Origin of the sequence: Mitsuaria sp. CC2 (assembly GCF_048957715.1) — a bacterium.
Lineage (GTDB): Bacteria > Pseudomonadota > Gammaproteobacteria > Burkholderiales > Burkholderiaceae_C > Roseateles.
In genome coordinates this window covers 225,943-282,761 of sequence record NZ_JARVXN010000018.1, presented here as the reverse complement: position 1 = coordinate 282,761, position 56,819 = coordinate 225,943, and the positions used below count along the sequence as shown (strand labels likewise).

Genomic DNA, 56,819 nt, shown 5'->3' with positions numbered 1-56,819 from the left:
GGTCGTCATCGAGCTCGGCGGCCGTGGCGGGGGCCTGGACGCGCAGCGTGCCGTCAGCCAGCAGGACCACGTCCAGCGTCGCCGAACGCTCGTCGCCGAGCGCCACGATGGCCCGCAGCTGACGGGTCACGCCGCCCGACGCGGCGTCGGCGGCCGGGACCGGCTGCTGCACGGGCTTCAGCGCGAGGCTGTCGCCCAGGTCGTCCACGCGGAACATGCCCAGCGGCGTCGGCGCCGATCCGGCTTGGTCGGCATAGACCGGCAGCTGACTCTGGAGCGCCTGCCCGTAAGCCGGCGCATCAATCGCCAGGCTGATCTGGCCGTTGTCACGCAGCATCTGCTCCAGGCCGACATTGGCGACGGCGACATTGCCACCGGTGCCGTTGGCGTTCTGGCCCGAGGCATTGCCGCTGCCGTCACCGCCGCCGTTGGCATTGCCCGCACCGGTGGTCGAGGCGTTGGCGGAGCCGGTGACGATGCCGCTGCCGGAGCCGTTGCCGTTGCCGTTGCCGCTGCCGTTGCCGTTGCCGTTGCCGTTGCCCGATCCGTTCGAGCCGGTACCGCCAGTGCCGCCGTCAGCGCCGGACAGACCGTTACCGGCGCCGCCACTGCCGCCCGCACCGTTGCCGTTGCCGGCACCATTCGCCGCGCCGCCACCGATGCCGCCGTTGCCGACATCGATCGTGCCGGCCGGATTACCCGCAGGGCCTGCCGCGACCGTGGCCACGCTGCTGCCGAGGCCGCCGCCGTTGCCGCCGTTGCCGGTCGGCACGTTCGACGTCTTGTTGCCGCCGCCGTCCTGCGTGCCGTTGCCGCCGACGGGCTGGATCACCAGCGCACCGATCGCCGGAGGCACGGCCTGCGCGTTGATCGTGCCGGTCACCGTCAGGGACGCCGGTTCCAGACGGTAGTTCGCCGCGTCCGCGCCGTTCAGCGTCAGCTGCACGTCCACCGGCTTGCCGGAGCCGACGAAGGGCGTGTCGAAGCGTCCCGAGCCCCCGACGCTGACCTGGTCGCCCGCGACCACGCCCTGCGGCGCGCCGATGACGATCGTGGCCGTCGTGTCGCTGTTGAACACGCCGCCGATCACGGTGACCGTGGGCGCCTGGATCGTGCGGACGGTGATGTCCGCGCTCGACTTCGCGGCGCCCGACGCCAGCACGTAGTTGCCCGCATCCGCGCCCGTCAGCGCCAACTGCACATCCACGGCCTTGCCCTTGCCGACGTTCTTGTTGTCGAACTGGCCGCTGGCGCTCACACCGAGCTGGTCGCCCGCGATGACGCCGGTGGCGCCGCCGGTCGTGACCTGCGCGGTCTTCGTGCCGTCGTAGACCTTGTCGGCGACGGCGATCGCGCCGACGTCCACCGTCTTCGCCGTGATCGAGGCGGAACCCCGCACCGAATCCGTGGCCAGCACGTAGTTGCCCGCGTCGGCGCCGGTCAGCGCCAGCTGCACGTCGACGGCCTTGCCGTTGCCCACGTTCTTCGTGTCGAAGCTGCCGCTGACCGAGACGTCGAGCTGGTCGCCCGACACCCTGCCGGTCAGACCGCCGGTGGTGACCTGCGCGTCGCGGGTGCCGTCATAGACCTTGCCGCCGACCTGGATCGCGCCGACGTCCACCGTCTTGGGCGTGATCGTGGCCGTGACGGCCGCGCTCGTGTCCAGCACGTAGTTGCCCGCATCCGCGCCCGCCAGGCCGAGACCCGACAGATCGACCGCCTTGCCGCGACCGGCGTTCTTGTCCAGGAAGCTCGCCGCGCCGCCCAGCGCCGCGTCGTCGCCCTGCACCAGACCGGAGACGCCGCCGCCTGACAGCTGCGCCGTCGTGTTGCCGTCGTAGACCTTGTCCTGCACCGCGCCGTTGGCGACGGTCACGGTCTTCGGCGTGACCTGGCCGATCGCGGCGCTCGCGCTGTCCGACACCAGCTGGTAGCCGTAGACGGCGGTGCCGCCGTTCAGGCCGCCGGCGACGACCACGCCGTCGACGGTCACGGTCTTGCCGTTGCCGACGTTCTTCGTGTCGTAATGGGCCGCGCCGTTGGAGCCGATGGCCAGGGTCACGACGTCGCCGTCGATCGCGCCGGTCGCGCCCAGCTGGAGACCTGCGGTCGCCGCGCTGTCGTTGCCGTCATAGACTTTGGAGGCGCTGCCCGAGAGGCCGACGGTCAAGGTCGGCGCGACCGTGTACAGGAAGCCGTTGCCGCTGCCCAGGACGGTGTCGCCGTAGCTGGCGTCGTACTGCTTGAAGGCCGCGACCAGGCCGCCGCGCGTGTCGTTCAGCGGCGAGGTCGAGTACACCTGCCACGTCCCGCCGTTGCCGGCCTGCAGCGCGCTGGCACCCGCCTGGTTGATGAAGTTGCGGCCCGCGCGCAGGAGGACCGGCGTCGTCGCGCCGCCGTCGTTGCCCGCGACGATCTGCTGCTGCAGCGTCAGGTCCGCGGCCGCGCCCTGGGCGCGCAGCGCGACGGTGCCGTCGGCCTGGATGCCCTGCAGCCCGTCGGCGGTGCCGACGATCAACGAGCCGGTGTTGGTCAGCGACAGCGAATGGACTTCCGCCGCGATCGTGCCGACCTGCTGGGCGCTGCTGAAGCCGGCGTCGCCGCCGCTGCGCAATGCCAGCTTGCCCGCGGCGATGACGACGCCTGCCTGGCTGCCGATGCCGGCCGTGCTGCGGTCGTCCAGCGAGACGGTGCCGCTCGAACTGATGTTGTCGGCGACGTTGATGCCGCCGGTCTCGGCGCGCACCAGCACGCCGCCGTTGGTCATCGTGATGGCGCCGCCCTGGGCGAAGGTGTTGCCCAGCAGCTCCAGGCGGTTGCCCAGCGACAGCTGGACCGGGCCCACGACGCTCAGGTCGAGGTCGGACGCGTCCACGCGCAGCGTGTTCACGCCGTTGAAGCGCGCCAGCATCGTGTTGGTCAGGTCCGCCGTGGTCGTGCCGCCGACGGTGATGCCGGTGGCCGGGCCGGTGCGATCGAAGACGGCCGTGGCCAGCGCGCCGTTGCTCGTCACCTGGTTGGACGTGCTGCTCCAGCTCGGCGCCTGCAGCGTGAGTTGCGCCGCGCCACCGGTGAAGTTGATCGGCGCGTCGAGCGCCAGCGTGCCGGTGCCGCTGTTGAGCGTCACGTCGGCGGCGCCGCGCGTGGTCAGGCCGACGACGCCGTCGACGGTGCCCAGCGTGAAGCCGCTGGCGCTCGCCGGATTCACGACGGTCGTGCCGCCGACGTCCAGCGCCAGACGCGTGAAGTTGAAGGTGTCGTCCGTCAGCGTCGCGCCCTGGCCCGCGGTCACGGCCACGTTCGCCGCGGCCACGCCGCCGTTCACGCCCATCACCTGGCCGCCGCTCTTCAGGCTCACCGTGGTGGCATTGGTGGTGATGTCGCTGTCAAAGACCAGGTTGCCGCCGTCGCTGCGGCCGACTTCCAGCGTCGCCGCGTTGACCTGGCCGATCGACGCGTTGCTCAGCCCGCCGCCCAGATGCAGCTCGTTGGCGACCGTCATCTGGCGGATCGTGACCTTGCCCGCGCCGCCGTTGGCAGTGATGGTCTGCGACAGGTTGACGTTGTCGCCGGTCAGCACGATGTTGCCCGTCGTGTTGTTCAGCGTGCCGGCGGTGATGTCGATGGTGCGGTCCACCATCTCGAAGCTGCCCGAGGCGTCGAAGCTGAAGTTGCCCGGCACGCTGATCGTGCCCGTGCCGTCCGCGCGGCCGATCGTCAGGTTCTTGATGCCTGGGAGCTTGGCCAGCGTCGTCGCGGAGGCAAAGCCGTTCGCGTCGCCCAGCACCATGTTGGTCGCCGGGTCGTACGGCTCCAGGCGCATCGACGCGGTGCTCAGGTTCTGCAGCGTCGAGGTGCCCCAGTCGATGCGGTTGGCGCGCAGCGTCAGGACCCCGCTGCCGGTGTCCATGTTGACGTTGACGTTGCCGAAGTTGATCGCGCTGTCGGTGTAGATGCTGGCGCCGCCCTTGAAGATGAACGGGGTGTCGATGTTGACGTCGCCGCTGACGCTGAGCAGGCCGGCCAGGATCTTGTTGCCGTTGGTGTAGCCGCCGTCGGCGCGGAAGAAGATCCGGCCGGTGCCCAGCACCATGCTGGAGTTCAGCGTCACGTCGCCGCTGCCGGTCGACACGTAGAGGTTGCCGCCGTTGGTCGCGACCGGCGCGGACAGCGTGAAGTAACCGGCGCCGCCGTTGTCGGAGTCGGCCCAGATGCGCACGTAGCCGCCGTTGGTGGTCAGCGAGCCGCCCACCGTCGCGCCGTCGGCGCCGTAGATGGTGATCGAGCCCGCGCCCGGCGTGCCGCTGCCCGGGCTGGAGACGTTGTGCGTGGGCAGCGCGCCGGACGGGTTGGTGCCGGCGCCATGCGCGATCAGCTTGGGCACGTTGAGCACGCGACCCGAGTTGGTCGCGCCGGCCACCAGCATCAGGCTGCCGCTGCCCGACACCTCCAGCACGTTGCTGGCGTTGGCGAACATCAGGTCGGTGTAGGAGGCGAAGCTGCCGTCCGTCAGGTTGGGCGGCGGCGTCAGGTGCGCGCCATTGGCGGTGCCGGCCTCGATGCGCAGGCTGACGTTCGGCTGCATCGTGATCTTGCCGTCGCCGCCGTTGAGGTTCAGATCGTTGACGAGGATGTCGCCGGTGGCCTGCAGCAGCACGTTGGCCTGCTGCGCCTCGATGTCCTTCTCGTAGACGACGGAGCCGGTCAGCACATCGGTGCCGCTGCCGCCGCCGTTGATGGTCAGCGAACTCGGGTCGAGCAGCAGGTCGCCGGTCGCGCCCTTGGCGGCGCGCGCGTCGGCGCGGCCGCTGTAGGCCAGCTCCTGCTTCCCGGAGACCTCGATGCGGCCGCCGTTGCCGCCCTGCTCGCCGCCGCGCGATTCGACGCGACCGGCGAATTCGGTGCGGCCGTCCGACCAGGTCACGACCTCGCCGCCGTTGCCGTTCACCGTTGCGTTGGCGCGCAGCGTGGTCGCCGCGTCGACGCTGACGTTCTTCGCGTTGGTCAGGCTCGCATCCTTGCCTTGCCAGCCGCCGCCGACGTGGATCTGGCCGCCGCCGGTGGCGCCGCTCGCATCCAGCGTCGCGCCGCGCAGCGCGATCGTGCCGCCGGTGACGCGGACGTCGCCGCCCTGGCCTTGCGCCGAGCTCGCGTCCAGTCGACCGGTGACGTTCACCTGACCGTTGTCGCCGCCGTCGAGGATGATGCGGCCGCCCTGTTCAGACAGGCCCTTGGCCTCGACCACGCCGTCCATGTTGATGACGCTGGCGCGCAGGGCGCTGGCGCTGGGGGCGCTCAACACGACCTGGCGGCCCTGCACGAGGCCTTCCTGCGACAACTCGGCGTCGAGCGCCGCCTGGTCGACGCGGACCTGCAGCAGGCCGTCGCCGTTGAAGTCGAGCGCGACCTGCTGTCCGGCGACCAGGGCGACCTGGCCGGCGCTGATCGTGCCGGTGTTGACCACCGACGCGCCCAGCAGCGCGACCACGCCGTCGGCGCGGATCGTGCCGTCGTTGCGGACCTGGGCGGTGCTGGTGCCGGAGAAGCGCGCGCGACCGCCGAGGAAGTCGGCGTCGCTGACGTTCAGCGTGCTGGCGACCAGGCCGCCGACGTTGACGGTCGCGCCCTTGCCGAAGACGACGCCGCTGTTGTTGACCAGCCAGACCTGTCCGTTGGCGGAGAGGTCGCCGAAGATCTGGCTCGGCGCGCCGCCGGTGACGCGGTTCAGCGCCACGGCGTCGGCGCCGGTCTGGTTGAAGCGCACCGAGGCGCCGCTGCCGATGTCGAAGCTGTTCCAGTTGAGGATCAGCTTGTTGGAGGTCTGATCGATGCGCAGTTGCGCGCCTTGCTGCGTCAGCGAGGCGTTGCCGGCGGTGATCTGGCCGCCGGTGGGCAGCGCCCCTGCATCGAGCGCGGCGGCCGGTCCCGCGAAGGCGCCGGCGGCGGCCGCCGCGATGGCGGCGGCGATGGCGCGGCGGACGGTGCCGCCGGCGCGCTTGCCGCGTCCACGGGCGAATTCAGGCACGGCGACGAAGGCGCCGCAAAGCTCGTTCCAGACGAGGCGATAGCTGTGGTTCAACGATCCCATGATGGTTCTCTTTGGTCTGTGCGGTCGGAGCGGCCGGCCCGGTCGACGGAGCGGCGGCCGCGGCGGCGATCAATAGTGGAAGGAGGCCTGCAGCCAGAAGCGCTGGCGGTCGTCGCGGCCGTCGGCATCGCGGCCGGCGGCGCTGCGCCCGGCGTTGTGGCCGACCGCGTGCGCCCAGCTGGCGCGCAGCGTCCAGCGTTCGCCGGCGAGGTTGGCGCCCAGCCCCGCGCCGCCCAGTCCGTAGGCATTCGGCTGTCCGGCCAGCGCGCCCGTCCAGGGGCGCTCGTGCTGCTCGACGCGGCCGTAGTCCGCGAACGCGATCAGCTGCGCGGCCAGGCCGTTGCCCAGGCGCAGCTCGCGGCGCAGTTCGGCGGTGCCGACCCAGCCGTTGTCGCCGCTGGCCTCGCCGACCGGGTAGGCGCGCACGCCCGACGGTCCGCCCAGCAGGAACTTTTCCGACGAATCCAGGTTGCGCGCGCTCAGCTGGCCGTAGCCGCCGACGAACAGGCCCCAACCCGGCAGCGCCTGCGCGGTCTGCAGGCGCGAGACGCGCCAGGTCGCCTTGTCGTAGCTGCCCGAGGTGCGGGCGGTCAGCGCGTCGGCGATCTGGTCGCCGGCTTCGCGCAGCGCGACCGTGCCGCTGGTGACGCTCAGGCCGAAGTCGTTCTGCGCGCCGCCCAGGACGTTGTCCCACGCGTTGCCGTAGACGTTGACCGTCAGGCGGTTGAGGCGGCGGTCGCGCAGCGTCTGCCCCAGCGCGTCGTCGACCAGCGTGCGCTGTTCGCCTTCGGCGGAGACCCAGAGGTTGCGCTCGCGTCCGCGCAGCACCGGATAGCTCAGGGCGGCCGACACGGTCCGCGCGGTGCCGCGCAGGTCCAGCGGTTTGAGCTCCTCGCCGACGTGATAGTCCAGCCAGGTCGTCGCCAGCTGGGCGCGCAGGCCCGAGGCGCCGACGGCGAAGCCGTAGGCGAGGGCGGCCTGGCGGCTGCCGTCGGTGCGCGACACGCTGGCCTGCAGCAGGTCTTCGCGGTTGAGCGGACGGATCAGCGAGGCCGCGGCGCCGACGCGCCATTGGCCGGTGTAGCGGTTGTTGTAGTCGTCGACGGAAGCGTCCACCGCCCACGCGCGACCGGTCTCGGTACGGACGTCGAGGCGGCTGGTGCCTGGCTCGTCGCCGCGTTCCAGCGTCGCCCGGGCCTGCACGCCGGGCACATCGTTGATCAGCAGCAGCGCGCGTTCGAGCTGCTCGTAGCGAACCGGGCCGGAGGCCAGCGCGGTGTCGGCGATCGCGCCCAGGCGCGGGGCGAGCGCCTCGTCGGCGCCGGTCACGCGCACGCGGTTCGCGCCCGACTGCAGCCGGCCGGACAGCACGGCGATCTCCAGCTCGCCCTGGGTCAGGTCTTGCTGCGGCAGGTAGGCCCGGGCCAGCACGAAGCCGCGCTTCTGCAGCGCCGCGGTCACGCGGGCGGCCAAGGCCTGCAACTGGCTGTGCGACAGCTGGCGGCCCTTGGCGTCGGCGACCAGCGCCTGCAGCTCGGGTTCGGGGATCAGGCCGTCCGCGCCGGTGAAGCGGATGCGGTCGACGCGGGCGCGCAGGCCGGCCTGCTGGTCGTTGCCCAGCGGCGCGTTGACGGTCGGGGCCTTGTCCAGATCGCCGCGCTGCGCGGGCGGGGTCAGGCGGCGCTGCTCGTTGAGCAGTTGACCGGCATCCGGTGCAGCCGCCCAGGCCAGGCTGACGGACAGGCTCATCAGACTCAGACCCAGGCCGGCCGCGCGTCGGCGCGTGCTGTACTTCATTCCCAATCTCCGGTTGTGTTTGGCAAGGGCGCGGTTATCCCGTGCGGCGCGGGTCCGGAGTTCTGACAATTCGCCGCCGATGTTTGGCGATTGGTTCAGGGCCGGCGCGATGGGTCGGGCCGTGCCGGTTTCCGGTAGTTTTTCCGCTCCGATGCCTCCCCCCCCAGATGGGCGTTTTGATCGCTGGGCGCCCACCGGACCGGCCCTCGCGAGCGCGTTTTGCCGAGGGTCCCCGGACAATCCGCCGATGTCCCGTGCCGCACCCGCTTCCGCGATCCATCGCCCTCTGCTGCTGCTGGTGGACGACCAGCCCGAGGACCTGCGCTGGTTGACCGCGCTGCTGCATCCGCTCTACCGGCTGGCCTTCGCCGAGAGCGGCCGTGCCGCGCTGCAGAAGGCGCAAGGCCTGGCGCCGGACCTCGCGTTGCTGGACGTCGGCCTGCCCGACATGGACGGCTTCGCGCTGTGCCGGCTGCTCAAGTCCGACCCCGCGACGCGCGACGTGCCGCTGCTTTTCCTGAGCGCCCACAACGACGTCGACAGCCGCATCGAAGGGCTGTCGCAGGGCGCGGTGGACTTCATCAGCAAGCCTTTCCATCCGCAGGAGGTGCTCGCGCGCGTGCGGGTGCACCTGCATCTGGCCGAGTCGCGCCGGCCGCAGCCGTCGAACGACGTCGACGAGGCGCTGGCCGCCGGGGCGGGCACGCCCGACCAGCGCCTGCTGGCCGCGGCGCGGCAGTACATCGGCGAGCACTTGGTCGAGCCGCTGACGGTGAACCAGATCGGCCGGCAGGTGGGGCTCACCGGACGACGGCTGCTGGCACTGTTTCGCGAGGAGCTGGGACAGACGGTGTCCGGCTACATCAGCGACGAGCGCGTGCGCACCGGACAGCGTCTGCTGGCCGAGACCGACATGAGCGTCTCGGACGTCGCGTTCCACGTGGGCTACGCGAACGCGGGCAACTTCGCGACCGCGTTCCGGGAGCGCAATGGGCTCACCCCGCAGGCCTACCGGACGGCGTTACGCGCCCGTGACTCGGCCGCTCCAGAGGATTCGCAGCCCTGATGGCCGATTGGCGCCGATGGGCCGCTGCAGTCTGCATCGCGGCCGTGTTCTCCGCCGCGCAAGCGGCGCCTGTGCCGTCAGCGCCGGAACTGCCGGAACTGCCTGGACCGCCGGCGACCGTGCCAGACGTGTGGAGCGGGACGGGACCGCAGCCGGCGATTGCCCTGCACGGCACGACGCCGGCCCGCATCGGGCTGGTCGACCAGGGGCAGCTCTGGATCGAGCGCGCGGCCCAGCCGCCGCGCGACAGCCCGGCGCGCTGGCGCCCCGCGGACAGGGCGACGCTGTCACCCGGCTACACGCGCGACACCTACTGGCTGCGCTGGACGCTGCGTCAGGACGGGACCGAGGCGACCCGCTACATCCTCATGGTGGACCCGGCGCGCATCGAGTCCGTGGCGCTCTATCGCCGTCGTTTGATGCCCGACGGCAGCGCGACGCCGTGGACGATGGCGCGCGCGGGCACCGACCTGGCCTTCGAGCAGCGGCCGTTGGCGTTGCGCGAGAGCGCCTTCCCCATGCGCATCGAGCCCGGCGAGGTCTGGGAGTTGCGGCTGCGTGCGGCGAGCCGCGGGGCGCTGTCGATCGAGCCAACGCTCTGGGTGGCGGAGGCGCTGATCGAGGAACAGCAGTGGCGGGTCTGGCGCGACGGCATGCTGTCTGCGGTGGGGTTGACGCTGGCAGCGCTGGCGGCAGGGTTGGCGATCTCGCTACGTGACCGCGGTTATGCGTGGATCGCAGCCTTCCTGTCGAGCGCGATGGTCTACGAGATGGCGATGCGCGGCACCGCCTTCCAGCGCTTCTGGCCGGAAGCGACGGACTGGGCGCAACGGGCGCTGGGCACGGCGGGTGCGCTGACGACGGTCTTCCAGCTGATGGCGCTGGCGACGGTGCTGCGGCTGCGCGAGACGCAGCCGGCCGTGCATCGCGCGCTGGTCGCGGTGGTGGGGATGAGCCTGATCGCGGTGGCGGCGTGCATCGTGGCGGACTACCAGACCGCCACGCAAATGGCGGCGCCGACCAACCTGGCGCTGACGGCGATCGGCCTGATCGCGAGCTTTCGCGCGATGCGGCGCGGCGATCCGGTGGGGGGCGTGTGGCTGTGCGCGATCGGCGGCGTCGTGCTGGGCATTGCGCCGCGGTACTTCAGCCTGCTCGGTTATTTGCCGTATGCCGACTGGATCGAACTGGCACCTTCCATGGTGGGCACGGCGGGCGCGGCGGCGGTGCTGGTGACGATGCTGCGGCTGCTGCAGCGCGAACGCCGCCGGCATGCGCAGGCGCTGGAAGCGGCGGTGCTGGAACGCACCGCGGAGCTGGCCCGCGCCGGCGCGCATGCGCAGGCGAGCGACGAGGCGAAGGGCCGTCTGCTCGGACATATCGGACACGACCTGCGCGCACCGCTGGCCTCGATGGTGCAACTCACGCGGCGGCTGACGCCGGGGTCCGACTTCGAATCGACCCGCCAGGCGCTGGAGCACGGCGGGGTGATGCTGCTCGACACGATCGACGAACTGCAGCGTTTCGCGCGGCAGCCGACGGCGGAGGCGGACCTCGAGGTGCTGAATGCGCCGGTCTACCTGCACGGCCTGCTGCACGAGCTGGCGCTGCAGTCGCAGGCGCTGATGCTGGCAGGCAAGACCCGGCTCTCGCTGGTCATGGACGACGCGCTGCCGGCGGTCGTGGCGCTGGATGCGCGGCGGCTCCGGCAGGTGCTGCTCAACCTCCTGTCGAATGCGGCGAAGTACGCCCAGGCGGGCGAGGTCGTGCTGGAGGCTCGGGCGGTCGGCGCTCAACTGGTGTTGTCGGTGACTGACGAAGGTCCGGGGCTGGCGCCGGAGGAACTGGAACGGATCTTCGATCCGTTCATGCGCGGTCGACGTCAGGGAGACGTGCCGGGTCTGGGACTGGGCTTGGCGATCGCGAGGCAGACGGTGCGCGCGATGGGCGGCGAGTTGAGCGCGCGGAGCTCGCAGGGCCGGGGCAGCAGTTTCGTCGCGGAACTCCCGCTGATCGAGGCGACCGAGGCGGAAGTCCAATGGCCGGCCTTGCAGTCGCAGGCCGGCATGGAGCGGATCGGCGACGGCTGGGTGGCGGTTGTGTGGGATCGCTGCGCGGCGGTGCGCGAGGTGATGCTGGAGCGTCTGCTCCAGTGCGGCTTCGATGCGCGCGAGGTCGAACGGGCGGAGGATCTGCCCGCGGCGCTCGAAGAAGCGTCGTCGACGGGGCAGGGGCTGCTGCTGGCCTCGTCGCCGGAGTCGCTGCCGTCCGTCAATATATGGCACGACTGGCGCGATCGCTGGCCTTCGTTGAAGACGCTGCTGTGCGCCGCGTCGCCGCGTCGCGATTGGCCCGGGGAGGCCGGGCTCGTCAAGCTGCCGAAACCGGCGCCGCAGACGCTGTGGGTGCCGGCGTTGTGGGAGTTGTGCCGGGAGGCTGGGGAGCGCGGCTAACCTCGCCGTTTGATACCGTCAAGGCCGGCAGCGCTAAGGCGACTCGAAGATCCGCTCAAAGGAGATTTGACACGTCAGCCGGAACTCCTCCGGATCAAGGCAGCCCGGATATCGCCTTCCAGCGGTGCCTGATTGGCAAATGCCAGGTCGCTGTCCTTGGTGAAAACCGCCTGGTAGTCCAGCAGATTTGCCCGCGGGTCGAGGCGGTGCACGCGATGGGCCCAGCCACCGATGAAGATCAGGTGGGCGCGCCACGGGTCCAGTGCCTGCACCAGCGTCGCAAATGCGACCAAGTCATTCATTCAGCGCGTTCCGTCAAGGAGATGAGGTCGAAGGATCTGGTTGTAGATCACCGCCGCTTGCTCTTCGCCGCGCGCCGGGTGGCTGGCGACGTCCAACCACGTCTGCAGGACATCGGCACAAGCCACCCCGTCGCGCATGACGGCACCGCGGAACGTCGATTGTGGTGCGGCCGTCTCCCTCACGATGAGATCAGGCGCGCCGGAAGCCACGGGGACGAGGCCGCGCCATGTCTTGTCGTCGAGGCGCGATAGGCTGGGGACGATCACATGCGGGGGAACGCCGCTGACATGGCCCACGCGCAATGCATCGGCTGCCGAGAACAAGCCAAGACAGACCTGCGCAGGGTGCGCGACCAGAAGCTGGTGCAACTGCTTCTCTACTGACGTCTTGAGGACGAAGCGCATAGGCCTCTGAATCGGACTTTTCATCGAAGCTGCCTGCCATCGACGCAGCAGTTCTTCGCGGCGGACCAGCCTGAGCGTGGTCGAGGAATCGTCCAGGTGGCCTTCCTGTCGCAATTGCTGCAGCAGCCTGGAAGCGCTCATCGTGGACACGCCAGCGGCCTGCGCAAAGTCGGCGCCGGTGCGGAACTGATCCCGTGGCGCCTTCATCAGTTCGGGCGGCAGGTCAGGCGCCAGAAGAACCTTGAGCATCCATTGGTTCAGGTCCGAGAACAGATTGACCGGCGTCCTAGCGGAAGTCGTGCGGCGTCGTGAGGAGGCGGATCGGCCCGCGTTGAGCGCTTCGAGTTCGAGGTTGGGGTCGCGGAAGTAGCGCACACCGCTCTTTGTCACGAGGCCGACGGCGGTACCGGGCGCATAGGTGTCGACAAAGCGGCCGACCTGGCCGATCAGCGCGTCCGATGCGTCTTCCAAGTAGAGGACTGCCAGCGGTTGTGCGCCGGCGTCGGCTTTCGCATAGGTCTGGGCCTGCAGGATGGCTTGCGCGAGCAACGGGATGGCGCGATCAGTCCGTCCTTCCGCAGGCGCCTTGATGTCCACGGTCAGATGTCGCGCGCGACGTTTGATACGCAGATCCGGCCCCCGATCTTGCCCGGGCGCTTCGATCTGGACTTGCCATCCGCCGGCCTCAAAAAGGGCCGATAAATCGGCAGTGGCTGCTTGGCCGCGGTTCTTCCGTAGCAGGGTAGACATGGCTGGCCGTTTGAATGGATAACGCGGCTACTGTATGTAAAGTGGCCGCGATATCTAACATGTCCATGATATTGGCGCGGAGACGATGAAGCGTTGCTCCCGGCTGCGCATCAATCCATTCCCAAAACGCATAACCCCGACAGGCGTTGGAGTTACGGCGTGATTACATTGGAACCAGTGTTCGGCGAAGCACCACGCTGAGGCGCGGCATTGGGTCAGCTCCGCGGTCTCCTCCTCTGAAAGAAGGGGTCGGGAGCCACCGGAACGGAGCTGACCCAATTCCGCTTTTCATATCCTCAAATTGGAAACCGCCATGAATCAACCTGTGATGGAAGGCTTGCGCCTGAACGTACCGGCCTACGTCAAACACCAGCGACTCGTCGCCTGGGTCGCGGAGATCGCTGCCCTCACCGAGGCCAAGGACGTCTACTGGTGCGACGGCAGCCAGGCCGAGTACGACCGCCTGTGCCAGCAGCTCGTCGACGCCGGCACCTTCCAGAAGCTGAACCCGGCCAAGCGTCCCGGCAGCTTCCTCGCCTGGAGCGATCCGACCGACGTCGCCCGCGTCGAGGACCGGACCTTCATCTGCACGAAGAACAAGCTCGACGCCGGTCCGACCAACAACTGGATGGAACCGGCGGAGATGCGCGCCCTGCTGCAGACCGGCGACAAGGCCCTGTTCCGCGGCGCCATGCGCGGCCGCACGCTGTATGTCGTGCCGTTCTCGATGGGCCCGATCGGCTCCCCGATCGCCCACATCGGCGTCGAACTGTCCGACAGCCCCTACGTCGCCGTGAACATGCGCATCATGACCCGCATGGGTCGCGCGGTCCTGGACACGCTCGGCGACAACGGCGAGTTCGTGCCCTGCGTCCACACCGTGGGCGCGCCGCTCGAAGCCGGCCAAGCCGACGTCAAGTGGCCCTGCAACAAGACGAAGTACATCGTCCATTACCCCGAGACCCGCGAGATCTGGTCCTACGGCTCCGGCTACGGCGGCAACGCGCTGCTGGGCAAGAAATGCTTCGCGCTGCGCATCGCCTCCACCATGGGCCGCGACCAGGGCTGGCTGGCCGAACACATGCTCGTCCTGGGCGTGACCTCGCCCGAAGGCAAGAAGCACCACGTCGCCGCCGCCTTCCCCAGCGCCTGCGGCAAGACCAACTTCGCGATGCTGATCCCGCCCGCCGGCTTCGAAGGCTGGAAAGTCACCACCATCGGCGACGACATCGCCTGGATCAAGCCCGGCAAGGACGGCCGCCTCTACGCGATCAACCCGGAAGCCGGCTACTTCGGCGTCGCCCCGGGCACGAACGTGAAGACCAACCCGAACTGCATGGCCAGCCTGGACAAGGACGTCATCTTCACCAACGTCGCGCTGACCGACGACGGCGACGTCTGGTGGGAAGGCATGACCGACACGCCGCCGGCCCATCTGGTCGACTGGCAAGGCAAGGACTGGACCCCGGAGATCGCCAAGGAGACCGGCGCCAAAGCCGCTCATCCGAACGCCCGCTTCACCGTCGCCGCGACCAACAACCCGGCGCTGGATGCGGAGTGGGACAACCCCGCCGGCGTGGCCATCGATGCGTTCATCTTCGGCGGCCGCCGCTCGACGACCGTGCCGCTGGTGACCGAGGCCCGCGACTGGACCGAAGGCGTCTACATGGCCGCGACCATGGGCTCCGAGACCACCGCCGCGGCCGCCGGCCAGCAGGGCGTCGTCCGTCGCGACCCGTTCGCGATGCTGCCCTTCATGGGCTACAACATGGCGGACTACTTCCAGCACTGGCTGACCCTGGGCGCCAAGCTGGCCCAGTCCGGCGCCAAGCTGCCGGCGATCTTCTGCGTCAACTGGTTCCGCAAGGGCGCCGACGGCAAGTTCGTGTGGCCCGGCTACGGCGAGAACATGCGCGTCCTGAAGTGGATGCTGGAGCGCGTTGACGGCAAGGGCCAAGGTGTGGAGCACGCCTTCGGCACCAGCCCGCGTTATGAAGACCTGAACTGGCAAGGCCTGGCCTTCACGCCGGAACAGTACAAGACCGTCACCCATATCTCGAACGACGACTGGGCGACGGAACTGAAGCTCCACGACGAGCTGTTCATCCAGCTGGCCCAGGGCCTGCCGGCGGAACTGCCCGCTACCAAGGCCAAGATCGAACAGCGCCTGGCACAGGCCTGATCGTCTCCCGGATTCCACCCGGCGACCGCCTCGAAAGAGGCGGGTCCGGGGGAGCCAGAAAAGGCAAAGCCCGCTCGAAGCGATTCGAAGCGGGCTTTTCTTTCGGTCAGTCTGGAGCGGCATTCAATGAGAGCCTGCGCTCACATCACCTGTCTCCGAACGGTGCGACCGGGCCCACACGGCGCCCGGCAGGTCGGCTGCTCAGCCGTTCGACTGTTCAGCCGTTGCGGCGGGCGTTCGCGGCGCGCAGCTCAGCGGCGAAGGAGGGCATGCTCTCTTCGTACTGGGCGGCGAGGGCCAGGATCTCGCGCTCGGCGCGAGCCATCTTGGCAGTCTCGATGCGGGCCTTGACGTTCGTGATCGTGCGGGCCCAGACGCGGGCGCCGATCGTGGCGAACGTGCCGCCGCGACGCACCGTGCGGCTCAGGGGAAGACCGAAGGTTTGGGTAGCGACGCTCATGGCGATTTCCTTTGATTGGCTTGTTTGGGTCGGCTCTGTAGAACCGATGGACTGAACTATAGGGTTTGCCCTAGGCATGCCGCCAATGAAAGATGGGCATTGAATGTATGAACGCTGTGCATATCATTGGGCGGATCGCGTTCAGCCCGTGATGCGCATCACAGCGGCTCTCGTGAAGTGCCAAGTAATGCGCAAGCCAAGTCCCGGACGACCGGTCCGAGGGCCCTCGCGGGACTGTGGCGTGGACGCCGATTCGGCTGGTTTTCCGTGGAAAAGTGCCTGAGATGAGCTTCCGGAACCTCGATCTGAACCTGCTCAAGGTGTTCGACGCCGTCATGGCCGAGCGCTTGTCGATGACGCAACCGGCCGTCAGCCATGCGCTGAAACGGCTGCGCGAGGCGCTCGGCGAGGACTTGTTCGTGCGCCAGGCCTTCGGGATGAAGCCGACGTCGCGGGCGGAAGGGCTCTGGCCGGAAGTCCGGTCGGCGCTCACCCGGCTACGAGTGGCACTGGATCCCGGCGACTACCAGCCGACGTCCGAGGAGTACACCTTCCGTCTGGCGATGGCTGACGCGACGGCAGCGCTGATCCTGCCGCCGCTGATGCAACAGCTGGAGCAGATGCGTGCCCTGGCCAACGTCCATGTGCTGCCGCTGACGACGCGCGACCCGCGCCAGTTGCTGGAGCAGGGCGAGGCGGACTTCGCGCTCGGTTATTTCCCGAACGCGGTCGCCGCGCTGAAAGGGCAGGGCGACATGGCGGCGATCCGGCAGCAGCGGCTGTACGACTCGTACTACGTCTGCGTGATGCGGCGCGGTCATCCGCTGGCCGACCAGGAGCTGACGCTGGACGTCTTCTGCCAGGCGCATCACCTGCTGGTGAGTTTCTCGGGCCGGCCTTACGGCTTCGTCGACGAGGCGTTGGCGGCGCTCAAGCGCAGCCGACGGATCGCGCTGACGGTCAACCAGTTCTTCACCGCCGGCCGGGTGGTGGCGCATTCCGACCTGCTGACGGTGCTGCCGCAGTCCTTCATCACGGCCACCGGCTACCAGGAAGCGCTGATCTACCGTCCGCTGCCGATGCCGCTGTCGCCCGTGCACGTCGACGTGCTCTGGCACCTGCGCAACGAGGACCGCAGCGCCCAGCGCTGGATGCGCGAACGGCTGATCGACGCGGTGCGTCCGCCGTCCGCCGATGCAGTCGCTCCCACGCCGGCCGACGTCAGCGGCGACAATCGCGCCCCATGAGCATTGCCCATGACCTTTCCGACGCCGAGTTCGACGAACTCGACGAACTCCTCGCCATCACGCCCGAGCCCCTCGAGCCGCTGGACGCCTCGATGCTGGACGGCTACCTGGCCGGCGTGCTGGTGCAGCCCCGCCTGATCCCGATCGAGGAATGGCTGCCGCCGATCTTCGACTACGAGGGCCGCGAGCTGCCCGACGACGTCGACCCCGCCTGGCTGGCCCGCATCCGCGCGCTGGTGGAGCGCCGCTTCGCCTCGCTGAACCACAGCATGCTGGAGCAGGGCTGGTTCTACCCGGTGGTGCTGGACCTGGAAGCGGATGAAGCGGACGCCGACGGCACCGCTGAAGACGCTGCGGAAGGCGCCGCTCCGGAAGCCGCCGCGCAAGCCGACGCCAAGGCCGACGCCAACGCCGACGAGCCCGTCGATCCGGACGCGCCGCAGCTCCCCGACGATCCGATCACCCAGGCCTTGCTGCCGTGGGTGGGCGGTTTCGAGTACGCCGCGGTGACCTTCCCCGACCTGCACGAGCAGGCCGACGACAACATCAACGCGCTGCTGGCGCGCCTGTACCGCCACCTGCCGGCCGAGACGCCGGAGGAAGTGGAGATCGTCGAGCTGCTGGACAAGGAGCATCCGCTCAAGAACATCGACGAGGCCATCGAGGACCTGATCCTGACCGTCGTCGACCTGCAGGAAGCGACGGAGCAGCAGCGGTATCACGTCGAGCAGGTGCGTCGCGACTCGCCGAAGCTGGGCCGGAACGATCCCTGCCACTGCGGTTCGGGCAAGAAGTTCAAGAACTGCCACGGCGCGGCCTGATCTCCGCCGGCCGTCACGTCGCGCCTGAGGCGCGGCGAGGGCGGTGACGCCACACGACGCCGGCCCTTGCGCCGGCGTTTTCCATGGTCAGCCGCCGGTCGTGAAGTCGGCGATCGACACGGTCCGCAGCGCCGTGTCCAAGAGCGCGACATCGCCGCCAAGCAGGCGGCTGGCCTCGCGTGCGGCGCCGAGCACGGCGCGGCAGGCGTTCAGCATGGTCTCGGGCGGCGACAGCCGCACCCGCGGCCCGGACACGGCGATCGCTCCCTGCACACGTCCGTCGACGGCGAACACCGGCGCTGCGACCGAAGCCGTGTCCGGCTCGCGTTCCCCGTAGGAGGCGCCCCATCCGCGCTCGCGGATGTCCGCGTGGGCGGCACGGTGGTCGTTCGAGAACGCGCACAGCACCTTGCCCGATGCGCCCTGGTGCAGCGCGTACTGCTGCCCCACGGCCACCGCCGCGCGCACCGAGCGCGCCGGCTCCCAGCGATGGATCGCGATCCGCGCCTCGCCGTGCCGGACGTAGAAGGACGCCGTCTCGCCGGTGTCCGAACTGAGCTGCTTGAGCAGCGGTTCCACGACCGGCCCCACATGGAAGGAGCGCTGGTAGATCGTCGCCAGCCGCAGCGGCGCCGGCCCGATGGCGTACTGCCCGTCCGGCAGCCGCCGCACGAATCCCCCGTGTTCCAGCGCGGCCAGCAACCGCAGCACGGTGCTCTTGTAGAGGCCGGTGCGCCGCGACAGCTCCGCCAACGACAGGGCGTCGTCGTCCTGGCCGAACGCGCCCAGCAGCGCGAACGCACGGTCGAGCACGGCCACGCCGCTGGATTCGGCCGTCGCCTCGGGGTTGTCGGAAGGTGCGCTGTCTGATTCGGCCACGGGTAATCCCTCGTCTAGGGCATCACGGAGACGTCCTACAGTTCTATCAAACAAACCGACGTTCTGCTAGATAGAACAAACACGGAGACGCGACATGACGAAGTCCCTGGCCCCGCAGTGCCTGATCCGAGGCGCCGCCTTCACCCTGATCGCCGCCACGAGCGCGGGCATGACCGCGACCGCGGCGCTGGCCGCCGACGCCGCCTTTCCGACCCAGCCCATCCGCCTGATCGTCCCGTTCCCGCCCGGCGGCGGCACGGACATCGTGTCGCGGCTGATCCTGGAGAAGGTGCGCGAGGACACCGGCTGGACCTTCGTCCCGGACAACAAGGCCGGCGCGGGCGGCAACATCGGGCTGGACGCCGTCGCCAAGAGCAAGGCCGACGGCTACACGCTGGGCATGGGCCAGACCGCCAACCTGGCGATCAACCCCACGCTTTATCCCAAGATGCCCTACGACGCGGCCAAGGCCTTCACGCCGGTCGCGTTGGTCGCGGGGCAGCCGGTGGTGCTGGTGGTCTCGTCGTCCTCCAGCTTCAAGGCGGTCGCCGACCTGGTCGCCGCCGCGAAGGCAAAGCCCGGCACCCTGACCATGGCCTCCGCCGGCAACGGCACGGTGGGTCATCTCACGGGGGAGCTGTTCTCGAAGCAGGCCGCCATCCAGGTGACGCACATCCCCTACAAGGGCGCCGGTCCGGCGGCGACCGACCTGCTCGGCGGTCAGGTGGACTACTACTTCGCGACGCCGCAGACGGTGGTGCCCTTCATCAAGGCCGGCAAGCTGCGGGCGCTGGCGATCAGCTCCGCCGCACGGCTGCCGGTGCTGCCCGACGTTCCCACGGTGGCCGAGAGCGGCTTCAAGGGCTTCGACACCTCGGACTGGAAGATGATCGTGGCGCCGGCCGGCACGCCGGCAGCGGTCGTGACGCGGATGAACGCGCAGGTGCAGAAGGCCTTGGCCAAGGCGGCGACGATCGGACAGCTGCAGTCCGAAGGCAGCGTCCCGATGGCCGGCACGCCGCAGCAGGCGGCGCAGTTCCTGGCGCGTGAGCAGAAGCGCTGGGGCGACGTGGTCCGCAGCGGCAACGTCAAGGTCGACTGAGTGCCACGGAGCTTCGCATGAGCCAATCCCCGCTGCGCGGCGTCCGCGTCCTCGACCTGACCAACGTGCTCGCCGGCCCCTTCGCGTGCCACCAGCTGGCGCACCTGGGCGCCGACGTCATCAAGGTCGAGGCGCGCGAGACCGGCGACCTCGCCCGCCAGCTCGGCGCCGACACGGCGCTGAACCAGGCGCACATGGGCGTGTCCTTCCTGGCGCAGAACCCGGGCAAGCGCTCGATCACCATCGATCTGAAGCGGCCGTCCGGCAAGGCGGTATTCCGCAAGCTGGTGGCGACGGCCGACGTCGTCGTCGAGAACTTCCGGCCTGGCGTGATGCAGCGGCTGGGTGTCGGTTTCGACGAGCTGCGTCAGGTCAACCCGCGGCTGGTCTATTGCGCGATCTCGGGCTTCGGCCAGGACGGGCCGCTGCGCGACCTGCCCGCCTATGACCAGATCATCCAGGGCATGTCCGGCATGATGAGCATCACCGGCGGTCCGGACTCGGCGCCGTTCCGCGTCGGTCATCCGGTGGCGGACACCATCGGTGGCCTCACGGCGGCGATGGCCATCGCCGCGGCACTGGCGGACAAGGAACGCGCCGAGGCGACCTTCATCGACGTGTCGATGCTCGAAGCCGCGATGGCGACGATGGGATGGGCGGTGTCGAACCTGCTCGTCGCAGGCCGCGAGCCGCAACCGATGGGCAACGACAACGTGACGGCCAGTCCGTCCGGCACCTTCCGCACGGGGCAGGGGTTGCTCAATATCGCGGCCAACAAGCAGGAGCAGTTCGAGGCCGTCTGCGACACGGTCGGTCATCCGGAGTGGAAGACCGATCCGCGCTTCGTCGATCGCCACGCGCGGCTGAAGCACCGGGCCGAACTCACGCATCTGCTCGAAGCCGCGATGACCGATGGCTCCGCTGCGGAGTGGTGGCAGCGTTTGAACGATGCGGGCGTGCCTGCGGGTCCGGTGTACTCCGTGAGGGAAGCGCTCGCGCATCCGCAGATCGCGGACCGAGGGATGGTTGCGAATTTCGAGGACGTGCCCGGCGTCGGACGCGATGTCCGCGTGCTGCGCACCGGCTTCAAGCTGAACGGGCAGGCGCCGTCCGTGTCGACGCCGCCGCCGCGGCTCGGCCAGGACACCGAGGCCATCCTCGAAGAACTGGGTTACGGCGCCGCCGAGCGGGCCGCGCTGAAAGAGGAGAAGGCCGTATGAGCGCCAACGAAGGCAAGCAGCCGCCGGTCGACGGACCGGTGCACGATCAACGCGTGCCGGACTGGTGGCGTACCTCGATCATCGAGATGTCGCCCGGCGTCATCCGCTACGGCGGCCATGCGATCCAGGACCTGATCGGGCAGGTCAGCTTCGCGCAGATGATCTGGCTCATGACGCGCGGCGAACTGCCCGGTTCGGAGCAGGCCAAACTGCTGGACGTCGCGCTGATGGCTGCGGTCGACCATGGCCCGCAGGCGCCGAGCATCGCCATCGCGCGCATGGCCGCGACCTGCGGCGTCGGCCTCAACAATGCGATGGCGTCGGCGATCAACGTGCTCGGCGACGTGCACGGCGGCGCGGGCGAGCAGTGCGTGGAAATGCTGCAGGCCATCGCGATGCGCATGGACGCAGGCGGCTCGCTCGAAGACGCCACCGCCGCGGGCCTGGACGAGGCGATCGAACTGCGCGGCAAGTTCGTCTCGGGCTTCGGACACCGCTTCCATCCGGTGGACCCGCGCGCGCCTCGGCTGCTGGAACTGGTGGACGAGGCGGCCCAGCTCGGCGTGGTCTCGGGTCGCTTCGCGACGATCGGTCGAGCCGTCCAGGCGGAGCTGCAGCGGCGCAAGGACGGTCGCCGCATCCCGATGAACATCGACGGCGCGACCGCCGTGATCTACGCCGAGCTTGGCTTCCCGGCGCCGCTGGCGCGGGGCCTGTTCTGTATCTCGCGCTCGGTGGGCATCCTCGCGCACGCCTGGGAGCAGACGCAGCAGGGCGGCCGCAACAAGGGTCCGATGCCGCGCGAATATCTCTGGACCTACGACGGTCCGCCGGCGAAACGCTGAAGCCTTGCTTGGCGCCGCCTGGGCTTGGTAGAGAGACGGCTCAGACTTCGATGACGAGGTCCGGCCGGTAGTCCTCCTGCTCGCCCTTGTTGGCGTAGCCCAGCGGATTGGCGACGACGCGGCACCGATGCGGAACTTCGCCGCGCGGGCCGGCAGACGACTCGACGACGTAGTCGTGGGCGCAATGCAGATGGCCGTGCAGCCACAGGTCCGCATGGGGCAGCAGGTCGTCGAGCGAGTTGCAGAAGCCGGCGGTGCCTGGTGTCAGGCCGTAGCGGGGATCGGCGCTTCGCAGCGTGGGCGCGTAGTGCGTCACCGCCACGGTCTTGCCCTCGAAAGGCCGTTCGAGCGCCTCGCGCAGCCAGGCCTGGCATTCCAGCGCCAGGTCGCGTTGCCGTTCCGCCAGCATGTGCTGACCGTCGATCAGCGTCGAGAACCGACGCAGGTAGTGATTCGCCGCGCGGAAGGCCTTTTCTCTGGCCGCCAGCTGCTTCGTCGGCGTCGACTCGCGCGCCGCCAGCGCGTCGAAGTCGGCCCACAGCGTCGTCCCGAGGAACCGGACGTCGCCGATGACGATTTGCTCGCGATCCAGCCACTCGATGCCGAGGTCCGCGCAGGTCTGCCGAAGCCGCACCTGCGCCGTGGCGAAATCGATGCCGTCGTACTCGTGGTTGCCAGGCACGTAGAGCACGCGCGGCCACGGCGCGCCGTCGCGCTTCGGTGAAAAGCGGCCCAGGCCGAAGTCGTCCGTCACCAGTCGCGAGCCGGTCTGGTACGAGCCGACATCGCCCGCCAGGACCAGCAGGTCGACGTCCGGCGCGGCCGTCGTCTGGAAGTCGGTCTGGCGCTCGAGATGGAGGTCGGAGATCAGTTGCAGGCGCACGGCGGGTCGGCGAAGGGCGGATGACAGAAGCCGCGATTGTCCAACGTCAAGGACGAAGCAGCCTGCGGGGTATGTGCGGCTTTCCGGAAGCAACCCTGTGACACACTGGTCAGAGGCCGGTCGTCGGCCGTCACAGAGAGGGAGCCTTTGATGAAGATCCTCGTCGCCGTCGATGGCAGCACGTATTCGAAGCGCATGCTGGCGTATCTCTCCGCCCACGACGAGTGGTTGGGCGGTTCGCACGACTACACCGTCGTGCACGTGGTCCCCGGGGTGCCGCCACGTGCGGCCGCGGTGCTCGACAAGGCCGTGCTCGCCGAGTACTACCAGGACGAGGCCGAGAAGGTCCTCAAGCCGATCCGCACCTTCATGGACAAGCGCGGCATCAAGGCGCAGTACGTCGTGAAGACCGGGCACGCGTCGGAAGCGATCACGGCCGTGGCCGAGAAGGGCCGCTTCGATCTGCTGATGATGGGCTCGCACGGCCACACGGCGCTGGGCAAGCTGGTGCTGGGCTCCGTCGCCACCAAGGTCATGGCCCACAGCGACGTGCCGGTGCTGCTCATCCGCTGATCCTGATACCCGCCGGCCCGCCGCCAAACGGGACGGCTCCGGGGACTCGCGGCTCAGGAATGCAAAAGGCGCCCACGTGGGGCGCCTTGAGCGTCAGCCGCGTCGGGCGGCCATCCAGGACAGTGGCGACTCGACCGTGGCCGGCGGCGCGGATTCTGATTCCAGCCCGTAGTCGCTGCGCCGGAAGTCCTCGTACTCGCTCTCGTCGCCGAAGCTCGCTTCCATGCCGAATGCCGTGCCCATGTCGGCCGGTTCTGGCTCACGGCCGGCGGGCGAGTCGCGACGGAAGAGGCGAAGGGCGGAGGTGATGCGCATGATGGACCTCGTCGGAAAGCACGGGGTGAGGGCGCCGCTCGACGACGATGCTGCGTCTTGCGGTGAAGCACAGTTTGCGCGCCTTTGTCTTCAGGCAAATCCCCAGATCGCGGGTGCGCGAGAATCGCGCTGACAAATACACACAGATTGGGGCTTGCCCACCACAGGTGCGGCGAAATAACCACGTGCCCCACTTAGGTGTGATGCCCCCCTCATTCAGGGGTGACTATGCTTCGCGACTTCCCTAATTCGTGGAAGCCATTGCTTTCTCATGTCTCCACTGATTCACAAATCAATGACCTGGGCGATCGTCGGCAGCGTCGTGCTGACTTCCGCCTGGCTGGCCAATTCCGTGCAGGACAAGCACGAGCGCGGCGGGTTCAGGATGCGCCTGGTCGAGCAGGGGGCCGCGCCCGCCTCGGCCACGCCCGGCGTGGCACAGGCGCCTCTGCAGACGCAGACCAAGGTGCAGGTCGCCGCCCTCAAGCGTTGATCAGGCACTGATCAAGGCGTCCCTGGCTCCCCGGGCCAGCGCCTCCCCAATCTGATCCAGCAACGCCGGAGGCGCCCCGCCTTCCGGCGTTGTCGCTTTTCTTGCAACCGCGGCACCCTTGGCGACCCTGCTGCCCGGTACGCCCTCCACACCCGACGCGCGGGCCATGCTCTCGCCGCCCAGCTTCCACTGGTGCCAGTACAGGGCGACCTCGACCTGGACCTCCGGCCGCAGCGCCACCAGTTCGCCGCTCGCGAGCAGCGGCCGGACCTGGAGCTCCGGCGCCACGCCCACGCCCCAGCCCATCCGCACCGCGTTGACGTAGCCTTCGCTGGACGGCACGTAGCGGGCGTTCAGCCGAGCGGAGCGCAGCCCCATCGCCTGGCGGACCCACTGCTGCTGGGCATCGTCCTTGCGGTTGAACACCAGGAACGGCACCTGCGCGAAATTGGCCGCCCCCAGGCCGTTGGGCAGCATCCGGGCAACGAAGTCCGGACTCGCCACGGCGATGTAACGCATCACGCCCAGCGGCTGGGCAATGCATCCGCGCAGCGCCTGCGGCACGGTCGTGACGCAACCCAAGACCTCGCCCTGGCGCAGCCAGTCGTGGGTGAAGTCCTGGTCGTCCACCACCAGTTCCAGGCCGAAGCCCTCCCGCATCCCGCGTTGCACCAGCGGATCCAGCGCCGGGAGCACCCAGGTCGCCAGGCTGTCGGCGTTGACGGCGATCGGGAGCCGTTCGGCCTGCGCCGATTGCACGCCCAGTTCCCGCACGACGTCCGAGCGGAGCGCCGCGAGCTGACGGGCGTAACGCAGCAGCCGCTTGCCCGGTTCGGTGAGCCGCAGGGGACGCGAGCGCACCACCAGCAGCTGGCCGACCTGCGCTTCCAGGCTGCGCAGGCGCTGGGACACGGCGCTCTGCGTGATCGCCAGCGTCTCGGCGGCACGTTCGAAGCTGCGTTCGTCGGCGAGCGCGGCCAAGCAATCCAAGCCGGCGGCGTCCAGGTCTTTCATAAGCGTTCCTAATGGAGTCGCTGAGATATTAATCCCGCTTCATCAAAGCAGGTCGTCTCCTCACAATCCCGCCTACTACGCCCTCGACGGCGTGGCGACGCTCGTCCTGAAATCCGCCCTCCGCTCTCCGCTCTCGACCCACCGGCCATCGATCCATGTCGTCCCCCAGCGCAGCCCTGTTGCAAGGTTGGCTCACCGGAGCCGGCCTGATCGTCGCCATCGGCGCGCAGAACGCGCTGGTGCTTCGCCAGGGCCTGATGCGCCAGCACGTGGCGCCGGTGGTGGTGGTCTGCGCCCTGTCGGACATGCTGCTGATCTGGCTGGGCGTGTTCGGACTGGGCCGGTTGATCGCGGCGAGTCCGCTGCTGATGGAAGTCTTCCGCTGGGGCGGCGCCGCGTTCCTGATGGCCTACGGTGTGAAGGCGGCCCTGCGCGCGTTGTCTCCCCGGGCCGGCCTGCAGGCGCAGGCGGGCACCGCCTCGCTGTCGACGGTGCTGGGCAGCACGCTGGCCATGACGTATCTGAACCCCCATGTCTACCTGGACACGGTGGTGCTGCTGGGCACCGTCGGCGCGCAGCAGCCGGCCGGCCTGCAATGGCCGTTCGCGGCGGGCGCCTCGGTGGCGTCCTGGATGTGGTTCTCGCTGCTGGGCTTCGGCGCGGCGGCGGTGGCGCCGGCGTTGCGCCGGCCGGCGGTCTGGCGCAGCATCGATGCCTTGATCGCCCTCGTGATGGCCTTGCTGGGACTGCAGCTGATCCTGCGCCCGCTGGCCTGAAGCCTGCCTGTCCCACGCTGAACCGCAGCGGAACCACAAGTTCACCTGGAGCTCTCCATGAAGGTCATCGTCCTCGGCGCCGGCATCATCGGCATCCACACCGCCTGGTACCTGCTGGACCAGGGTCACGAGGTCGTGGTCGTCGACCGGCAGCCCGATGCGGCGCTGGAGACCAGCTTCGCCAACGGCGCGCAGATCTCGGTCTGCTTCTGCGAACCCTGGGCCAACGCCGGCGCGCCGTTCAAGGTCGCGAAGTGGCTGCTGAAGGACGACGCGCCGCTGCTGTTCCGTCCGCGTCTGGATCCGGCGCAGTGGCGCTGGGGTCTGTCCTTCCTGGGCCAGTGCACGACGGCGGCGTTCGAACGCAACGTCGAGCAGCTCGTGCGCCTGGGCCGCTACAGCCACGAGTCGCTGCAGTCGCTGGTCGCCGACACGGGCATCGAGTACAACCGCCTGCAGAAGGGCATCCTCCACTTCTTCGGCAGCGAGGCCGATTTCGAAGCCGGCGCGCAGGGCGCCGAGATCATGCGCCGCCATGGCGTCGACCGCCGCGTGCTGAGCCGCGACGAGGTCCTGGCGATCGAACCCGCGCTGCGCTCGGCGCAGCACGCGGTGTTCGGCGGCACCTACACGCCGAGCGACGAATCCGGCGACGCGCGTGTGTTCACGCAGGCGCTGGCGAAGCTGGCGGAAAAGCGTGGCGCGCAGTTCCTCTGGAACCACGACATCGTCGCGCTGCAGCCGCAAGGCGGCGCGCAGGGCAACGAGATCGCCGGCGTGCAGATCCAGTCGCGCGAGACCGGCCAGACGCAGTGGCTCAAGGGCGACGCCTACGTCGTGGCGCTGGCGTCCTACGCGCCGGCCCTGACGAAGTCGCTGGGCGAGCATCTCAACATCTACCCCGCCAAGGGCTACTCGGCCACGCTGCGATTGAAGAAGCCGGAGCAGGCCAGCACGGTCAGCCTGCTGGACGACGCACGCAAGATCGCGATCTCGCGCCTGGGCGACTTCGTCCGCATCGCCGGCACGGCGGAACTGGTGGGCCTGGACACGAGCCTGGACAGCCCGACCTCCAAGGTCCGCTGCGAGTCGCTGGTGCGCCGCTACGAGGAACTGTTCCCTGGCGTCGCCGACCTGTCCGAGCCCAACTACTGGACCGGCCTGCGTCCGAGTACGCCGACCAACGTGCCCTACATCGGCCGCAGCCAGAAGGCGTCCAACCTGTGGATCAACGCCGGCCACGGCACCCTGGGCTGGACGCACGGCGCCGGCTCCGGCCGCGCGCTGGCGGAACTGATGAGCGGCAAACGTCCGGAACTGGACTTCGGCTTCTACGGCGACGCGCTGCCGGCGAAGTCGGTGCGCAGCCTGCAGCCCGCCTGATCCGGCCGGACCCCTGAGGCGTCATCCGGGCGCCCGAACCCCCGAAACCTGGGCGCGGCTAGAATCCGCGCCCTTTTCGCATTTCCTCCGCGCCGCCATGTCCTCTTCGCTTTCCGACCTGCCGCGGGATTTCTGCGCCATCGACTTCGGTACCTCCAACTCGGCGGTCGCCGTCCCTGACGCCGGCCGCCCGGGCGCGATGCGCCTGGTGCCGCTCGAGGGCGACAAGGTGACCATGCCGACGGCGGTCTTCTACTTCGCCGAAGGCCGCCACGATGCCGACGGCCCGCCGCGCGCCTTCGGCCGCGCGGCCATGAGCGCCTACGTCGAGGGCACCGATGGGCGTCTGATGCGCTCGATGAAGAGCATCCTCGGCTCCAGCCTGATCGACCAGGTCACGGACGTGGGCGGCGGCCGCGGCGTGAAGTACATCGACATGCTCAGCGGCTACCTCAAGCGCCTGCGCAAGCAGGCCGGCGCGTCCGACGCCGGCGGCCACGAGCCGCGCCGGGTCGTGCTCGGCCGGCCGGTCTACTTCGTCGACGGCGAGCCCGAGCGCGACGCGGCGGCACAGGCCTCGCTGGCGGCGGCGGCGAGGGCGGTCGGCTTCGAGGACGTGCATTTCCAGTTCGAGCCGATCGCGGCCGCGTTCGACTTCGAGCAGCAGGCCGATCGGGAGCAGCTGGTGCTGGTGGCCGACATCGGCGGCGGCACCTCGGACTTCTCCATCGTGCGGGTCGGCCCCGACCGCGTGAAGCGTCTGGACCGCCGTGACGACATCCTCGCCAGCCACGGCGTGCACATCGCCGGCACCGACTTCGACCGCCACATCGAGCTGACCGGCATCCTGCGCGAGTTCGGCTACCGCGCGCTCGGCCCGGCCAAGCCGGGCCAGACGCCCCGCGAGGTCCCCAGCGGTGTCTACTTCGATCTCGCGACCTGGCACCTGATCAACACCTGCTACAGCCCGCAGCGCGTGCTGGAGCTGCGCAACATGAAGGGCTTCTACGGCGATCCGCGCCACCATCAACGGCTGATGACGGTGCTGGACGAGCGGCTCGGCCACGAGCTCGCGAATCGCGCGGAAGACGCCAAGATCGAAGTCGCCGGCGGCGGCGACTGCGTGATCGACCTGCAGCTGATCGAGTCCGGCCTGACCGTGCCGCTTTCGGAAACCGTCGCGCTGGATGCCCTGCGTGGCGACATCGAACGCATCGCCCAGGCGGGCCGTGAGACGGTGGAACGGGCGGGCCTGAAGCCGTCGGACATCGACGCGCTGTACTTCACCGGCGGCTCGACCGGCCTGACCGTGCTGGCCGACCGCATCGCGGCGGACTACCCGGACGCCAAGACGGTGCGCGGCGACCGTTTCGCATCGGTCGCGACGGGATTGGGCCTCCATGCGGCGCGTCTGTTCGCTGCGTGATGCGGACGTGAACGCCAGGGCCTGAAACCTCGGGATCACCCGGGGGGCTGACGTCGGACATCGGGGGAGGGCGCTGCTAGATTGCCGCCTTCCTCTGCTTCACGGTGCCGACACATGTCCCAGCCTCGCGCCTCGTCGTTGATCCCGCTGACCCTGTCCCTGTCCGCCGCGTTCGGCGGTCTCTCCGCGATCGCGGCACCGGCCGACGAGGCCGCGTCGAGTTCGGTCCAGACCGCGGCGCTGACGTCCGCCGCGACCCTCGCGCAGATCTATCAGCAACCGTCCGAGGCGATCCGCGCGGTGCTCGACGCCAAGGCGCTGCCGGTCTATCAGGTATCGCCGGACCAGCGCACGCTGGCGATCGTCGTCAACCGCAAATCGCGCGCGATCGCGGAACTCGCCCGCCCCGTGCTGCGCCAGGCCGGCCTGCGTTACGACCCGGCCACCGACAGCCCGCAGCTGATCGTCGCGATCGAGTCGCTCTCGCTGCGCCCGCTCCAGAACGGCGCGGAAGGCAGCGCGAAGCCGGTCGCGCTGCCGGCCGGCGGCGCCTTCCATCTGCTGCGCTTCTCGCCGGACGGCAAGCGCTTCCTGCTGAACCGTCGCACCGACACGGCCGTCGAGCTGTGGGTCGGCGACGTCGCGACGGGCAAGCTCAAGGCGGTGCCCAGGCTCAAGCTGCACACGATGCTCGAGAACGACGTCGTGTGGCTCAGCGACCATGAACTCGTCACGCTGACGGTGCCCGCGCGGCGCGGTCCGGCGCCGACCTTCGCCGCGCCGTCGGGTCCGTCGATCCAGGAATCCATCGCGCGCAACTCGCCGGAGCGTACCCAGCAGGATCTGTTGATGAACGCGCAGGATGCGGCCGTCTTCGCGCATCACGCGACCTCGCAGCTGGCGCGTATCGACCTCAACACGGGGACGGTGCGGCCGATCGGCGAGCCGGGGATCTTCAGCCACCTCGAAGCGCTCGGGACACCGGGTCAGGTCTTGACCATGCGGCTGCTGCCGCCCTTCAGCTACCAGGTCGGCTGGGACGACTTCGCGGCCCAGGCCGAGGTGCGCGGCGTCGACGGCAAGGCGGTGCGGATCGGACAGGTCAAGCTCAAGGAAGGCGTGCCGGTCGAAGGCGTGATCACCGGCCCGCGCAACTTCTTCGCCTCGCCCGGCGCGGACGGCGCGGTGTACTGGGTCGAGGCGCTGGACGGCGGCGACAACCGCGCCCAGGTGCCCCATCGCGACCGGCTGATGCGCCTGGACGCGCCCTACACCGGCGAGGCGCGCGAAGTGCACCGCGTGCCGCAGCGGTTGTCGCGGCTCGAATTCGTCGAGGGCGGCAAGCAGGCGCTGGTGCAGGACTTCGACCTGACGAAGATGCGCACGTCGACGGAGCTGGTGGCGATGGACGGCGCGTCGCCGGCGCAGCGGCTGATCGAGCGCTCGGTGCGCGACCGCTACCGCGATCCCGGCACGCCGGTGCATCGCATGCAGCCGACGGGACGCCCGGTCGTGCGCCTGGACGGCGACGCGATCTGGTACTTCGGCACCGGCGCGAGCCCGGAAGGCGACAGGCCCTTCATCGACCGGCTGGTGCTCGCGGGCAACAGGAAGACGCGCGTGTTCCAGTCGGGTTCCGAGGCCAACGGCGGGGACAGCGCGCACTACGAGCGACCGCTGGCCGTGCTCGACACCGAGGGCGCCCGCGTCCTGACGGTGCGGGAGAGTGTCGGCGAGCCCGGCAACGTGATGCTGCGCGGCGGCGCGGCGCTGGCGACGGCGCAGCCGCTGACCGATGCGAAGGACCCGTCGCCGCAGCTGCGCGACATCCAGCGCGAGTTCGTCCGCTTCAAGCGCGCGGACGGCGTGGAGCTGTCCTTCTGGCTCTACAAGCCGCCGGGCTACAAGGCCGGCGAGCGTCGTCCGACCTTCGTCTGGGCCTATCCGCTGGAGTACACCGACGCGTCGACCGCGGGCCAGGTGAGCGGCTCCGGCAACCGCTTCAACAGCTTCGCGCCGACGAGCCCGCTGATGCTGCTGCTGGACGGCTACGTCGTGCTGATGGACGCGACGATGCCGGTGGTCGGCGATCCGAAGACGGTGAACGACAGCTTCATCGCGCAGATCACGGCCAACGCGCAGGCGGTCATCGACAAGGCGGTGGAACTGGGCGTCAGCGACCGCGATCACATGGTCGTCGGCGGGCACAGCTACGGCGCGTTCATGACGGCGAACCTGCTGGCGCACACCCACCTGTTCAAGGCGGGCATCGCGCGCAGCGGCGCCTACAACCGCAGCCTGACGCCCTTCGGTTTCCAGAGCGAGCGCCGCACCTACTGGGACGCGCAGGAGGTCTACCAGAAGCTCTCGCCGTTCAACTACGCCGACAAGCTGAAGGAACCGCTGCTGCTGATCCACGGCGAGGCGGACAACAACTCCGGCACCTTCCCGATCCAGAGCGCGCGGCTGTACCAGGCGCTGGCGGGCACCGGCGGTTCGGTGCGTTACGTGACGCTGCCGTTCGAGTCGCACGGCTACTCGGCGCGCGAGTCGGTGGGTCACACGCTCTGGGAGATGAGCGAGTGGATGAAGCGCCAGGTCGGACCTGGCGCTGCGATTCCGGAGCCCTGAGCGCGGTCGACGGATCGCCGAGCGTTCAGCGCTCAGCGCTGACGATGTCAGCGCGGGCGCCGGGGCGGCGGTCCGCCGCGGCCGCCCGGGCCACCGCGGTGGCCGCCGGACCGCTGCGGCTTGGGAGCCGGAATCGGCCGGGACACGTCGGCCAACAGCAGACTGGCGCGGACGAGGCTCTCGACCGCGTCGTCGAGTTCCTCCGGCGGCTCCAGGCTCTCGATCTCCTCGAGCAGCGCATCGGCGTCCTCGAGGTCCTCGGGATCCAGGTGCATGTAGAGCTGGGCGAGCGGCTCGGTGAGTTCGGTCTCGTCCAGGTTCATCAGCCCCGGGAACAGGTCCGCGGCGAGCGCGAAGCCGGCGACCCACGGCAGCACGGTCTCGGAGGCGGAGGCGTCCTCGTCGAGCTCGAAGACCCAGGGATCGAACCACTGGCGATCATTGATCGCGAGCCGCAGGTCGTGCTCGCGGCGCTGGACGAGCTGCAGCAGCGGTCGCGCGTCGTAGCGGGCGGGCGCGGGCCGGCCTTCCTCGGAATCGAGCACCCAGCGCCACCAATCGGACAGCGGCACGGGCTTGGGCTGCAGGATCACCGCGACGAGAAAGCCGTCGAGCATGGAGACGTCGAGCGGCTCCAGCGGCGCGGGGACCTCGTCGAGCAGCGATTGCAGCTCTTCGAGATCGGCGTCGCTCCAGGCTTCGGGCGGCGCGGCGGGGGCTGGCGCTGCGGGTTGCGCGTAAGGCGAGTTCGTCGAGTTCGGCGCGGACGGGCCCGACGGTCCGAATCCCTGCTGCGGCCGCGGACCGCGCTGCGGCGTGCCGGTCTTCGCGGAGCCGCCGGACGACTTGGGAGCGGGCCGGCGAGGCGCGGACTTGTTGGGGTGCTTGGGCGCGGTCATGGGTCGCGATTATCCGGGCGGGCCGTGCGCCACGCGTGCGAGCGCGCCTTCTGTGCGCTACCGAACGGTAGTCAGAGTCCGAACGAGTCGATCCAGGTGCAGTTTTCCGTAATGCGGAGTCGCTCTTACGCCTGCTAACCATTTCGCGCATGTATCCCACCTTGAGGGGATGCCGCCCGCTCAGGGTTCGCCCTAGAGTCCATCTACGCCCTCCAACGGCGCGGCCGCCAGGCCCCGATGGACGGCACCGATCCCAACGACGTCCTTTCTAGGACTTGCAACGCCCGGTCAGCTCTGCTGGTCGGGCGTCCTTTTTTTGCACGCCGAAGAGGGGCATGACGGGGCGGTCGACCTCGGCGATGAGATGGCGTCGACTTCATGCTGACCTCACGCGTCGTCTTCACAGTCCGGGACTTCTCCTTTTCCTGGAACGCTCATGTTGGTCCGTATCGCTCCGGTGCTGTTGACGCTCGCAGGGCTCGTCGTTTTCGGCTTCGGCTGGCTCCTCTCCGGATTGCCGGATGCCTGTGACAACGACGTCGTGGCGGAGGTCTGGTCGCCACAGGGCGGCCATCGTGTGGTGGTGTTCGTCCGCGGCTGCGGCGCGACGACCTCGAACTCCACGCAGGTGGCGCTACTGTCGGCTGGTGAGCCGCTGACCAACGAAGGGGGCAACGTGCTCATCCTGGACGACAACCGAGGGGCGGCGCCGGTCGCTGCGCACGGCGGTCCTGTCGTGGAGGCGACGTGGATCGATGAGCACACGGTGCTGCTCCGGCATCACGGGTCGGCGAGGGTTTTCAAGAAGAAGGAGCGTGTCGGCGGCGTGCGGGCAAGTTATAGGCTCTTGACTTCCTGATCCGCCGTCCGGGACCGCTACGATCCCGCATCATGTCGACCTCGATGACTTCGTCCCAGCAAGTGCATCTGGCGCTGGCGAGCGCAGACGACGCTGAGGCATTGGTGGCCCTGCGCATCGCCGCCATGCGCGAGAGCCTGGAGCGCATCGGCCGCTTCGATCCCCAGCGCGCCCGCGAGCGCTTTCTTTCGAGCTTCGATCCGGCGCGCACGCGGCACATCGTGGTCGACGGACATCGCGTCGGCTTCGTCGTCACGACGCCGCAGGCGGAGTGGCTGTCGCTTGATCACCTCTACATCGATCCGGCGAGCCAAGGCCGCGGGCTGGGTGCGGCAGTGCTGGCGGACGTTTTCGAAGAAGCGAAGCGGCTCGGCCTGCCGGTGCGCGTCGGTGCGCTGAAGCAGAGCGACTCGAATCGCTTCTACCAGCGGCATGGGTTCGAGCTCGTCGAGGAAGGCGAGTTCGACCGTTACTACGCCAGGCCCGCCGGACGCTGAGTCGCGGCTCGCGTGGCGATTAAAGAATCGGATCCATCGGGTCGCCTTCAAGTCCATGAGCGCCCGGCACACGCATCGGTCGCCGCCGTGATCCCTTCGGCTCACGGACCTGATTGGGAACCGACATGGACACGACCTTCGACGACGCGGCCGTCACCACTGCGGCCGCGACTTCCGCCGCCTCCGCTGCCACGAGCACTTTTCGCGACGCGCGCCACCTGATGGAGGACGTTGCCGAGCGCCTGCGCGACAGCCTCGCGCGGACCGAGACAGACCTCGCCGCCTTGCTGCATCTGAACGAGCGCGCGGAATCCGAGCGCGACGAGCTGCAGTCGCATCTGGACCAGGTCGCCGCCGCTCGCGATGAGGCGCTCTCCCACGTCGCCGAACGCGACGCCAGCATCGAGCGCCTCACCGTCGAGCTGCGCCATGCGCGCGACATCGCCTCCGATGCGCTCGTCGGCAAGGCCAAGGACCAGCTGGCGATCGCCGGGAAGGATGCGCAGCTCGTCGACCTCCGACAACAGCTGGAACGTCAGGTCGCGACCTCCGCCGCGGAGTCGGACAAGCGCCTCGCCGCCGAGATGGAGCTCGTCGGCGCCACAACCGCCCGGGACAATTTCGCTTCCGAGATCGCGGATCTTCGTGCGCGGCTGGATGCCCTCTCGGGGATTGGCGCTGCCGTCAATACCCCTCGCGCATGACGTCCTTGAGGTGGTCGATCAGCAGACGCACTCCCTGCGGGGTGTGACTGCTCCACGGGTGGATCGCGTAGATCGCATCGCCGAAGAAGCCGACCGCTCGCCAATCGGGCAGCACCTCGACCAAGCCGCCTTCCCGCATCGCGTCCCGCGCGCTGAAGTCCGGCAGCAGTGCGATGCCCAGCCCCGACAGCGCGCCGTCCCGCAGCACCTCGCTGTTGCTCGCACGGAAGTTGCCCTGCACGGGAACGCGGATGCGCTCGCGTTCCGCTTCGCCCGCGCCGCGCTCGAAGAACCACTGCGCCGGGCCCGGTCGCAGGTACGGCAGGCAGCGGTGCTGCGCCAATTCCGCCGGATGCTGCGGGACGCCGGCCCGCGCCAGGTACGCAGGGCTCGCCGTCAGCAGCGCCCGGGAGGCGCAGAGCTTGAACGCCACATGCGTCTCCGGCGGCGCGCTCGTGTGGCGGATCGCCAGGTCGAAGCCCTCCTGCGCCAGCGGCACCAACCGGTCCGACAGGTCGAGCTCGATCCGCAATTCCGGATAGCGATCGAAGAACGCCGGCAGCGCCGGGGCCACGTGTTGCCTGCCCAGCGCCACCGGCGCTGTGACGCGCAGCAGGCCGCGCGGCGCACCCGCCGCGTCACGCGCTTCGCTCAGGCTGCGGCTCAGCAGGGCAAGACCCGGCTCCGCCTGCTCGACGAGACGCGACCCCGCCTCGCTCAGGCGCACCGAGCGCGTCGTGCGCTGCACCAACTGCTGGTCGAGGTGGCGTTCCAGCTCCGCCACCCGCTGGCTGATCGCCGCCTTCGACAGACCCAGCCGTTGAGCCGCCTTGGTGAAGCTGCCGAGCCGGGCCACGGCGATCAGGGCCTGCAGCTGCGACCACAACAGCTCGTCGCGCACCTCCCCCCGCAGGGACAAGGCCTCGACTTCCGAGGGAATGGAGGGGGCGGACGCGCCAGCCAACCGGGCGTCGGCGGGCGTCGGGGTGGGGGAGCGGCGGGCCATGATTGTTCAGTCTATCGAACAATGTGGTTGGTGATCTGGGCTAGGCAGGTGGGGGCGCGGTGCCTAGACTCGTTCCCATCCCCATAGGTCCGCGCGGCAGCTCGGGCCCCGAGAAACAGGAGACCCGCCGTGACCTCGTCCACCCACGCCCCCGTCGCCTTCACCGACGGCGCCGACATCACCCACTTCATCGCGGGCGAGCGCCGTCCGGCCACGTCGGGGCGCAGCCAGGCGGTCTTCAATCCCGCCACAGGGCAGGTCGCGCGTCAGCTGCAGCTCGGCAACGTCGAGGACGTCAACACCGCCGTCGCCGCCGCGCAGGCTGCGTTCCCCGCCTGGGCCGACGCACCGCCGCTGCGCCGAGCGCGCGTGATGTTCAAGTTCCTCGACCTGCTGAACCAGCACCGCGATCGTCTCGCCGCGATGATCACCGCCGAGCACGGCAAGGTCTTCACCGACGCGCAGGGCGAGGTCAGCCGCGGCATCGACGTGGTCGAATTCGCCTGCGGCGTGCCGCAGCTGCTGAAGGGCGACTACACCGAGCAGGTCTCCACCGGCATCGACAACTGGACCACGCGTCAGGCGCTGGGCGTCGTCGCCGGCATCACGCCGTTCAACTTCCCCTTCATGGTCCCGATGTGGATGGCACCGCTGGCCATCGCCACCGGCAACGCCTTCATCCTCAAGCCCAGCGAGCGGGATCCGTCGCCGAGTCTCGCCATCGCCGAACTCTTCCAGCAGGCCGGCCTGCCCGACGGCATCTTCCAGGTGGTGCAGGGCGACAAGCAGGTCGTCGACGCGCTGCTGCACCATCCCGACGTCCGGGCGCTCAGCTTCGTCGGCTCCACGCCGATCGCGCAGTACATCTACGAGACCGGCGCCCGCAACGGCAAGCGCGTGCAGGCACTCGGCGGGGCGAAGAACCATATGGTCGTCATGCCCGACGTCGACATCGACCAGGCCGTCGATGCGCTGATCGGCGCGGCCTACGGCTCGGCGGGCGAGCGCTGCATGGCGATCTCGGTGGCGGTGCTGGTGGGCGACGTCGCCGACCGCATCGTGCCGCTGCTGGCCGAGCGCGCCAAGGCGCTCAAGATCAAGAACGGCATGGCGCTCGACGCCGAGATGGGGCCCATCGTCACGCGGGAGGCGCGCGACCGCATCGAGGGCTACATCGCCCATGGCGTCGAGGAAGGCGCGTCGCTGGTGGTCGACGGCCGCGGTCACCGCGTCGACGGCCTGCCCGACGGTTTCTTCACCGGCGGCACGCTGTTCGATCACGTGACGCCGGCGATGCGCATCTACAAGGAAGAGATCTTCGGCCCGGTCCTCGCCTGCGTGCGGGTCAAGGATTTCGGCGAGGCGCTGGACCTCGTCAACGCCCATGAGTTCGGCAACGGCGTCGCCTGCTTCACCAGCGACGGCAACGTCGCCCGCGAATTCGCGCGCCGCGTGCAGGTCGGCATGGTCGGCATCAACGTGCCCATCCCCGTGCCGATGGCGTGGCACGGCTTCGGCGGCTGGAAGAAGAGCCTGTTCGGCGACATGCACGCCTACGGCGAGGAGGGCGTCCGCTTCTACACGAAGCAGAAGAGCGTCATGCAGCGCTGGCCCGCCAGCATCGCCAAGGGCGCCGAGTTCGTCATGCCCACGAGCAAGTAAGCCGCCGGAACTCCCTCTTCCGCACCGCGGGAGAGGTGGGGGTGAGGGCCAGCGGCCGTCGCACGCCGCTGATCGGCTAACCTTGCCGGATGTTTCCGACCGGCGATCCCTCTTCCGACCCGATCCTGCCCGAGGCGCTCGACGGCGTGCCGCTGGGCGAGCTGCTCGAGCGCGCGCGCCTCGCGCAGCAGCAGGCGCGGCTGGACGACGGCGTCGCGCTGGCCGACCTGATCTGGGATCGCGCCGATGCCGAGGGCTTCATCAACGAGCAGGCCGAGGCCGGCAAGCTGCGCAGTTTCTTCCGTCTGCGCATGGGCGATCTCCCCGGCATGCTCGACGTCGGCGAGCGCGCGCTGCGCCTGATGCGGCCGCTCGGCGCCAGCCCCGCGATGTGCGAGCTGCTGCGCTGGATGAGCCTCGCGGCCTGCGAGCTCGGCGCCTACGAACAGGGCCTGGCCTGCGCGCATGAGGCCTTGAAGCTCGCCGGCGAACTCGGCGACGTGCGGCTGCACGCGGTCGCGCTCAACGGCCTCGGCGCCTGCTTCGAGCGCATGGGCGATCCCTGGCAGGCGGAACGCCTGATGAGCGAGGCGGCCGGACTGCTCCGCACCAACGCCACGCCCTTCGAGCGCGTGGTCACGCTGACCAACCTGTGCACCGTCTCCATCGGCGCCTACCACCTGCAACGCGACGGCGCCGCGCCCGAGCAGGCGACGCGCACGCTCGACCGCGCGCTCGAACTCGCCCGCGAGGCGCGCCCGCATTCGCTGCAGCTCGGCGACCGCTACGGCATCGCGCTGACCGCGTCGAACTTCGGCGAGGTGCTCCTGCTGATGGGCCGCCTCGACGAAGCCGAACCGCTGCTGATCGAGTCCCGCGACGAATGCGAACGCGCCGGCTTCCGGCTGCTGGACTGGCGCCTGCGCTGCATGCTCGCCGAATTGCAGCTCGCGCGCGGGCAGTCGACCGCGGCGTGGGAGCAGCTGCAGGCGCTGAGCGCGGAAACCGAGCATGTCATGCCCGGCGACGTGCCCCTGTTCCTGCGCGTGCGCCTGCACCAGGCCAGCTACCGCGCCGCGAAGGCGCTGGCGCTGCTGGGGCCGTCGCTGTTCCATCTCGAACAGGCGCGCACGCTGGAGCGCCGTCGCGCGGTCTCGCAGCTGATGGCGCAATCGCAGTATTTCGTCTCGCGCATGGAGGCCGAATTCGCCACCGATCCGGCCAGCCTCGCCGCGCGCGATGCCGCCGAGTTCAAGGATCCGTTGACGGGTCTCGGCAACCGCCGCTGCCTGGAAGCCCGGCTGCCGCCGCTGCTGCGCACGGCGGAGCAGGAGGACCGGCCGCTGACCGTCGCCCTCATCGATGCCGACGGCTTGCGCAACATCAACGAGCGTCACGGCAGCGATATCGGCGACCGCGTGTTGCAGGAACTGGCCGAGCTGCTGCGCGAGAACACCCGCGGTTCCGACCTGCTGCTGCGATGGAGCGGCGAGGAGTTCCTCGTCGTCTTCCCCGACACCATCGCGGATCGCGGCTTCGAGGTCTGCGAGCGCATCCGGGCCAGCGTCTCGGTGCATCCCTGGCACGAACTCGCCCCGGGCCTGGACGTGACGCTCAGCATGGGCCTCGCGAGCGCGCCGCCCTACGCGACCGACCTGCTCATCGCGCGCGCCAATGACGCCGTCGAACGCGCCAAACATCTGGGACGCAATCGCGTTGCCCTGGCCTGAAGACCGCACAAGGTGACAGGTTTTGCCTGAGGCCATCACCCGACTGTTTCTACAATGAGAACAGTTCTCATCTGACAGGTAAACCCTGACCGATGGGCCTCCCGCCAGCCTGATCTCCCGCTCCCTCGCGCCCGGCAACGCCCGTTGCCTACGCCGCGCGATCCTGGAGCCGATCCCGCAAGCCTCCGTCCTCCACCTCCCTCCCCGGGGCTGGTGCGCCCGCGCGCGCCGGTATGCGGGCTCGCGCCTGCTCGATGCAGTTCTTCCACATGTCACGCTCCTCCCGAACCCCTGTCGCGGCTGCCGTCGCGTTCCTGCTGTCCGCCGGTGCCGCCGTGGCCCAATCGACGCCGTCGTCCCCACCCGACGCCGACGGGCCGCAGGCCGATGCCGCGCCAGCGGCCGAGTCCGCTGCCGACGCCGCCGGCGAGGGCGCCACCCGCGCCGACCGCCGCCGCGCGCTGGACCGTGTGACCATCAGCGCCGCACGCAAGAAGCTCGAAGGCGCGAGCACGCGCCTGCCGCTGACCGCGCGCGAGACGCCGCAGTCGATGAGCAGCATCGACGCGAGCCGCCTCGAGAACGAGACGCTCATCAGCATCAACGACGTGATGCAGAACATCACCGGCGTCAACGTGTCGTTCTACGACACGCAGCGGCCGCTGTACTTCGCGCGCGGTTTCCAGATCACCGATTTCCAGATCGACGGCGTGCCCACCTACAGCGGCGGCACGCAGCAGGAGTACGACACCGTCTTCTACTCCCGCATCGATGTCGTGCGCGGCGCCAACGGCCTGACCACCGGCGCCGGCATCCCGTCGGCGACCGTCAACATGATCCGCAAGCGGCCGGAGAAGATCTTCTCCGCCTACGGCGGCCTGGTGATGGGCTCGGAGGACTTCCACCGCGTCGAGGCCGACCTCAACACCCCGATCACGCGCGACGGCAGCGTGCGCGCCCGCCTGATCGCCTCGGCGCAGGAAAAGGACGGCTACCGCGACCGCCACAGCGAGACCAAGACCGCGTTCATGGCCACGGTCGAGGCCGACCTGACCGCCAGCACGACGCTGACCGTCGGCTACCAGGACCAGAACAACGTGCCCAAGGGTCCCATCTGGGGCACGATCCCGCGCTTCGCGTCGGACGGCTCGCTGGCCGGCCTGCCGCGCGAGACCAGCTTCTCGCCGCCGTGGACGCGCTGGTCGCGCCAGAACGGCACGTTCTACGCGCAGCTGGAGCAGAAGCTCGGCGAGGACTGGACGCTCAAGGCCATCGCCAACCACAGCGAGGGCAACACCTTCAGCCTGCGCACCTACGCCAGCGGTTATCCGGATCCGAAGACCGGCGCCGGCCTCAAGCTGCTCGCCGCCGTCGGCAAGAGCTGGGAGAAGCGCGACAGCCTCGATCTCTACGCCTCCGGCACGCTGGATCTGTTCGGTCGCAAGCACGACCTGGTGATCGGCGCCAACGGCGTGAAGACGACCACCACCACGCCCACGCTGACCTCGGTCGCCTCGTGGAGCTACGACATCCCCGACATCCGCAGCTGGGACGGCAATGCCCCGGCGCCGGTCTTCAGCGCCACGGGTGCGAAGCGTGTGGCCGAGACCCAGCAGAGCGGCATCTTCGCGATGGGTCGCTGGAAGGTGCTGGAACCGCTGTCGGTGATCACCGGCGCGCGCCTGAGTTCCTGGAAGACCGGCACCGACGCCTTCAACACCGCGGGCAAGTTCACGGCCCGGACCGGTGCCTACCAGGTGTCCGACGAGGTGTCGCCGTATGTCGGCGTCGTCTACGACATCAACGACGCCGTGTCGCTCTACGCGAGCTACACCGACCTGTTCAAGCCGCAGAACAACAAGGACAAGAACGACCACCTGCTCGCGCCGGTCCGCGGCAGCAACACCGAGTTCGGTCTCAAGGGCGAGTTCCTGGACAAGCGGCTGGCGGTGTCCGCGGCCGTCTTCGAGGCCAAGCAGGACAACTACGCGGTGAAGGACACCTCGGTGCCCGACGGCTCGCTGCCGGACGGCAGCAACGCCTTCATCGGCGTGGACGGCACCAAGACCAAGGGCTTCGAGCTGGATGTCTCCGGCCAGCTGGCGCCGGGCTGGACCTTGAACGCGGGCTACGCCAACACGCGCATCACGCGGCACCCGTCCGACCTGATCTACGCCAACCTCCCCAAGCACACGCTGCAGCTGAACACGAGCTACCGCCTGGGCGGCGGATGGGAACGGCTGACGGTCGGCGGCGGCTTGAACTACCAGAGCACGGTCACCGGCTTCGGCATCCCGCATCCGACGCTGGTCACGACGACGGTCACGCAAGGCGCCTTCGTGCTGCTGAACCTGCACGCCAACTATCAGTTGAACGACCGCTTCAGCCTCGGCCTGTCGATCCGCAATGCGCTCGACAAGACCTACTGGGCCAACCTCGACTACCCCAACTACGGCGATCCGCGCAGCGTGATGCTGAGCCTGCGCGGGAGGTTCTGAGAGAGGTTCTGGGGGAGGTCGTCAGGGCGCAGGCTTGGTCGCCGGCTCAAGCTCCACCGCCTGCACCACGTTGCGGCCCTGGCCCTTCGCGCCGTAGAGCGCCTGGTCGGCGCGCCTGAGCACCTCGGCGGCGCTGGCGTCCTCGCGCGCGGACTCGGCGATGCCGAAGCTCGCCGTGAGGGGCCAGGTCTGTCCCTCCCACGTGAACGGATGCTCCTCGAGCAGCGTCCGCATCCGTTCCGCCACCAGCGCGGCGCCGGCGATGCCGGTGTCGGGCAGCAACGCGCAGAACTCCTCGCCGCCCAGCCGCGCGAACCGGTCCACCTCGCGCAGGCACGGCCGCAGCAGCGTCACGAGCGCCTTCAACGCCGCATCGCCCGCCGCGTGGCCCAGGGTGTCGTTCAACTGCTTGAAGCGGTCCAGATCCAGCATCACCAGCGCGTAGCCGTGTCCGCGCATCAGGCGGGCGTGCTCGAGGTCGACGGCCTCGGACAGCGCGCGACGGTTCAGCGCGTCGGTCAGCGGGTCGCGCTCGGTCAGCCGGCGGATCTCCAGCACCAGCTTCATCAGCAGCAGGAAGGCGATCCAGCCGTTGATCAGCAGCGCCAGCACCAGCGAGGCCCACAGCCACGCGAGGTTGAAGGCGCTGACGACGTCGAGGTCGCCGGTGCGGCCCGGCGCGAGCGCCGCCTCCAGCGGTCGAGAGAGCAGCAGCAGGCCGACGACGACCAGCGGCGAGGCCAGCATGAGCGCCGCGCGCACGTGAAGCCCGCGCGAGCGCATGAGCCGCCAGGCGTCGACGGCCGCCAGCAGCGCCAGCACGCACATCGTGCTGAAGAGGATCAGCTTGTGCGGCAGCCCCAGCGGTCCGTCGGTGAAGCGGGCGGTGAGGAGGCTGACGCCGACCACCACCAGCAGGGTCGTGCGCCACGGCGCGGGGCGGTCGCCGATCAGCGGGACCGTGAGGCGGATCAGGCCGAATGCCGCCACCGACAGGAAATCCGGCCAGCCGTAATCCATCCGCGGCACCAGCCCCAGCGCTTCCTGCAGCAGGAAGGAGGCGCCGAGCGCGGCGTTCGCGCCCGCGACGCTCACGCAGGCCCAGGGCGACTCGCGCAGGCCGACGGCCATCATCAACCAGACCACGGCGGCGACGCCGAACAGCACCACCAGCGCGGCGACCAGCGAGACGGGGTCGGCGACGGGCAGCATCAGGCGAACTCCGCCTCGCCCGCGGCGCGCAGCACGCGGTTGCGCCCGCGCGCCTTGGCCGCGTACATGGCGGCGTCGGCCCGCGACAAGGCGCCGTGGCCGTTGGCGTCACCCGGACGCATCGTGGCCACGCCGAAGCTCGCGCTGATCGGCCAGAGCTTGTCGCCCCAGGCCAGCGGCTGCTTCTGCAGCAGCTCGCGCAGGCGTTCGGCGACCAGCATCGCGCCGTCGAGGTCGGTGTCGGGCAGCAGCACCGCGAACTCCTCGCCGCCCATCCGGCCGAAGCAGTCCGCGTCGCGCAGCGTCGCGCCGAGCACGGCCGACAGGTGCTGCAGCGCGGCGTCGCCGCCGGCGTGACCCAGCTCGTCGTTGATGCGCTTGAAATGGTCGACGTCCAGCATCAGCACGGCGTTCTGACGCCCGCGATCGGTCCTCGCCTGCATGCGGCCGAGGTGCTCCTCCAGGGCGCGCCGGTTGAGCAGGCCGGTCAGCGCGTCGCGGCGCATGAGGTGGCGGACCCTGGCGATCAGGCGCTGGATGACGAGCGCGATCAGGCCGGTGGCCATGGTCACGTCCACGACCAGGATCAGCATGACCAGCGGCACGTTGACGCCCGGCCCCGCCAGGACGTACGCCGGAGGCAGCCAGCCGAGCAGGGTGAAGGTCCGCCAGAAGCACACGGTGGCGAACGCGGCGAAGGGCAGCACCAGGACGCCGGTGAGCGCGATGCGGAAGCCCGCGCCGACGGCCACGTCGCGCGCCGCCATCAGCGCCAGCACGCCGACCATGAAGTTGGAGAAGGCGCGTGCGCGGGCGGGGTCCGGATCGCCTGCCGTGCAGGCGACGGCGACGAAGCCGAGTAGCACGATGGCCATGATGTCGAGGGCGTTGTCGCGATCCCGCGTGAGCGCGCGGGCGCCCGCGGTGAGGAAGCCGGCGGCGACCAGGTCCAGCGGCAGCCCGACCAGCCGCTCCAGCGAGGCCGGCAGCGCGGGCCACCAGCTCAGCGCGAGCAGGCCGTGGTGGGCGGAGATCCGCCGCGACGCGCGCGGCGCGATGCGCAGCACGTCGCCGAGCGCGAGCCACACGATACACGCGACGGCGTCGATCACGGCGATCACCATCAGCAACGTGGCGGTGTCGAGCGGCGGCATGCGAACCATCATCGCAAAGCGCTGCCGCGCGCACAATCGCGGCCATGACGAACGATGTCCCTGAATCGATCACGCTGGTCACGGGCGCCGGTCGCGGCATCGGCGCGGCGACCGCGCTGCTGCTGGCGGCGCGCGGTCACGACCTCGCCCTCAACTACCGACAGGATGCGGGCGCGGCCGAGGCCGTCGCCTCGCGCGTGCGGGCGCTCGGCCGGCGCGCGGTGACGATACGCGCCGACGTCGCCGATCCGGCCCAGGTCGCGGCGATGTTCGCGGAGATCGACGGGCGGCTCGGCCGGCTCACCGGTCTGGTGAACAACGCCGGCATGGTGGCCCGCAAGGCCTCGCTGGCGGACCTCACGCCTGAGCGCCTCCGGCGCGTCTTCGAGGTCAACGTCTTCGGGCTGATCTACTGCACACAGCAGGCCGCGGCGCGGATGAGCACCGCGCAGGGCGGACGCGGCGGCGCGATCGTCAACCTGTCGTCGCGCGCGGCGCAGCGCGGATCGCCGCATCTCTATTCGGACTACGCCGCCAGCAAGGGGGCGGTGGACACGCTGACCCTGAGCCTGGGACAGGAGCTGATCGGGGAGGGCATCCGGGTCAACGGCGTGCGCCCCGGGGTGATCGAGACCGACATCCATGCCGACAGCCTCCCCGCGGAAGCTCTGCCCGCGTTGCTGGCGGAGGCGGCAAAAGGCATTCCCATCGGCCGGCTCGGCCGGGCGGAGGAAATCGCCGAAGCGATCGCCTGGCTGATGTCCGATGCGGCCAGCTTCACCGTGGGTGCCACGCTGGACGTGGCCGGCGGCCGCTGAAACCTCAGCGCCGTTCGACCAGGATAGGCGTCAGCGCCATCGACGAGCGGACGCGATCCGCGGCCGCGCGGGCATCCTCGCGGCTCGCGAACGGGCCGGCCTGCAGGCGGTGCAGGTTCTTGTCCTTGAAGATCGTCAGCATCGGTGCGAGCTCTTCCATGCCGCGCGTGAAGCGCTCGCGCAGCTGCTCGGCGCCTTCCATGCGGGAGAACGCGCCGAACTGCAGCCAGTAGCCTTGCGCGGCGGCGGTGAGCTGGAGCGCGGGCACGGGCGCCTCGGAGTCGGTGGCGGCGATCGCGCCGGCGGTGGCCGCGGCCATCGCCTGGGCCTTGGACTGGCCCGACGGGGGCAGGTCGCTGCCGGGCGGCAGCGCGGTGATGGGAATGGGCGTCATGCCTGCGTCGGCGGGCGCCGGCAGCGGCACCTGGGCCGGCACCGGCGTGACCGGCGGACGCAGCTGCGCGGTGGTCGTCAGGTCGGGCGCGCCGCTCGGTGTGGCGGCCGCGAAGACGGGCGTGTCGGGAGCAACCTTCGGATCGGGCGACAAGGTGTCGCGGTCGCGCGTCCACGCGCCGGTGCGGATGTCCTCATAGGTGATGCGCTCGATTTCCACCGGCGCCACGCCGTTCAGCACGTCCAGCTTGAGCGCGGCGGTGTAGCTCAGGTCGATGATGCGGCCCTTGTGGAACGGGCCCCGGTCGTTGATGCGCACGATGATCTCGCGGCCGTTCTTCGGGTTGCGTACGCGGGCGTAGCTCGGGATCGGGATGGTGGCGTGCGCGGCCGTCATCGCGTACATGTTGTAGATCTCGCCGCTGGAGGTCGGCTTGCCGTGGAACTTGCGGCCGTACCAGGACGCCAGGCCTTTCTGCACCAGCGGCTTGTCCTCGGCGATGGGTTCATAACGCTCGCCGAGCACCTCATAGGGCTTGTTGGGTCCGCCCTTGCGGATGGATTCCAGCTTGGGCGTCGCGTCCGGCACCTTCTTCAGATCGGGCGGAATGACGGCGTCGGGGCCGTCGCGGTCCGGCCAGGACGAGACCTTGGGGCCGCCGGAAGAGGATCGGTTGGGGGAGGGGCCAGGGCTGGCGCAGGCGGCCAGGATCAGGGCACACGTCAGGACGGTCAGGCGCTGACCGGCGGGGCGGGCTTCAAACATGGCCGCAACCCTAGCAATGCGGCGCGGATTTGCCAAGGTTATGCTGCGCGCACCCTTCCTTCCTTTCATGATCGTTTCGATCGTTACGTCCGCACCGTCATGAGCACCTACCTCTTCCCCCCAGCGCCGCAGGCCGCCGTGGCCGTGCGCGGCACCGACGCGCGCTACGCCGTCAGCCGCATCTTCTGCGTCGGCCGCAACTACGCGGCCCACGCCCGCGAGATGGGCAGTGATCCGGATCGCGAGCCGCCGTTCTACTTCACCAAGCCGGCCAGCGCGCTGGCGCCGTCGGGCGGCACCATCCCCTACGCGCCGGGAACGAAGAACCTGCACTATGAGATGGAGCTGGTCGTCGCGATCGGCAAGCCGGTGTTCAAGGCGACGCCCGAGCAGGCCGGCGATGCGGTCTGGGGCTACGCCGCCGGACTGGACATGACGCGCCGCGACCTGCAGAACGAGGCCAAGGCCATCGGCCGGCCCTGGGACCTGGGCAAGGGCTTCGAGCACTCGGCGGTGATCACCGAGCTGGTGCCGCGTTCCGAGCAGGGCGACCTGACGACCGGCGCGATCACACTGTCGGTGAACGGCGTGGAGAAGCAGCGCGGCGACCTGTCGGACATGATCTGGAGCATTCCGGAGCTGGTGGCCAACCTGTCGCAGTTCTATCACCTGGAGCCGGGCGACCTGATCTACACGGGCACGCCGGAAGGTGTCGGTCCGGTGAAGCCGGGCGACAAGATCACCGGCGTGATCGAAGGCTTCGGCGAACTGTCGATCACGATCGGCGAGGCCGAGTAAACAGGCGCCGCGAGCGCGAGGCAGAGACCCGAGACGATGTTCGACCACAACGAGACCCTGGACGAGGCCCGCGCGCGCAACATCCGCGATGCGCTATTCGAGGACATCGGCGTCAGCGACTGGACCGCGCGGCTGGTGCCGGCGGGCCGGCGCGTGACGGCGCATGTCCGCGTGCGCGAAGCGGCGGTGCTGTGCGGGCGCGACTGGTTCGAGGGCGTGTTCCTCGCGCTGGACGGGTCGTCGCGGATCGAGTGGTCGTATGAAGAGGGCGCCGACATGGCGTCCGACACGGTGGTCTGCCGCATCGAGGCCGAAGGCCGGTCGCTGCTCTCGGCCGAGCGGCCGGCGCTGAACTTCCTGCAGCTGCTGTCGGGCACGGCGACGACGACGCGCGCGCACGCGCGGGCGATCGAGGGCGCGAGCCCGAACCCGCGCGGCTGCGCGGTGCTGGACACGCGCAAGACGCTGCCCGGCCTGCGGCTGGCGCAGAAGTACGCGGTGCGCGTGGGCGGCGGGGCGAATCAACGCCTGGCCCTCTACGACGGGATCCTGATCAAGGAGAACCACATCGCCGCGGCCGGCGGTGTGACGCAGGCGCTGCAGCAGGCGCAGGCGCTGGAGGCCGGCGTGACCATCCAGGTCGAGGTCGAGACCCTCGAGCAGCTGCGCGAGGCCTTGAAGGCCGGTGCGGTCAGCGTGCTGCTGGACAACTTCAGCGAGCCGATGATGCGCGAGGCGGTGGCGATCGCCGGGGGTCAGGCCTTGCTCGAAGTGTCCGGCGGCGTGGCCATCGACCAGCTGCGCTGGATCGCGGCGACGGGCGTCGACCGCATCTCGGTCGGACGCCTGACCAAGGACGCGAAGGCGGTTGACTACTCGATGCGGGTCGACGGCTGACGCTGACTTCGATATCAGCGACTCCTGCAATTCGGCGCCATATTCGGCGCCGAAGTTCTTTCTGACACTGGCTGTCTTCCCAACCGAAGGAGACAGCAAGTATGGAGGCATTCCACCTGCAGCGGCTGCTGATGACGTTGGAGCACTCGACGTCGCGATTCGGTCTGCTGGAGGTGCTCGATCGGTGTGAATCATCTGACTACGACCAGCGTCACCACCTTCTGTCGAGGTGGAGTGCGAGTTCAGAGAAGGTCGTTCTGGATGAGATCGAACAGCGACTAGCGCTCATCAATGAGCTGAGGCAACGAGTCGCGAAGGTGGGGGTGGACGAGCTGAAGACGACGGACGTCGCCATCGGCGGCAAGGATGCTCACGCGGGCAGAGACGCGGATGCTGGGCCTTCACCGGCATCTCCGCCATGCGCCTGACTGAACGCCACATGGGGCGGGCACCTTGCCAGTGCCCGCCACACCAAGCTTGTGCGCAACGGCGGTGCGCGGGTGCCGTTCTGGCTTGCATACAAGACAGATGAGCCTGGGAAGGCAGGGTGGACCCGCATTGGCACGGAAGCTGCAAAGCCCCGTGCATGGGCATCACCGCCACCGACATCAGCCAGCGCATCATCGATGCCGTGCTCGCGCAGAAGCTGGCGCCGGGCACGCGCCTCGGCGAGCAGCAGCTGGCGCTGCTCTTCGACTGCAGCCGCACCATCGTCCGCGAGGCGCTGACGCGTCTCGCCGCGCGCGGCATCGTCACCGTCAGCGCTCGCCGCGGCTGGTACCTGATCGCCCCCTCGCGGGACGAAGCCCGTGAAGCCTTCGAAGCGCGCCGCGTCATCGAGCTCGGCCTGCTTCGCGGCCGGCGCCCGCTCGACAAACCTGCGCTCACGCGCCTGAAGAAGCACCTCGCGCAGGAGAAGGCCGCCCTGCGCGGCGACGACGTCGGCGCGCGCAGCTTCCTGCTCGGCGACTTCCACGTCTGCCTGGCCGAGTGTCTCGGCAACAGCCTGCTCGCCGACACGCTGCGCGACTACACCGCGCGCACCACGCTGATCGCGATGCTCTACCAGTCGTCGCACGACGCCGCGCAGTCCTGCCAGGAGCACGTCGCCATCGTCGCCGCGCTCGAACAGGGCGACGCCGTCCGCGCCGAGGCGCTGATGGCCGAACACCTCGCCAGCGTGCAGGCCGGACTGCAGCTGGAGACGCAGACCGACGACCCGCTGCATCACCTGCGCCAGGCGCTCTCGCCGTTGGCGTCGAGCGCCTCTGCATCGACTTCCGCCTCATCGTCTTCCGCCTCGCCGACGCGCCGCTCGCGCGCACGCACGGCCGCGGCCGACGTCTCCGATTCCGCCCCCGCCCCCTACCTAGGATCCCTGTTATGAGCCACGCCGTCCGTCCCTCCGTCCGCGCTTTCCTGCCGCGTCGCCTGCTGCTGGCGGCGGGCTTCGGCCTCGGCCTGGGCGTCCTCTCGCTGGGCGCGCAGGCGCAGACCGCGCTGGACACCATCACCAAGTCCAAGACCATCAAGATCGCGATCCCGACCGACTACCCGCCCTACGGCTTCGTCGGCCCCGACATGAAGCCGCAAGGCCTGGACGTCGCGATGGCCGAACTGATCGCCGCCAAACTCGGCGTGAAGGTCGAGCTGGTGCCGGTCACCAGCGCCAACCGCATCCCGTATCTGCAGACCAAGAAGGCCGACCTGGTCATCTCCACGCTTGGCAAGAACCCGGAGCGCGAGAAGGTCATCTCGTTCAGCTCGGCCTACGCGCCGTTCTATCAAGCGGTCTTCGCGCCCAAGAGCCTGACGATCAAGAGCTTCGCCGACCTTGGCGGCAAGACCGTCGCCGTCACGCGCGGCGCGATGGAGGACCAGGAGCTCGCCAAGGTCGCGCCGGCGACGCTGGAGTTCAAGCGCTTCGAGGATAACAACGCGACCATCGCCGCGTTCGCCGCCGGCCAGACCCAGGTGGTCGCCACCAGCGCCGCCGTCGCCGGCAACCTGATGCAGCGCCAGCCCGGCCTGAACATCGAATACAAGCTGCTGCTCAAGGACAGCCCGTGTTTCATCGGCGTGGCCAAGGGTGAGGACGCCCTGCTCGCGAAGGTCAACGCGATCGTCGCCGCGGCCAAGCAGGGCGGGGAGCTCGAGGCGCTCTCCAAGAAGTGGCTGGGCCGCGGTGCGGGCGAACTGCCGCTCTGAACGTCCCATGATCGAGTTCGACTTCGGCGCCGTCCTCGCCGAGTGGCCGCTGCTGCTGCGCGGCCTCGCGTGGACGGTCGGCCTCACGGTGATCGCCGTGCCGCTCGGCCTGCTGATCGCGACGCTGGGCGCGTGGGCCCGCGCCTGCGGCTCGACGGCGCTGCGCCGCGGCGTCGGCGTCTACGTCGAGCTGCTGCGCAACACGCCCTTCATCGTGCAGCTGTTCTTCGTGTTCTTCGGCCTGCCGGCACTGGGCGTCAAGCTGTCGCCGGAGGCCGCCTCGCTGATCGCGATGACGCTGAACCTCGGCGCCTACGGCACCGAGATCCTGCGCGCCGGCATCCAGGCCGCGCCCAAGGGTCAGTGGGAGGCGGCGCAAAGCCTGGCCCTCAGCCAGACGCAGGTCTTCACCCGCGTGATCCTGCCGCCGGCGTTCAAGCGCGTGTGGCCCGCGATGACCAGCCAGATCGTCATCGTGATGCTGGGCACGGCCGTGTGCGGCCAGATCTCCACCGAGGAGCTGAGCTACGCCGCCAACCTGATCCACAGCCGCAACTTCCGCGCCTTCGAGGCGACCTTCGTCGCGCTGGCGATCTACCTGGCGCTGTCGCTGATCACGCGGCGCTTCCTGCTCTGGGCGGGGCCGAAGTGGTTCTTCGGTGGCGGGAGACGCTCATGATCGAGTTCACCCTCTGGGACATCCTGCGCAACCTCGCGCTCGCCCTGCGCTGGACCGTGGCGCTGTCGCTGATCGCCTTCATCGGCGGCGGCCTGGTCGGCGCGACGCTGCTGTGCCTGCGCATCGGACTGGGCCGCAAGACGCAGCACGTGATCGGCGCGTACGTCGGCATCTTCCAGGGCACGCCCCTGCTGATGCAGCTGTTCCTGGCCTACTTCGGCGTGTCGCTGCTGGGCATCGACGTGTCGGCGTGGACGGCGGCCTCGCTGGCGCTCACGCTCTACACGAGCGCCTACCTCGTCGAGATCTGGCGCGGCTGCGTCGAAGCCGTGCCGCGCGGCCAGTGGGAGGCTGCGCGCAGCCTCGCGATGAGCTTCGGCGAGCAGCTGCGCCACGTGATCCTCCCGCAGGCGGCGCGTCTGGCGATTGCGCCCACGGTCGGCTTCCTGGTGCAGGTCATCAAGGGCACCGCGCTGGCCTCGGTGATCGGTTTCGTGGAACTGACCAAGGCCGGCGGGATGATCGCCAACGCGAGCTTCAAGCCTTTCCTGGTCTTCGGCTGCGTGGCCCTGTTCTATTTTGCGCTGTGCTTCCCCGTGAGCCTGGCCGCCCAACACCTGGAAAGGAAGCAGCATGGCCGCACTGCCTGACAAGACGATCGATCACGAGATCGATCCCGTGGTCGACCAGGCGCTCATGCCGACGACGATGCCTGCGCCAGGTGTGCCGATCGTGCGCATCACCGCGCTGCGCAAGTCCTACGGCACGAACGAGGTGCTCAAGGGCATCGACCTCGACGTGATGCGCGGCGAGGTGATCGCGTTGATCGGCAAGAGCGGCTCGGGCAAGAGCACGCTGCTGCGTTGCATCAACGGACTGGAGCAGTTCCAGGACGGCTCGCTGCGCGTGGCCGACAAGCCGCTGCTGCACGAGAGCGCCATGGCGATGCGCGCGCTGCGACAGCAGGTCGGGATGATCTTCCAGAGCTTCAACCTGTTTCCGCACATGAGCGTGGGACGCAACGTGATGCTGGCGCCGACGCTGGTGAAGCGACGCTCCGACAAGGATGCCGCCGAGCAGGCGCGCGCGCTGCTGGCGCGCGTGGGCCTGGCCGAGAAGTTCGATGCGATGCCCGATCAGCTGTCGGGCGGCCAGCAGCAGCGCGTGGCGATCGCGCGCGCGCTGGCGATGGAGCCGCAGGTGCTGCTGTGCGACGAGATCACCTCGGCATTGGATCCGGAGCTGGTCGGCGAGGTGCTGCGCGTCGTCGAATCGTTGGCCGACGAAGGCATGACGCTGCTGATGGTCACGCACGAGATGAACTTCGCTCGCAAGGTCGCGGACCGGGTGATCTTCATGCATCAAGGCCGCGTGCACGAGATCGGCACGCCCGCCGATGTCTTCGGCTCGCCGAGGACGCCGGAGCTGAAACAGTTCCTGAAGTCGCTCGACGATTGAACTCCCACTGAAGGGGGCGCCGGCCCCTGATAGTCAGCGGCCTCTTGCGCATGCCAATTCAGGGAGACTGAAGAGCTTCAAGCGCCTCGAGTTCACACGAAGACTGTCGACTTGCCGCTGCCAGTCGGACCCAACAGGACAGTGGAAGGCGTGAGGTCCTTGAACTCGACGTCTCTGAGCGCTCGAAAGTTCTGGACCTTCAAGTACACGATGCGGGCCGGCGCAGCGATTGCGAAGAACCGACGGCCCCAAAGGCCGCCGCGGTCCGCTCACGCGAACCAGTCGTCGTCCGGCAGCTGCTCGAACACCCGCTTCAAGCCGCCGCCCCAGCCCTGGCTGATGGTCTTGAAATACGGATCGTCCTTGGTGATGCGGTGCGGCTCGGCCGGCGCGAAGCTGTCGGTCTTGTAGAGCAGCATGTCGATCGGCAGCCCCACGGACAGGTTGCTGCGGATCGTCGAGTCGAACGAGATCAGCGCGCACTTGGTCGCTTCGGCCAGCGAGCTGTCGAAGTCGATGACGCGGTCGATGATGGGCTTGCCGTACTTGGACTCGCCGATCTGCACGTAGGGCGTGTCCTCGGTCGCCTCGATGAAGTTGCCCTGCGGATAGACGTGGAAGACGCGCGGCGCCTCGCCCCGGATCTGCCCGCCGACGATGAAGTTGGCGCCGAAGTCCACGCCCTGGTTCAGCTGGCCGACGCCGTCGCTGTCGCGCGCGACGACTTCCTTGAGCGTCTTGCCCACGAGCTCCGCGACGTCGTACATCGACGTCAGGCTCATCAGATGGCGGCCATTGACGGTCGCACGCTGGCGCAGCAGGCTCACCACGCTCTGCGTGGTGGCCAGATTGCCGGCCGTGAGCAGCGTGACGAGGCGCTCGCCCGGCTGCTCGAAGAGGTTCATCTTGCGGAACGTGGCAATGTGATCCACGCCCGCGTTCGTGCGGGAGTCCGACGCGAACAGCAGGCCGGCGCGCAGCCGCATGGCAACACAGTAAGTCATGGGCAGAAGGTTAGCGCATCAGGCTTGCAGCGCGCCGTCGTGGTGCACGCTCATTGCTGGTCGGACGTGCCGGGCTTCACGAGCACTTCCGCCCGCATCGTTTCCAGGCCGCCGCCTGTTCGGACACCGCGCACCGGGCAGGCGTCCAGGTAGTCCGCACCGGTCGCCAGCTTCACGTAACGCCCGTCCGCCAGACACTGGTTGCTGATGTCGTAACCCAGCCAGCCGCCCGCCATGCCGTGCGCGGGGCCCGCGTCGCCAGCCGCGGGCAGGCGCACCTCCGCCCAGGCGTGGCTGGCCACATGCTCGAAGTCCGTCGCCAGGTACCCTGACACGTAACGCGCCGGCAGACCCAGCAATCGCGCGCAGCAGACGAAGACCTGCGCATGGTCCTGGCACACGCCGTGGCCGGTCTCGAAGGCCTCCGCCGCGGGCGTTGCCGCGTCGGTGTAGCCTCGCACGTAGGGCATGCGTTCGCCGATGGCCGCCATCATCGCGAGCAGCGCGCCGTGCGCATCGGCCTTCGCCGCCTCCGCGAAACCGCCCGCGAACTGTCGCAGCCGTTCGTCCGCGCGCGTCAGCGCGCTGTCCCGCAGGAACAGCGGGGAGGGCAGCTCCTCTTCAGGGTCCGGCGTGGGCGGCGCATCGTCGGTGTCGACCTCGCCGATCGCGCGCAACACGATGTCGCGCCGCGGACCGTCCAGGCTCAGCACATGCATCGTGTTGCCGAAGGCGTCCTTGCAGGCGCTGGCGGGCGAGGGCAGTTCCAGCTGCCAATGCAGCACGCGCAGGCCGCGCGCGGGCCGTGGCGTCAGCCGCAGGTACTGGGTGCTGCGCGCCACCGGTGAGTCGTAGCCGTAGACGGTTTCGTGCGAGATGTGCAGATGCATGGCGCTGTCCCTGGTTTCACTGCGCCTCGAAGTAGGCCTGCTGGATGTCGCGGCCCAGCCGGGCCGAGTCCTGCAGGAAGCCCGTCAGCCAGGGGTGCAGTCCCTGGTCGAGGATCTCGTCCACCGCACCATACTCCAGCCGCAGCGCCAGCCGGCCGGCGCTCTGCTTGACCTTGCGCCCCGCGTCCTCGTCGCCGCCGCGCGCCTCGATCTGCGGCAGCACCATGCGGATCTCGTCGCAGCAGGCGCGCAGCGAGCGCGGCACGTCCGGCCGCAGGATCAGCAGCTCCGTCACCCGCCGGCCGTTGAGGCTGTCGCGATAGGCCGCGTGGTACGCCTCGAAGGCCGACAGCGAGCGCAGCAGCGCGTTCCACGCATAGAAGTCGGGCGCGCTCTCGCTCGGCGCGTCGACTGGCGCGAGCGTGTCCACCGCCGGCGCGATCAGCTGCGACTTCACATCCAGCAGCCGCGCGGTGTTGTCCGCGCGTTCGACGAAGGTGCCCAGCCGGATGAAGCAGTAGGCGTCGTTGCGCTGCAGCGTTCCATAGGTCGCGCCGCGGAACAGGTGGGAGCGCTCCTTGACCCAGTCGAAGAACGACGAGGGCTCGGCCACGCCTTTTCGCGCGAGCTCACGGGCCTCCAGCCAGCTGGTGTTGATGGCTTCCCACATCTCGGCGGTGATCTGGCCGCGCACGGCGTGCGCGTTCTCGCGCGCCTGCCGGATGCAGGACAGCACCGAGGCCGGGTTCTCCAGGTCGATCCCCATGAAGCGGAAGAGCTGCTCCGCGCTCAGACGCGGATGGCGCGCCTGGTAGGCTTCCAACGTGCCGGTCACGGCCAGCGGCGCGGCAAGTTCCGTCGCGGCGCCGCGCGACTGCGGCAGCAGCGACAGCGAATGCGTGACGTCGAGCATGCGCACCAGGTTCTCGGCGCGCTCCATGTAACGGCTCATCCAGTAGAGCTGTGCGGCGGTACGGGACAGCATGTCAGTTCTCCAGGATCCAGGTGTCTTTGGTCCCGCCGCCCTGCGACGAGTTCACGACCAGCGAGCCCGCCTTCAGCGCCACGCGCGTCAGGCCGCCGGCGACCATGTTCACTTCGCGCCCCGAGAGCACGAAGGGCCGCAGATCGATGTGGCGCGGCGCGATGCCGCGCTCGACGAAGGTCGGGCAGCTCGACAGGCACAGCGTGGGCTGGGCGATGTAGTTCGAGGGATTGGCTTTCACGCGTTCCTTGAAGTCCGCGACCTCCGCCGCCGTCGAGGCCGGTCCGACCAGCATCCCGTAGCCGCCGGCGCCATGCACTTCCTTCACCACCAGCTCGGCCATGTTGTTCAGCACGTGGTCCAGGTCCTGCGGCTTGCGGCACTGCCAGGTCGGCACGTTGTGCAGGATGGGCTCCTCGCCCAGGTAGAAGCGGACCATGTCCGGCACGTAGGGGTAGATGGACTTGTCGTCGGCGACGCCGGTGCCGACCGCGTTGGCCAGCACCACGTGACCCTGCTTGTAGACCGACAGCAGCCCCGGGACGCCCAGCATGGAGTCGGACCGGAAGGCCAGCGGGTCGAGGAAGGCGTCGTCGATGCGGCGGTAGATGACGTCGACGCGCTTCGGTCCCACGGTGGTCCGCATGAAGACGAAGCCGTCCTTGACGAACAGGTCCTGGCCCTCGACCAGCTCCACGCCCATCTGCTGGGCGAGGAAGGCGTGCTCGAAATAGGCCGAGTTGAACGGTCCCGGCGTCAGCACCACCACGGTCGGGTTGTCCGCCAGGCTGGCCTGGCGCAAGGTGTTCAGCAGCAGCGCCGGGTAGTGCGCGACCGGCGCGATCGAGTACTTCGCGAACAGCTCCGGGAAGAGCCGCATCATCATCTTGCGGTTCTCCAGCATGTAGCTGACGCCGGAGGGGACCCGCAAGTTGTCCTCGAGCACGTAATAACCGCCGTCGGAATGTCGGATCAGGTCGACCCCGGTGATGTGGGCGTACACGCCCAGCGGCAGGTCCAGGCCCTGCATCGCCGGCTGGTACTGCGCGTTGGCGAAGACCTGCTCGGCGGGGATCAGGCCGGCCTTCACGATCTCATGGTCGTGGTAGATGTCCCACAGGAAGCGGTTGAGCGCGGTGACGCGCTGGCGCAGGCCGCGCTCCAGCATGCGCCAGTCGTCGGCGGGGACGATGCGGGGCACGGTGTCGAAGGGGATCAGGCGTTCGGCGCCGGCCTCGTCGCCGTAGACGGCGAAGGTGATGCCGACCTTGTGGAAGAGCAGGTCGGCCTCGGACCGTTTCTTGGCCAGGGCGTCGGGCGTCTGCGCGTGAAGCCAGTCCGCGAAGGCCTGGTAGCTGGGCCGGATCGCGCCGCTTTGCAGCAGCATCTCGTCGTAGTGGCCAGCGGCCGGAAGGGTCAGCGCATGCATGAGGTCTCCAGGGACGGACCGCCTCCGGATGGCGGTCGGGAGGGGCAGGTTGCAAGCGCCGTGCCCACCCCCGTCCGGCGGACGGGCGGAACAGGCCCCCAGCATGATCGATTCTGGTGCGCCTGCGACGTCCGCCCCGCGGCGGTGCCCACGCAGGGTCGGTGATCGCCCGGCGCTGGTGCAGTGGCACTATCCCGTGTTGCATACGCGCGCCGCTCTCGCTACAACTGCCGCGATGCATGACAACACCCAGGTCCTGTCGCCTCCTCCGGCCCCCGGCAACCCCAACAACGCGAACGGCGCGAACGGCGCGAACTGCGCGGGCGCCGACGGCTTCGTCCCGCCGCGCGGCTCGCGCGCATCGCTCGGCCGCTGGCTGACGGCCATGGTGCTGGCGGCCGTGGCGGCGGCGCTGCTGATCTCCGCCCTGCTGATCGAAAACTTCGCCCGCGCCCATGCGGAGCGCCGCGCGGTCGAGTCGCTGCGGCAGGTCGCGGTCGATTTCCGCGACGCACTGGACCGCGGCATGGCGCAGCAGTTCAAGGAAGTGCGGGTACTGGCGCAGCTGGAACCCTTCCGCCGCTTCGACGATCCCGAGGCGATGCGGCGCGCGCTGGACCAGGTGCAGATCGGTTTCGACCATTTCGCGTGGCTGGGCGTGACCGACGGTCAGGGCAAGGTGCTGGCCGCGGCCGGCGGGCTGCTGGACGGCGTCGACGTCTCCAAGCGACCGTGGTGGCAAGGCGCGAAGGGCGGTCAGCCCTTCGTCGGCGACGTGCACGCGGCCTTGCTGCTGGAAAAGCTGCTGCCGCGCCAGAACGAGCCCTGGCGCTTCGTCGATTTCGCGATCCCGCTGCTGGATCAGCGCGGGCAGCTGCAGGGCGTCTTCGGCGTGCATCTGAGCTGGGGCTGGGCGCGCCAGATCAAGAGCGAGCTGATCGACGCGACGATGTCGTCCCATCAGGCCGACGCGCTGGTCCTGGGCAAGGACGGCTTGGTGATCCTGGGACCGTCGGACCTCGAGGGCAAGAAGATGCCGATCGGCGACGAGCACGGCCAGGGTCTGCGACATCACGAAGCCGATGGCGTCGACTATTTCGCCGTCAGTGTGCCGAGCCAGGGTTACGGCCTCTACCCCGGCCTGGGGTGGACCGTGCTGGTA

At 69.4% G+C, this 56,819-nt stretch carries 49 protein-coding genes (2 of these 49 only partly in view); 30 read left to right on the top strand and 19 right to left on the bottom strand.

The window, feature by feature from the left end:
- Both PV762_RS13915 and PV762_RS13910 read right to left on the bottom strand, forming a co-directional pair.
- Positions 1-6,088 carry the 5' portion of a YDG domain-containing protein gene (locus PV762_RS13915; RefSeq protein ID WP_421035600.1) on the bottom strand. It extends 92 nt beyond the left edge of the window, so only the first 6,088 of its 6,180 coding nucleotides appear in the window; it begins with the start codon at positions 6,086-6,088; the stop codon falls past the left edge of the window.
- Between the two features lie 69 nt (positions 6,089-6,157).
- Positions 6,158-7,885 (bottom strand): ShlB/FhaC/HecB family hemolysin secretion/activation protein, encoded by a 1,728-nt coding sequence (locus tag PV762_RS13910; protein ID WP_421035599.1) that lies wholly within the window; start codon positions 7,883-7,885, stop codon positions 6,158-6,160.
- A 247-nt stretch (positions 7,886-8,132) separates the two neighbouring features.
- Here PV762_RS13910 and PV762_RS13905 point away from each other — a divergent pair, with 247 nt between their 5' ends.
- Both PV762_RS13905 and PV762_RS13900 read left to right on the top strand, forming a co-directional pair.
- Positions 8,133-8,951, top strand: a complete 819-nt coding sequence (locus tag PV762_RS13905) for a response regulator (RefSeq protein ID WP_421035598.1) — start codon at positions 8,133-8,135, stop codon at positions 8,949-8,951.
- Positions 8,951-11,404: a sensor histidine kinase gene (locus tag PV762_RS13900; protein WP_421035597.1), complete on the top strand. Its 2,454-nt coding sequence runs from the start codon at positions 8,951-8,953 to the stop codon at positions 11,402-11,404. The genes PV762_RS13905 and PV762_RS13900 overlap by 1 nt, the downstream gene beginning before the upstream one ends.
- A gap of 74 nt (positions 11,405-11,478) precedes the next feature.
- Here the strand turns inward: PV762_RS13900 and PV762_RS13895 are convergent, their stop codons facing one another.
- Together PV762_RS13895 and PV762_RS13890 are read right to left on the bottom strand one after the other, a co-directional pair.
- A complete protein-coding gene (locus PV762_RS13895) occupies positions 11,479-11,706 on the bottom strand; it encodes a GSU2403 family nucleotidyltransferase fold protein (protein ID WP_421035596.1) in 228 nt (75 codons plus the stop codon).
- Positions 11,707-12,861 (bottom strand): RpiR family transcriptional regulator, encoded by a 1,155-nt coding sequence (locus PV762_RS13890; RefSeq protein ID WP_421035595.1) that lies wholly within the window; start codon positions 12,859-12,861, stop codon positions 11,707-11,709.
- A 313-nt stretch (positions 12,862-13,174) separates the two neighbouring features.
- Here PV762_RS13890 and PV762_RS13885 point away from each other — a divergent pair, with 313 nt between their 5' ends.
- Positions 13,175-15,043, top strand: a complete 1,869-nt coding sequence (locus PV762_RS13885; protein ID WP_421035594.1) for a phosphoenolpyruvate carboxykinase (GTP) — start codon at positions 13,175-13,177, stop codon at positions 15,041-15,043.
- A gap of 217 nt (positions 15,044-15,260) precedes the next feature.
- Here the strand turns inward: PV762_RS13885 and PV762_RS13880 are convergent, their stop codons facing one another.
- A complete protein-coding gene (locus PV762_RS13880; protein WP_421035593.1) occupies positions 15,261-15,503 on the bottom strand; it encodes a hypothetical protein in 243 nt (80 codons plus the stop codon).
- A gap of 284 nt (positions 15,504-15,787) precedes the next feature.
- On the opposite strand from PV762_RS13880, the gene PV762_RS13875 reads away from it, so the two are divergent.
- Together PV762_RS13875 and PV762_RS13870 are read left to right on the top strand one after the other, a co-directional pair.
- Entirely contained in the window at positions 15,788-16,750 is a 963-nt protein-coding gene (locus tag PV762_RS13875) for a LysR family transcriptional regulator (protein ID WP_421035592.1), read from the top strand.
- The gene (locus PV762_RS13870) at positions 16,747-17,571 is read left to right on the top strand and encodes a UPF0149 family protein (protein ID WP_421035591.1); all 825 of its coding nucleotides are present in this window, start codon (positions 16,747-16,749) and stop codon (positions 17,569-17,571) included. The genes PV762_RS13875 and PV762_RS13870 overlap by 4 nt, the downstream gene beginning before the upstream one ends.
- A gap of 87 nt (positions 17,572-17,658) precedes the next feature.
- Here the strand turns inward: PV762_RS13870 and PV762_RS13865 are convergent, their stop codons facing one another.
- Positions 17,659-18,450, bottom strand: a complete 792-nt coding sequence (locus PV762_RS13865; RefSeq protein WP_421035590.1) for an IclR family transcriptional regulator — start codon at positions 18,448-18,450, stop codon at positions 17,659-17,661.
- Positions 18,451-18,544: 94 nt separating this feature from the next.
- Between PV762_RS13865 and PV762_RS13860 the strand changes: the two genes are divergently transcribed.
- From PV762_RS13860 to PV762_RS13850, 3 genes are read left to right on the top strand one after another with little or no spacing between them, the layout of a single operon-like run.
- Complete coding sequence (locus PV762_RS13860; RefSeq protein WP_421035589.1) at positions 18,545-19,552, top strand: Bug family tripartite tricarboxylate transporter substrate binding protein; 1,008 nt, start codon at positions 18,545-18,547, stop codon at positions 19,550-19,552.
- 17 nt (positions 19,553-19,569) lie between these two features.
- On the top strand, positions 19,570-20,772 hold the full coding sequence (locus PV762_RS13855) for a CaiB/BaiF CoA transferase family protein (RefSeq protein ID WP_421035588.1): 1,203 nt from the start codon (positions 19,570-19,572) through the stop codon (positions 20,770-20,772).
- Positions 20,769-21,617 carry a citryl-CoA lyase gene (locus PV762_RS13850; protein ID WP_421035587.1) on the top strand — a complete coding sequence of 283 codons (849 nt, stop codon included), beginning with the start codon at positions 20,769-20,771 and terminating at the stop codon, positions 21,615-21,617. Before PV762_RS13855 ends, PV762_RS13850 begins: the two co-directional genes overlap by 4 nt.
- A 40-nt stretch (positions 21,618-21,657) precedes the next feature.
- Here PV762_RS13850 and PV762_RS13845 read toward each other — a convergent pair whose 3' ends face one another.
- Positions 21,658-22,500 carry a metallophosphoesterase gene (locus tag PV762_RS13845; RefSeq protein WP_421035586.1) on the bottom strand — a complete coding sequence of 281 codons (843 nt, stop codon included), beginning with the start codon at positions 22,498-22,500 and terminating at the stop codon, positions 21,658-21,660.
- Positions 22,501-22,650: 150 nt separating this feature from the next.
- Between PV762_RS13845 and PV762_RS13840 the strand changes: the two genes are divergently transcribed.
- The gene (locus PV762_RS13840; protein ID WP_421035585.1) at positions 22,651-23,073 is read left to right on the top strand and encodes a universal stress protein; all 423 of its coding nucleotides are present in this window, start codon (positions 22,651-22,653) and stop codon (positions 23,071-23,073) included.
- Positions 23,074-23,166: 93 nt separating this feature from the next.
- On the opposite strand, the gene PV762_RS13835 is transcribed toward PV762_RS13840, so the two are convergent.
- Entirely contained in the window at positions 23,167-23,388 is a 222-nt protein-coding gene (locus PV762_RS13835; protein WP_421035584.1) for a hypothetical protein, read from the bottom strand.
- A 295-nt stretch (positions 23,389-23,683) separates the two neighbouring features.
- Between PV762_RS13835 and PV762_RS13830 the strand changes: the two genes are divergently transcribed.
- Positions 23,684-23,881, top strand: coding sequence for a hypothetical protein (locus PV762_RS13830; protein ID WP_421035583.1), 198 nt, complete (start codon positions 23,684-23,686; stop codon positions 23,879-23,881).
- On the opposite strand, the gene PV762_RS13825 is transcribed toward PV762_RS13830, so the two are convergent.
- Positions 23,882-24,895, bottom strand: a complete 1,014-nt coding sequence (locus PV762_RS13825; protein ID WP_421035582.1) for a LysR family transcriptional regulator ArgP — start codon at positions 24,893-24,895, stop codon at positions 23,882-23,884.
- Between the two features lie 155 nt (positions 24,896-25,050).
- On the opposite strand from PV762_RS13825, the gene PV762_RS13820 reads away from it, so the two are divergent.
- From PV762_RS13820 to PV762_RS13805, 4 genes are all read left to right on the top strand, one after another.
- A complete protein-coding gene (locus PV762_RS13820; RefSeq protein WP_421035581.1) occupies positions 25,051-25,671 on the top strand; it encodes a LysE/ArgO family amino acid transporter in 621 nt (206 codons plus the stop codon).
- Between the two features lie 57 nt (positions 25,672-25,728).
- Entirely contained in the window at positions 25,729-27,054 is a 1,326-nt protein-coding gene (locus PV762_RS13815) for a D-amino acid dehydrogenase (RefSeq protein ID WP_421035580.1), read from the top strand.
- 97 nt (positions 27,055-27,151) lie between these two features.
- On the top strand, positions 27,152-28,480 hold the full coding sequence (locus tag PV762_RS13810) for an Hsp70 family protein (RefSeq protein ID WP_421035579.1): 1,329 nt from the start codon (positions 27,152-27,154) through the stop codon (positions 28,478-28,480).
- A gap of 114 nt (positions 28,481-28,594) precedes the next feature.
- The gene (locus PV762_RS13805) at positions 28,595-31,111 is read left to right on the top strand and encodes a prolyl oligopeptidase family serine peptidase (RefSeq protein ID WP_421035578.1); all 2,517 of its coding nucleotides are present in this window, start codon (positions 28,595-28,597) and stop codon (positions 31,109-31,111) included.
- A 47-nt stretch (positions 31,112-31,158) separates the two neighbouring features.
- On the opposite strand, the gene PV762_RS13800 is transcribed toward PV762_RS13805, so the two are convergent.
- Complete coding sequence (locus tag PV762_RS13800; protein WP_421035577.1) at positions 31,159-32,010, bottom strand: YecA family protein; 852 nt, start codon at positions 32,008-32,010, stop codon at positions 31,159-31,161.
- A 436-nt stretch (positions 32,011-32,446) separates the two neighbouring features.
- Between PV762_RS13800 and PV762_RS13795 the strand changes: the two genes are divergently transcribed.
- The 3 genes from PV762_RS13795 to PV762_RS13785 all read left to right on the top strand — a co-directional run bounded on the left by PV762_RS13795 (position 32,447) and on the right by PV762_RS13785 (position 34,070).
- Positions 32,447-32,869 (top strand): hypothetical protein, encoded by a 423-nt coding sequence (locus PV762_RS13795; RefSeq protein ID WP_421035576.1) that lies wholly within the window; start codon positions 32,447-32,449, stop codon positions 32,867-32,869.
- A 32-nt stretch (positions 32,870-32,901) separates the two neighbouring features.
- Positions 32,902-33,366, top strand: coding sequence for a GNAT family N-acetyltransferase (locus tag PV762_RS13790; protein WP_421035575.1), 465 nt, complete (start codon positions 32,902-32,904; stop codon positions 33,364-33,366).
- A 125-nt stretch (positions 33,367-33,491) separates the two neighbouring features.
- The gene (locus PV762_RS13785; protein ID WP_421035574.1) at positions 33,492-34,070 is read left to right on the top strand and encodes a hypothetical protein; all 579 of its coding nucleotides are present in this window, start codon (positions 33,492-33,494) and stop codon (positions 34,068-34,070) included.
- Here PV762_RS13785 and PV762_RS13780 read toward each other — a convergent pair.
- On the bottom strand, positions 34,051-35,076 hold the full coding sequence (locus PV762_RS13780) for a LysR family transcriptional regulator (protein WP_421035573.1): 1,026 nt from the start codon (positions 35,074-35,076) through the stop codon (positions 34,051-34,053). The genes PV762_RS13785 and PV762_RS13780 overlap by 20 nt on opposite strands.
- A gap of 129 nt (positions 35,077-35,205) precedes the next feature.
- Here PV762_RS13780 and PV762_RS13775 point away from each other — a divergent pair, with 129 nt between their 5' ends.
- From PV762_RS13775 to PV762_RS13765, 3 genes are all read left to right on the top strand, one after another.
- A complete protein-coding gene (locus tag PV762_RS13775) occupies positions 35,206-36,738 on the top strand; it encodes a CoA-acylating methylmalonate-semialdehyde dehydrogenase (protein ID WP_421035572.1) in 1,533 nt (510 codons plus the stop codon).
- 89 nt (positions 36,739-36,827) lie between these two features.
- The gene (locus PV762_RS13770; protein WP_421035571.1) at positions 36,828-38,468 is read left to right on the top strand and encodes a diguanylate cyclase domain-containing protein; all 1,641 of its coding nucleotides are present in this window, start codon (positions 36,828-36,830) and stop codon (positions 38,466-38,468) included.
- Between the two features lie 269 nt (positions 38,469-38,737).
- A complete protein-coding gene (locus tag PV762_RS13765) occupies positions 38,738-40,966 on the top strand; it encodes a TonB-dependent siderophore receptor (protein WP_421035570.1) in 2,229 nt (742 codons plus the stop codon).
- Positions 40,967-40,987: 21 nt separating this feature from the next.
- Here PV762_RS13765 and PV762_RS13760 read toward each other — a convergent pair whose 3' ends face one another.
- A complete protein-coding gene (locus PV762_RS13760; protein WP_421035569.1) occupies positions 40,988-42,178 on the bottom strand; it encodes a GGDEF domain-containing protein in 1,191 nt (396 codons plus the stop codon).
- Positions 42,178-43,332, bottom strand: coding sequence for a diguanylate cyclase (locus PV762_RS13755; RefSeq protein WP_421035568.1), 1,155 nt, complete (start codon positions 43,330-43,332; stop codon positions 42,178-42,180). The genes PV762_RS13760 and PV762_RS13755 overlap by 1 nt, the downstream gene beginning before the upstream one ends.
- A gap of 44 nt (positions 43,333-43,376) precedes the next feature.
- Between PV762_RS13755 and PV762_RS13750 the strand changes: the two genes are divergently transcribed.
- Positions 43,377-44,150 (top strand): SDR family oxidoreductase, encoded by a 774-nt coding sequence (locus PV762_RS13750; protein WP_421035567.1) that lies wholly within the window; start codon positions 43,377-43,379, stop codon positions 44,148-44,150.
- A 4-nt stretch (positions 44,151-44,154) separates the two neighbouring features.
- Here the strand turns inward: PV762_RS13750 and PV762_RS13745 are convergent, their stop codons facing one another.
- Complete coding sequence (locus PV762_RS13745; protein WP_421035566.1) at positions 44,155-45,309, bottom strand: septal ring lytic transglycosylase RlpA family protein; 1,155 nt, start codon at positions 45,307-45,309, stop codon at positions 44,155-44,157.
- A gap of 99 nt (positions 45,310-45,408) precedes the next feature.
- On the opposite strand from PV762_RS13745, the gene PV762_RS13740 reads away from it, so the two are divergent.
- From PV762_RS13740 to PV762_RS13705, 8 genes are all read left to right on the top strand, one after another.
- Positions 45,409-46,107 carry a fumarylacetoacetate hydrolase family protein gene (locus PV762_RS13740; protein WP_421035565.1) on the top strand — a complete coding sequence of 233 codons (699 nt, stop codon included), beginning with the start codon at positions 45,409-45,411 and terminating at the stop codon, positions 46,105-46,107.
- Positions 46,108-46,143: 36 nt separating this feature from the next.
- Positions 46,144-47,004 (top strand): carboxylating nicotinate-nucleotide diphosphorylase, encoded by an 861-nt coding sequence (gene nadC / locus PV762_RS13735; protein WP_421035564.1) that lies wholly within the window; start codon positions 46,144-46,146, stop codon positions 47,002-47,004.
- A 101-nt stretch (positions 47,005-47,105) separates the two neighbouring features.
- On the top strand, positions 47,106-47,432 hold the full coding sequence (locus PV762_RS13730; RefSeq protein ID WP_421035563.1) for a hypothetical protein: 327 nt from the start codon (positions 47,106-47,108) through the stop codon (positions 47,430-47,432).
- 158 nt (positions 47,433-47,590) lie between these two features.
- On the top strand, positions 47,591-48,391 hold the full coding sequence (locus PV762_RS13725) for a GntR family transcriptional regulator (RefSeq protein ID WP_421035562.1): 801 nt from the start codon (positions 47,591-47,593) through the stop codon (positions 48,389-48,391).
- Positions 48,388-49,212 (top strand): transporter substrate-binding domain-containing protein, encoded by an 825-nt coding sequence (locus PV762_RS13720; RefSeq protein WP_421035561.1) that lies wholly within the window; start codon positions 48,388-48,390, stop codon positions 49,210-49,212. The genes PV762_RS13725 and PV762_RS13720 overlap by 4 nt, the downstream gene beginning before the upstream one ends.
- Positions 49,213-49,219: 7 nt before the next feature.
- A complete protein-coding gene (locus tag PV762_RS13715; protein WP_421035560.1) occupies positions 49,220-49,891 on the top strand; it encodes an amino acid ABC transporter permease in 672 nt (223 codons plus the stop codon).
- On the top strand, positions 49,888-50,541 hold the full coding sequence (locus tag PV762_RS13710) for an amino acid ABC transporter permease (RefSeq protein WP_421035559.1): 654 nt from the start codon (positions 49,888-49,890) through the stop codon (positions 50,539-50,541). Before PV762_RS13715 ends, PV762_RS13710 begins: the two co-directional genes overlap by 4 nt.
- Positions 50,542-50,587: 46 nt before the next feature.
- Positions 50,588-51,349 (top strand): amino acid ABC transporter ATP-binding protein, encoded by a 762-nt coding sequence (locus PV762_RS13705; RefSeq protein ID WP_421035655.1) that lies wholly within the window; start codon positions 50,588-50,590, stop codon positions 51,347-51,349.
- A 92-nt stretch (positions 51,350-51,441) separates the two neighbouring features.
- Here the strand turns inward: PV762_RS13705 and PV762_RS13700 are convergent, their stop codons facing one another.
- From PV762_RS13700 to PV762_RS13680, 5 genes are read right to left on the bottom strand one after another with little or no spacing between them, the layout of a single operon-like run.
- On the bottom strand, positions 51,442-51,558 hold the full coding sequence (locus PV762_RS13700) for an AAA family ATPase (protein WP_421035558.1): 117 nt from the start codon (positions 51,556-51,558) through the stop codon (positions 51,442-51,444).
- Between the two features lie 60 nt (positions 51,559-51,618).
- Entirely contained in the window at positions 51,619-52,353 is a 735-nt protein-coding gene (locus PV762_RS13695) for a peptidase (RefSeq protein WP_421035557.1), read from the bottom strand.
- A 50-nt stretch (positions 52,354-52,403) separates the two neighbouring features.
- Positions 52,404-53,243 carry a transglutaminase family protein gene (locus PV762_RS13690; RefSeq protein ID WP_421035556.1) on the bottom strand — a complete coding sequence of 280 codons (840 nt, stop codon included), beginning with the start codon at positions 53,241-53,243 and terminating at the stop codon, positions 52,404-52,406.
- Positions 53,244-53,259: 16 nt separating this feature from the next.
- A complete protein-coding gene (locus tag PV762_RS13685) occupies positions 53,260-54,228 on the bottom strand; it encodes an alpha-E domain-containing protein (protein WP_421035555.1) in 969 nt (322 codons plus the stop codon).
- A gap of 1 nt (position 54,229) precedes the next feature.
- Positions 54,230-55,657 carry a circularly permuted type 2 ATP-grasp protein gene (locus PV762_RS13680; protein WP_421035554.1) on the bottom strand — a complete coding sequence of 476 codons (1,428 nt, stop codon included), beginning with the start codon at positions 55,655-55,657 and terminating at the stop codon, positions 54,230-54,232.
- Between the two features lie 235 nt (positions 55,658-55,892).
- Between PV762_RS13680 and PV762_RS13675 the strand changes: the two genes are divergently transcribed.
- Positions 55,893-56,819: the start of a diguanylate cyclase domain-containing protein gene (locus tag PV762_RS13675; RefSeq protein WP_421035553.1), read on the top strand. 1,224 nt of this gene lie beyond the right edge of the window; the window shows 927 of its 2,151 coding nt (coding positions 1-927); its start codon is at positions 55,893-55,895; the stop codon falls past the right edge of the window.

Coding starts and splice junctions, on each gene's coding strand:
- PV762_RS13910 (WP_421035599.1), bottom strand. CDS start 7,885: ATGAAGTACAGCACGCGCCGACGCGCGGCCGGCCTGGGTCTGAGTCTG.
- PV762_RS13905 (WP_421035598.1), top strand. CDS start 8,133: ATGTCCCGTGCCGCACCCGCTTCCGCGATCCATCGCCCTCTGCTGCTG.
- PV762_RS13900 (WP_421035597.1), top strand. CDS start 8,951: ATGGCCGATTGGCGCCGATGGGCCGCTGCAGTCTGCATCGCGGCCGTG.
- PV762_RS13895 (WP_421035596.1), bottom strand. CDS start 11,706: ATGAATGACTTGGTCGCATTTGCGACGCTGGTGCAGGCACTGGACCCG.
- PV762_RS13890 (WP_421035595.1), bottom strand. CDS start 12,861: ATGTCTACCCTGCTACGGAAGAACCGCGGCCAAGCAGCCACTGCCGAT.
- PV762_RS13885 (WP_421035594.1), top strand. CDS start 13,175: ATGAATCAACCTGTGATGGAAGGCTTGCGCCTGAACGTACCGGCCTAC.
- PV762_RS13880 (WP_421035593.1), bottom strand. CDS start 15,503: ATGAGCGTCGCTACCCAAACCTTCGGTCTTCCCCTGAGCCGCACGGTG.
- PV762_RS13875 (WP_421035592.1), top strand. CDS start 15,788: ATGAGCTTCCGGAACCTCGATCTGAACCTGCTCAAGGTGTTCGACGCC.
- PV762_RS13870 (WP_421035591.1), top strand. CDS start 16,747: ATGAGCATTGCCCATGACCTTTCCGACGCCGAGTTCGACGAACTCGAC.
- PV762_RS13860 (WP_421035589.1), top strand. CDS start 18,545: ATGACGAAGTCCCTGGCCCCGCAGTGCCTGATCCGAGGCGCCGCCTTC.
- PV762_RS13855 (WP_421035588.1), top strand. CDS start 19,570: ATGAGCCAATCCCCGCTGCGCGGCGTCCGCGTCCTCGACCTGACCAAC.
- PV762_RS13850 (WP_421035587.1), top strand. CDS start 20,769: ATGAGCGCCAACGAAGGCAAGCAGCCGCCGGTCGACGGACCGGTGCAC.
- PV762_RS13840 (WP_421035585.1), top strand. CDS start 22,651: ATGAAGATCCTCGTCGCCGTCGATGGCAGCACGTATTCGAAGCGCATG.
- PV762_RS13835 (WP_421035584.1), bottom strand. CDS start 23,388: ATGCGCATCACCTCCGCCCTTCGCCTCTTCCGTCGCGACTCGCCCGCC.
- PV762_RS13830 (WP_421035583.1), top strand. CDS start 23,684: ATGACCTGGGCGATCGTCGGCAGCGTCGTGCTGACTTCCGCCTGGCTG.
- PV762_RS13825 (WP_421035582.1), bottom strand. CDS start 24,895: ATGAAAGACCTGGACGCCGCCGGCTTGGATTGCTTGGCCGCGCTCGCC.
- PV762_RS13820 (WP_421035581.1), top strand. CDS start 25,051: ATGTCGTCCCCCAGCGCAGCCCTGTTGCAAGGTTGGCTCACCGGAGCC.
- PV762_RS13815 (WP_421035580.1), top strand. CDS start 25,729: ATGAAGGTCATCGTCCTCGGCGCCGGCATCATCGGCATCCACACCGCC.
- PV762_RS13810 (WP_421035579.1), top strand. CDS start 27,152: ATGTCCTCTTCGCTTTCCGACCTGCCGCGGGATTTCTGCGCCATCGAC.
- PV762_RS13805 (WP_421035578.1), top strand. CDS start 28,595: ATGTCCCAGCCTCGCGCCTCGTCGTTGATCCCGCTGACCCTGTCCCTG.
- PV762_RS13800 (WP_421035577.1), bottom strand. CDS start 32,010: ATGACCGCGCCCAAGCACCCCAACAAGTCCGCGCCTCGCCGGCCCGCT.
- PV762_RS13795 (WP_421035576.1), top strand. CDS start 32,447: ATGTTGGTCCGTATCGCTCCGGTGCTGTTGACGCTCGCAGGGCTCGTC.
- PV762_RS13790 (WP_421035575.1), top strand. CDS start 32,902: ATGTCGACCTCGATGACTTCGTCCCAGCAAGTGCATCTGGCGCTGGCG.
- PV762_RS13785 (WP_421035574.1), top strand. CDS start 33,492: ATGGACACGACCTTCGACGACGCGGCCGTCACCACTGCGGCCGCGACT.
- PV762_RS13780 (WP_421035573.1), bottom strand. CDS start 35,076: ATGGCCCGCCGCTCCCCCACCCCGACGCCCGCCGACGCCCGGTTGGCT.
- PV762_RS13770 (WP_421035571.1), top strand. CDS start 36,828: ATGTTTCCGACCGGCGATCCCTCTTCCGACCCGATCCTGCCCGAGGCG.
- PV762_RS13765 (WP_421035570.1), top strand. CDS start 38,738: ATGTCACGCTCCTCCCGAACCCCTGTCGCGGCTGCCGTCGCGTTCCTG.
- PV762_RS13760 (WP_421035569.1), bottom strand. CDS start 42,178: ATGCTGCCCGTCGCCGACCCCGTCTCGCTGGTCGCCGCGCTGGTGGTG.
- PV762_RS13755 (WP_421035568.1), bottom strand. CDS start 43,332: ATGCCGCCGCTCGACACCGCCACGTTGCTGATGGTGATCGCCGTGATC.
- PV762_RS13750 (WP_421035567.1), top strand. CDS start 43,377: ATGACGAACGATGTCCCTGAATCGATCACGCTGGTCACGGGCGCCGGT.
- PV762_RS13745 (WP_421035566.1), bottom strand. CDS start 45,309: ATGTTTGAAGCCCGCCCCGCCGGTCAGCGCCTGACCGTCCTGACGTGT.
- PV762_RS13740 (WP_421035565.1), top strand. CDS start 45,409: ATGAGCACCTACCTCTTCCCCCCAGCGCCGCAGGCCGCCGTGGCCGTG.
- nadC (WP_421035564.1), top strand. CDS start 46,144: ATGTTCGACCACAACGAGACCCTGGACGAGGCCCGCGCGCGCAACATC.
- PV762_RS13730 (WP_421035563.1), top strand. CDS start 47,106: ATGGAGGCATTCCACCTGCAGCGGCTGCTGATGACGTTGGAGCACTCG.
- PV762_RS13725 (WP_421035562.1), top strand. CDS start 47,591: ATGGGCATCACCGCCACCGACATCAGCCAGCGCATCATCGATGCCGTG.
- PV762_RS13720 (WP_421035561.1), top strand. CDS start 48,388: ATGAGCCACGCCGTCCGTCCCTCCGTCCGCGCTTTCCTGCCGCGTCGC.
- PV762_RS13715 (WP_421035560.1), top strand. CDS start 49,220: ATGATCGAGTTCGACTTCGGCGCCGTCCTCGCCGAGTGGCCGCTGCTG.
- PV762_RS13710 (WP_421035559.1), top strand. CDS start 49,888: ATGATCGAGTTCACCCTCTGGGACATCCTGCGCAACCTCGCGCTCGCC.
- PV762_RS13705 (WP_421035655.1), top strand. CDS start 50,588: ATGCCGACGACGATGCCTGCGCCAGGTGTGCCGATCGTGCGCATCACC.
- PV762_RS13695 (WP_421035557.1), bottom strand. CDS start 52,353: ATGACTTACTGTGTTGCCATGCGGCTGCGCGCCGGCCTGCTGTTCGCG.
- PV762_RS13690 (WP_421035556.1), bottom strand. CDS start 53,243: ATGCATCTGCACATCTCGCACGAAACCGTCTACGGCTACGACTCACCG.
- PV762_RS13685 (WP_421035555.1), bottom strand. CDS start 54,228: ATGCTGTCCCGTACCGCCGCACAGCTCTACTGGATGAGCCGTTACATG.
- PV762_RS13680 (WP_421035554.1), bottom strand. CDS start 55,657: ATGCATGCGCTGACCCTTCCGGCCGCTGGCCACTACGACGAGATGCTG.